This window comes from Pseudomonas sp. NFACC04-2 (assembly GCF_900119265.1).
Taxonomy (GTDB): Bacteria; Pseudomonadota; Gammaproteobacteria; order Pseudomonadales; family Pseudomonadaceae; genus Aquipseudomonas; species Aquipseudomonas fluorescens_AA.
Genome location: NZ_FPJC01000013.1, coordinates 115343 through 165008, shown reverse-complemented (window position 1 = coordinate 165008; position 49666 = coordinate 115343). Strand labels below are relative to the sequence as shown.

At 60.9% G+C, this 49666-nt stretch carries 41 protein-coding genes (1 of these 41 only partly in view); 19 read left to right on the top strand and 22 right to left on the bottom strand.

Translation table 11 applies throughout. The features are described 5' to 3' along the window. Window positions 1–276: 276 nt before the first annotated feature. Entirely contained in the window at window positions 277–897 is a 621-nt protein-coding gene (locus BT125_RS18465) for a flavin reductase family protein (RefSeq protein ID WP_072409068.1), read from the top strand. Window positions 898–1071: 174 nt separating this feature from the next. Here the strand turns inward: BT125_RS18465 and BT125_RS18460 are convergent, their stop codons facing one another. Together BT125_RS18460 and BT125_RS18455 are read right to left on the bottom strand one after the other, a co-directional pair. After that, window positions 1072–1305 carry a hypothetical protein gene (locus BT125_RS18460; protein ID WP_072409084.1) on the bottom strand — a complete coding sequence of 78 codons (234 nt, stop codon included), beginning with the start codon at window positions 1303–1305 and terminating at the stop codon, window positions 1072–1074. A gap of 43 nt (window positions 1306–1348) precedes the next feature. Then, the gene (locus BT125_RS18455; RefSeq protein WP_072409066.1) at window positions 1349–1702 is read right to left on the bottom strand and encodes a putative quinol monooxygenase; all 354 of its coding nucleotides are present in this window, start codon (window positions 1700–1702) and stop codon (window positions 1349–1351) included. A 326-nt stretch (window positions 1703–2028) separates the two neighbouring features. Between BT125_RS18455 and BT125_RS18450 the strand changes: the two genes are divergently transcribed. Further along, window positions 2029–2958 (top strand): AraC family transcriptional regulator, encoded by a 930-nt coding sequence (locus BT125_RS18450; protein WP_072409064.1) that lies wholly within the window; start codon window positions 2029–2031, stop codon window positions 2956–2958. Window positions 2959–3097: 139 nt separating this feature from the next. Here the strand turns inward: BT125_RS18450 and BT125_RS18445 are convergent, their stop codons facing one another. Next, the gene (locus tag BT125_RS18445) at window positions 3098–4729 is read right to left on the bottom strand and encodes a 5-guanidino-2-oxopentanoate decarboxylase (RefSeq protein WP_072409082.1); all 1632 of its coding nucleotides are present in this window, start codon (window positions 4727–4729) and stop codon (window positions 3098–3100) included. Window positions 4730–4892: 163 nt separating this feature from the next. On the opposite strand from BT125_RS18445, the gene BT125_RS18440 reads away from it, so the two are divergent. After that, window positions 4893–5774: a LysR substrate-binding domain-containing protein gene (locus BT125_RS18440; protein WP_072409080.1), complete on the top strand. Its 882-nt coding sequence runs from the start codon at window positions 4893–4895 to the stop codon at window positions 5772–5774. Between the two features lie 177 nt (window positions 5775–5951). Here the strand turns inward: BT125_RS18440 and BT125_RS18435 are convergent, their stop codons facing one another. Both BT125_RS18435 and metE read right to left on the bottom strand, forming a co-directional pair. Then, window positions 5952–6971, bottom strand: a complete 1020-nt coding sequence (locus BT125_RS18435; protein ID WP_072409062.1) for an alpha/beta fold hydrolase — start codon at window positions 6969–6971, stop codon at window positions 5952–5954. 220 nt (window positions 6972–7191) lie between these two features. Continuing rightward, on the bottom strand, window positions 7192–9504 hold the full coding sequence (gene metE / locus BT125_RS18430) for a 5-methyltetrahydropteroyltriglutamate--homocysteine S-methyltransferase (RefSeq protein WP_072409060.1): 2313 nt from the start codon (window positions 9502–9504) through the stop codon (window positions 7192–7194). A gap of 109 nt (window positions 9505–9613) precedes the next feature. On the opposite strand from metE, the gene metR reads away from it, so the two are divergent. Continuing rightward, the gene (metR, locus tag BT125_RS18425) at window positions 9614–10531 is read left to right on the top strand and encodes a transcriptional regulator MetR (protein WP_060740854.1); all 918 of its coding nucleotides are present in this window, start codon (window positions 9614–9616) and stop codon (window positions 10529–10531) included. A 150-nt stretch (window positions 10532–10681) separates the two neighbouring features. After that, window positions 10682–11929, top strand: coding sequence for a hypothetical protein (locus tag BT125_RS18420; protein WP_072409058.1), 1248 nt, complete (start codon window positions 10682–10684; stop codon window positions 11927–11929). 3 nt (window positions 11930–11932) lie between these two features. Here the strand turns inward: BT125_RS18420 and BT125_RS18415 are convergent, their stop codons facing one another. The 4 genes from BT125_RS18415 to BT125_RS18400 all read right to left on the bottom strand — a co-directional run bounded on the left by BT125_RS18415 (window position 11933) and on the right by BT125_RS18400 (window position 15147). Next, on the bottom strand, window positions 11933–12478 hold the full coding sequence (locus BT125_RS18415; RefSeq protein WP_072409078.1) for a GNAT family N-acetyltransferase: 546 nt from the start codon (window positions 12476–12478) through the stop codon (window positions 11933–11935). A 2-nt stretch (window positions 12479–12480) separates the two neighbouring features. After that, on the bottom strand, window positions 12481–13119 hold the full coding sequence (locus BT125_RS18410) for a LysE family translocator (protein ID WP_072409056.1): 639 nt from the start codon (window positions 13117–13119) through the stop codon (window positions 12481–12483). Between the two features lie 24 nt (window positions 13120–13143). Further along, window positions 13144–13560, bottom strand: a complete 417-nt coding sequence (locus tag BT125_RS18405) for an NUDIX hydrolase (protein WP_072409054.1) — start codon at window positions 13558–13560, stop codon at window positions 13144–13146. A 219-nt stretch (window positions 13561–13779) separates the two neighbouring features. Then, window positions 13780–15147: a response regulator c-di-GMP phosphodiesterase, NosR family gene (locus BT125_RS18400; protein WP_072409052.1), complete on the bottom strand. Its 1368-nt coding sequence runs from the start codon at window positions 15145–15147 to the stop codon at window positions 13780–13782. Between the two features lie 227 nt (window positions 15148–15374). Between BT125_RS18400 and BT125_RS18395 the strand changes: the two genes are divergently transcribed. From BT125_RS18395 to BT125_RS18370, 6 genes are all read left to right on the top strand, one after another. Then, window positions 15375–17666 carry a GGDEF/EAL domain-containing response regulator gene (locus BT125_RS18395; protein ID WP_072409050.1) on the top strand — a complete coding sequence of 764 codons (2292 nt, stop codon included), beginning with the start codon at window positions 15375–15377 and terminating at the stop codon, window positions 17664–17666. Continuing rightward, on the top strand, window positions 17663–19537 hold the full coding sequence (locus tag BT125_RS18390) for an EAL domain-containing protein (protein ID WP_072409048.1): 1875 nt from the start codon (window positions 17663–17665) through the stop codon (window positions 19535–19537). Before BT125_RS18395 ends, BT125_RS18390 begins: the two co-directional genes overlap by 4 nt. A 40-nt stretch (window positions 19538–19577) precedes the next feature. Next, window positions 19578–20537: a cytochrome-c peroxidase gene (locus BT125_RS18385; protein WP_072409046.1), complete on the top strand. Its 960-nt coding sequence runs from the start codon at window positions 19578–19580 to the stop codon at window positions 20535–20537. Continuing rightward, window positions 20534–22336 carry a DAHL domain-containing protein gene (locus BT125_RS18380; protein ID WP_072409044.1) on the top strand — a complete coding sequence of 601 codons (1803 nt, stop codon included), beginning with the start codon at window positions 20534–20536 and terminating at the stop codon, window positions 22334–22336. Before BT125_RS18385 ends, BT125_RS18380 begins: the two co-directional genes overlap by 4 nt. Beyond that, window positions 22333–23739, top strand: a complete 1407-nt coding sequence (locus BT125_RS18375) for an ATP-binding protein (RefSeq protein ID WP_072409042.1) — start codon at window positions 22333–22335, stop codon at window positions 23737–23739. Before BT125_RS18380 ends, BT125_RS18375 begins: the two co-directional genes overlap by 4 nt. Window positions 23740–24004: 265 nt before the next feature. Beyond that, a complete protein-coding gene (locus tag BT125_RS18370; RefSeq protein WP_072409040.1) occupies window positions 24005–25624 on the top strand; it encodes an FMN-binding glutamate synthase family protein in 1620 nt (539 codons plus the stop codon). On the opposite strand, the gene BT125_RS18365 is transcribed toward BT125_RS18370, so the two are convergent. The 3 genes from BT125_RS18365 to BT125_RS18355 form a co-directional block, all read right to left on the bottom strand. After that, complete coding sequence (locus BT125_RS18365) at window positions 25625–27142, bottom strand: glucosyltransferase domain-containing protein (protein ID WP_072409038.1); 1518 nt, start codon at window positions 27140–27142, stop codon at window positions 25625–25627. 213 nt (window positions 27143–27355) lie between these two features. Next, a complete protein-coding gene (locus BT125_RS18360) occupies window positions 27356–28777 on the bottom strand; it encodes an amino acid permease (protein WP_072409036.1) in 1422 nt (473 codons plus the stop codon). Between the two features lie 332 nt (window positions 28778–29109). Then, a complete protein-coding gene (locus BT125_RS18355; RefSeq protein ID WP_072409034.1) occupies window positions 29110–29589 on the bottom strand; it encodes an REP-associated tyrosine transposase in 480 nt (159 codons plus the stop codon). 357 nt (window positions 29590–29946) lie between these two features. Here BT125_RS18355 and BT125_RS18350 point away from each other — a divergent pair, with 357 nt between their 5' ends. Then, a complete protein-coding gene (locus BT125_RS18350; RefSeq protein ID WP_072409032.1) occupies window positions 29947–33054 on the top strand; it encodes a transglycosylase domain-containing protein in 3108 nt (1035 codons plus the stop codon). Window positions 33055–33129: 75 nt separating this feature from the next. Here the strand turns inward: BT125_RS18350 and BT125_RS18345 are convergent, their stop codons facing one another. The 5 genes from BT125_RS18345 to BT125_RS18325 all read right to left on the bottom strand — a co-directional run bounded on the left by BT125_RS18345 (window position 33130) and on the right by BT125_RS18325 (window position 37695). Next, window positions 33130–33639, bottom strand: coding sequence for a CS1 type fimbrial major subunit (locus tag BT125_RS18345; protein WP_072409030.1), 510 nt, complete (start codon window positions 33637–33639; stop codon window positions 33130–33132). A 241-nt stretch (window positions 33640–33880) separates the two neighbouring features. Further along, window positions 33881–34363 (bottom strand): CS1 type fimbrial major subunit, encoded by a 483-nt coding sequence (locus BT125_RS18340; RefSeq protein ID WP_072409028.1) that lies wholly within the window; start codon window positions 34361–34363, stop codon window positions 33881–33883. Window positions 34364–34408: 45 nt separating this feature from the next. Further along, window positions 34409–35152: a pilus assembly protein gene (locus BT125_RS18335; protein WP_072409026.1), complete on the bottom strand. Its 744-nt coding sequence runs from the start codon at window positions 35150–35152 to the stop codon at window positions 34409–34411. A gap of 59 nt (window positions 35153–35211) precedes the next feature. Next, complete coding sequence (locus tag BT125_RS30055; protein WP_072409024.1) at window positions 35212–36444, bottom strand: hypothetical protein; 1233 nt, start codon at window positions 36442–36444, stop codon at window positions 35212–35214. 60 nt (window positions 36445–36504) lie between these two features. After that, on the bottom strand, window positions 36505–37695 hold the full coding sequence (locus BT125_RS18325) for a hypothetical protein (protein WP_256573792.1): 1191 nt from the start codon (window positions 37693–37695) through the stop codon (window positions 36505–36507). On the opposite strand from BT125_RS18325, the gene BT125_RS29700 reads away from it, so the two are divergent. Next, a complete protein-coding gene (locus BT125_RS29700) occupies window positions 37610–37855 on the top strand; it encodes a hypothetical protein (protein WP_256573794.1) in 246 nt (81 codons plus the stop codon). The two genes, BT125_RS18325 and BT125_RS29700, sit on opposite strands and share 86 nt — an antisense overlap. 43 nt (window positions 37856–37898) lie before the next feature. On the opposite strand, the gene BT125_RS18320 is transcribed toward BT125_RS29700, so the two are convergent. Further along, window positions 37899–40433 (bottom strand): CS1-pili formation C-terminal domain-containing protein, encoded by a 2535-nt coding sequence (locus tag BT125_RS18320; protein ID WP_072409020.1) that lies wholly within the window; start codon window positions 40431–40433, stop codon window positions 37899–37901. A gap of 125 nt (window positions 40434–40558) precedes the next feature. Next, window positions 40559–41044, bottom strand: coding sequence for a CS1 type fimbrial major subunit (locus tag BT125_RS18315; RefSeq protein WP_072409019.1), 486 nt, complete (start codon window positions 41042–41044; stop codon window positions 40559–40561). A 421-nt stretch (window positions 41045–41465) separates the two neighbouring features. On the opposite strand from BT125_RS18315, the gene BT125_RS18310 reads away from it, so the two are divergent. From BT125_RS18310 to purT, 4 genes are all read left to right on the top strand, one after another. Beyond that, a complete protein-coding gene (locus tag BT125_RS18310; RefSeq protein ID WP_072409017.1) occupies window positions 41466–42047 on the top strand; it encodes a PadR family transcriptional regulator in 582 nt (193 codons plus the stop codon). Further along, complete coding sequence (locus BT125_RS18305) at window positions 42040–42825, top strand: siderophore-interacting protein (RefSeq protein WP_072409016.1); 786 nt, start codon at window positions 42040–42042, stop codon at window positions 42823–42825. The genes BT125_RS18310 and BT125_RS18305 overlap by 8 nt, the downstream gene beginning before the upstream one ends. A 170-nt stretch (window positions 42826–42995) precedes the next feature. Continuing rightward, window positions 42996–43463: a preQ0 transporter gene (locus BT125_RS18300; RefSeq protein ID WP_072409014.1), complete on the top strand. Its 468-nt coding sequence runs from the start codon at window positions 42996–42998 to the stop codon at window positions 43461–43463. 100 nt (window positions 43464–43563) lie between these two features. After that, complete coding sequence (gene purT / locus BT125_RS18295) at window positions 43564–44745, top strand: formate-dependent phosphoribosylglycinamide formyltransferase (RefSeq protein ID WP_072409012.1); 1182 nt, start codon at window positions 43564–43566, stop codon at window positions 44743–44745. 266 nt (window positions 44746–45011) lie between these two features. Here purT and BT125_RS18290 read toward each other — a convergent pair whose 3' ends face one another. Continuing rightward, window positions 45012–47426: a glucose/quinate/shikimate family membrane-bound PQQ-dependent dehydrogenase gene (locus tag BT125_RS18290; RefSeq protein ID WP_072409010.1), complete on the bottom strand. Its 2415-nt coding sequence runs from the start codon at window positions 47424–47426 to the stop codon at window positions 45012–45014. 496 nt (window positions 47427–47922) lie between these two features. Between BT125_RS18290 and BT125_RS18280 the strand changes: the two genes are divergently transcribed. Beyond that, on the top strand, window positions 47923–48153 hold the full coding sequence (locus tag BT125_RS18280; RefSeq protein ID WP_003205228.1) for a VF530 family protein: 231 nt from the start codon (window positions 47923–47925) through the stop codon (window positions 48151–48153). A 6-nt stretch (window positions 48154–48159) separates the two neighbouring features. Continuing rightward, window positions 48160–48822: a Pr6Pr family membrane protein gene (locus tag BT125_RS18275; RefSeq protein ID WP_072409006.1), complete on the top strand. Its 663-nt coding sequence runs from the start codon at window positions 48160–48162 to the stop codon at window positions 48820–48822. A 118-nt stretch (window positions 48823–48940) separates the two neighbouring features. Here the strand turns inward: BT125_RS18275 and BT125_RS18270 are convergent, their stop codons facing one another. Next, the gene (locus BT125_RS18270) at window positions 48941–49150 is read right to left on the bottom strand and encodes a DUF1289 domain-containing protein (RefSeq protein ID WP_024619283.1); all 210 of its coding nucleotides are present in this window, start codon (window positions 49148–49150) and stop codon (window positions 48941–48943) included. After that, window positions 49147–49666 carry the 3' portion of a gamma carbonic anhydrase family protein gene (locus BT125_RS18265; RefSeq protein WP_072409004.1) on the bottom strand. The gene runs 5 nt beyond the window's last position, so 520 of the gene's 525 nt are visible here — the last part of the coding sequence; the start codon falls outside the window, past its right edge — the gene reads right to left on this strand; its stop codon occupies window positions 49147–49149. Before BT125_RS18265 ends, BT125_RS18270 begins: the two co-directional genes overlap by 4 nt.

The following is a 49666-nucleotide window of genomic DNA, read 5'->3' as shown; positions in this document are numbered from 1 at the left end:
GAAGATGGTTTCGACCGCACTGGCGCTGCCGCCATCAGCTAATTGCCACGGAGCCCCTCTCACAGCCCGGCTTCGGCCGGGCTTAGTTGTTTTTGGGATTTGCAGAAGAACAGCGGACGCAGGTTTTGCGGAAGCGGTGGCCCAACTTGCAGCAATATTGAATGTTCCGGCGCCTTCGCGAGCGAGCCCATTCCCACAAGGTTCTCGGTGCTGACAAACAGCTGCCCCCTGCACTATCGTCGAACTCTTCAAAATCCATCCCAGGATCTGTACCCAATGCCCGATGACATCCACTTCTACGAACCCGCCAACGGCCACGGCCTGCCCCACGATCCGTTCAACGCCATCGTCGGCCCACGGCCCATCGGCTGGATTTCGTCCCAGGATGGCGAAGGCCGCCTGAACCTGGCGCCCTACAGTTTCTTCAACGCCTTCAATTACACTCCACCGATCATTGGGTTCTCCAGCGTCGGGCGCAAAGACAGCCTGAACAACATCGAACAGACCGGTGAGTTCGCCTGGAACCTGGCCACCCGCCCACTCGCCGAGCAGATGAACCAGAGCTGCGCGATGGTCGGCCCAGAGGTCAATGAGTTCGAACTGGCGGGCCTGACGGCCGCCCCATCACGGGTGATCCAGGTGCCACGCGTCGCCGAAAGCCCGGTGTCCTTCGAATGCAAGGTCACACAGATCATTCAATTGCAGCGGGCGGACAAAGGGCTGGTGCCGAGCTGGCTGATCCTCGGCGAAGTGGTCGCCGTGCATATCGCCCAGTGGCTGCTGAAGGATGGGGTGTACGACACCGCCGCCGCCGAGCCAATTTTGCGCGGGGGTGGGCCGGCGGATTATTTCCAGCTGGGGCCTGAGGCGTTGTTCAAGATGCATCGTCCCAAATAGAGGCTTGCCCACCACACTCTGTGGCGAGGGGATTTATCCCCGCTGGGCTGCGGAGCAGCCCCCAATACCTTCCTGACACTGAGTTGCCTGGACTGGTTTTAGAGCCGCTTCGCGCCCCAGCGGGGATAAATCCCCTCGCCACAGGTGTAGGTCATCCCAACAGGTGACGCGGGTTTACCAGACCAACCCACCCTCGTCGTCGACACCCTGAAGATGGGTGAGCTGCACGGCAGCGGCATCATCGGCTTCGGTCGCGGTCTTGAAGGACTGGTCTTCAAGCACCTTGTTGAAACGCGGCGCACCTGAGCCGCCGATGGCCTTGGTGGCAATGGCGGCGTGGTAACCGCCGCCCTCCTTGGGAACAACGGCGGAAACAGCTTCAAAGGTTTCAAAGGCTTTACGTGCCATCTCTTGTGCATCCTGGCGGTGGAAAATGACGGTCATTAAACCTTCAACCGGCCAGTTTGTGTACCTGGGCCCGGCACCCTTCGGTCGCCTGGGTGGCGGAGACTTCCCTGAAGGTGTGGAAATCCAGGCTGCTCACCACCAGGTCTTGCACCAGCTCGGCGAAAATCGCCATGGCCGGTGAGTTGAAGTAGGCGTCCATCGACGGCTGATTGACCCAGAGCCCGGACACCAGCCACAAATCAGCGTCGCATTGCGATTGCTGCAAGGCAAAGTGCAGGCAGCCGGGCGCCTGGCGCGAAGGCGCGATCAGCGTGCTCAGGCGTGCACCCAGTTGCTTGGAGCAACCACTGCGGGCCCGGACAAAAGCCATGTGGCTGACGGGGATCTGTGTAGTCATGTTCAACCCTCCCAGGTAATCCGTTGTGCAGCCGGGGACAGGCTGCGACAGGATCAAAGGTTAAGCGTCACGACGCCAGCTTCGTTAGTCGATTCCTGCCGACCCGTTGCACAATCCTGCGCAGCGGTCGCACAAAATCCACCGTCGAACCGGTTGCCAGGCGTGAACTTGAAACAAAAGGTTTCAAGCAAGTTTCGCACGCCTTGCCCCGTCATGGCCCATTGCGCCGTGCAGGATCAGGCAAGCTTTTAACAGGATGTTGCTACCGCTGCGCCTTGCACAAACATAAGCTTTGTTCATCGCTCCTATCGCCTGAGGAACCCGGCATGTCGCCACTCGATCACGCCCACGTCCCGCTGGACACGTACCTGGAACAACAGCGCGCCGAACTGGCATCGATCATCGACCGCAACACCAGCGAAGATGGCAGCTACGCCACAGCCATCGGCTCGCTGAACCTGTCGCGGCACAGCCAGCCGCACAAGTTCGCACCGGTGCTGGCGCAACCGGCGCTGTGCATCATGGCCCAGGGCAGCAAACAGGTGCGCCTGGCGGATGAGCTCTTCAACTACGATCCGCTCCATTACCTGGTGGTCTCGGTCTCGATGCCGCTCAGCGGTTGCATCGCCGACGTTTCGCCCGAGCAGCCGATCCTGGCCCTGCGCCTGGACATCGACCCGGCGGAAATCACTGCGTTGATCGCCGATGCCGGCCCCTTGGGGGTGCCGACCCGCCCCGCCGGACGTGGACTGTATGTCGAACGCCTGGACACGCCGATGCTAGACGCTGTGCTGCGTCTGGCACGGCTGCTGGACACGCCGAAGGACATCGCCATGCTTGCGCCCCTGGTGCGCCGGGAAATCCTCTATCGCCTGCTGCGCAGTCCACAAGGCTATCGGCTGTATGAAATCGCCATTGCCAACAGTCAGAGCCATCGCATCAGCCAGGCGATCAAATGGCTCAACGGCCATTTCGAACAGCCGCTGCGCATCGATCACCTGGCCCGGGAAGTGAACCTCAGCGTCTCGACCCTGCATCACCGCTTCAAGGCCATGACGGCCATGAGCCCACTGCAATACCAGAAGCAACTGCGCTTGCAGGAAGCTCGTCGACTGATGCTGGCCGAAGGGCTGGAAGCTTCGGCGGCGGGGTATCGGGTGGGTTATGAAAGCCCTTCGCAGTTCAGCCGCGAGTACAGCCGGTTGTTCGGCGCGCCGCCATTGCGAGATCTGGCGCGGTTGCGGATGACCGTTTGACCTGGGTTTGCGTTGACTGGGCGGGCCTCATCGCGAGCAAGCTCGCTCCCACACTGAGTCTGTAGTGAACAGAGAACCTGTGTTCAATGAAGATCCCTGTGGGAGCGAGCTTGCTCGCGATGAGGCCAGTAAAAACACCTCAACACTTCGATGTCCAAACACCCTGGTCAATCTCAATCAATGTCGGCCCCTGCCGCTCGCGGGCCGCCAGCAACGCGGCACGCAGCGACGGCACATCCTCGATAGCTTGGGCAAAGCAGCCCAAGGCCTTGGCGACGCCGATGAAATCCGGGGTGTAGATGTCCACCCCCACCGGTTCGATGGCGCGGTTGAGCATGTATTTCTTGATCTCTTCGTAGCCTTGGTTATTCCACAGCAGCACGATCACCGGTGTGCGCGCTTCCACGGCGCTGGCCAGTTCCGGCAGGGTGAACTGCAACCCGCCGTCACCGATCAAGCACACCACCGCGGGGCGGCCGTTGCCCAGGTCCTTGCCGCCGAGCCAGGCGCCGATGGCCGCCGGCAACGCGTAGCCAAGGGTGCCGTAGCCGGTGGAGGAATTGAACCAGCGGCGCGGCTGCTCCGGGTTGAACGTCAGGTTGCCGGTGTACACCGGTTGCGTGGAATCGCCGACGAACACCGCCTCCGGTAGCGTCTGCAAGACCGTCTCGAGAAACACGGTCTGGGCGCGGGTCGCGGCGTCCCAACTGCCTTGAAGCTCCGCGCGCAATCGGGCGGCACGCGCCGGCCCCCAATCGGCATCGCGTTCGGCCAAGGGGCGCCGGCCCAATTCGTCGAGCAAGGCCCGGGCGGCGACACCGGCGTCGGCCACCAGCGCCAGGTGCGGCGGGAAGTTGCGCACGGTCTGGTCCGGGTCGATGTCGATGCGCAGCAGCGCACCGGGAATCTCGAAGCCACCGGCAAAGGTAATGTCGTAATCGGTTTCGGCCAGTTCGGTGCCGATGGCCAGCACCACGTCCGCCTCGGCCACCAACGCACGGGTGGCCGCCAGGCTCTGGGTGGAGCCGATCAGCAACGGATGACGCGCAGGCAGCAGGCCTTTGGCATTGATGGTCAACGCCACTGGCGCGCCGAGACGTTCGGCCAGTTCGGTCAATTCGGTCCTCGCGTCAATGGCCCCGCCACCGACCAGGATCAGAGGCCGCCGAGCCGTCGCCAGCAGATCGGCCATTTGTTTTACCGCAGCGGGTGCGGCACCGGCGCGGCTGATGTTCACCGGCACGCTGGCGAGCAAGGCATCGGCGTCTTCGACCAAAACGTCCAGCGGGATTTCAATGTGCACTGGTCGCGGGCGCCCGGCCTGGAACACCGCAAACGCCCGGGCCAGCACGCCGGGCAATTCGGCGGCGGACATCAGCGTGTGGGAAAACGCCGCGACACCGCCTACCAACGCAGACTGGTTCGGCAGTTCATGCAGCTTGCCACGACCGCCGCCCAACTGGCTGCGCGACTGCACGCTGGAGATCACCAGCATCGGGATCGAATCGGCGTAGGCCTGGCCCATGGCGGTGGTGATGTTGGTCATGCCCGGACCGGTGATGATGAAACACACGCCGGGCTTACCGCTGACCCGGGCGTAACCGTCGGCCATGAAACCTGCGCCCTGTTCATGACGCGGCGTCACATGGCGGATACTGGAACGGGCCAGCCCGCGGTACAACTCGACGGTGTGCACACCGGGAATGCCGAACACCTGCTCCACGCCATACGCTTGGAGTAACTTGACCAATACTTCGCCGCACGTCGCCATTGCCATTGCCATTGCCTTTTTCTGGTCGGGTAAAGGGCCGCGCAACCCATGGAGCGGGCCCCTTTTGTCTTGGAGATGGCGTTATTGGAACGGGCGGGGCATGGCGACAACAATGGATAAAAAGTCATACTAGCCATGTCCTCACGTCATGGCTTGGATCGAAATGAAACGACTCCCCCCGTTGCCGGCGCTGCACACATTTCTGATCACGGCCCAATGCTGCAACTTCACCCGGGCCGCCGAACAACTGCACATCACCCAGGGCGCGGTGAGCCGGCAGATCGCCGGGCTGGAAGATCATTTGGGTTATGCGTTGTTCCAGCGCCAGGCACGCGGCCTGAGCCTGACCGCCGAGGGCCAGGCGTGGCTGCCACGGGTGCAGCAGGTGTTCAGCCTGATCGGCGATGCGGTCCAGCAGATCGGCGAAAAACGCCAGACCCTACAGCTCAAGGCCCCGACCTGTGTGATGCGCTGGTTGCTGCCGCGCCTGTTGCAATGGCAAAAGGAACGACCGGACGTGCCGGTGGAATTGACCACCACGGTCAGGCACGGCGTGGATTTCCAGCGTGAAACCTTCGACGCCGCGGTGGTCTATGGCCCACCACCGGATGCCTCGCTGGCGTGCCTGCACCTGTTCGATGAACAGCTGACGCCTGTCTGCTCCCGATCGACCCTGCAAGGACCGGTGCCGCTGCATGAACCCGCCGACCTGCAGCACCACTTGCTGTTGCACCCGGCCCTTGACGAGCGCGACTGGAACGCCTGGCTGGCGGCGGCCGATGTGCACTTGAACCACGTCAGCAAGGGCCAGCATTTCGAAACCTTGGACCTGGCGATGTCCATGGCCTCCCAGGGCACGGGCGTGGCGATTGGCGACTGGTCGCTGATCGGCGACGACCTGAGTGCCGGCCGGCTGGTGATGCCGTTCGAGCTGAAGGTCAAGACCGGGCTGGGTTATCACCTGGTGCACCCGCGCAAGTCCCAGGCCTCGGCACCGTTGCTGGAGTTGATGGACTGGTTGGTGGCGCAGGCGCAGGTGCGGTAGCGACTGCCCCTTCGAGGGTGAATGAAACTGTGGCGAGGGAGCTTGCTCCCGCTGGGTTGCGAAGCAACCCCATAATCTATCCAGCCACCTTGATGCCTCGAGCTGAACCCTAGGGGGGCTGCTGCGCAGCCCAGCGGGAGCAAGCTCCCTCGCCACAAAAGCCAGCCATCAGGGTTATCAGAGCAGATTCGGCGCCTGCACCGGTTCGATCTGCGCCCAATGGGACGTGTCTTCGCGGTGCTGCTGCAGGTACGGCAACACCGCCCCCAGCAACGGCGCCTTGAACGCGTCCTGGAAGCGATGAGCCAGGCCCGGGATCAGCTTCAGTTGGCTGCCTTGGATGTGCGCCGCCAAGTGCACGCCGTGCATCACCGGCAGCAACGGATCCGCGGTGCCGTGGACGACCAGGGTCGGCACCCGCAGTTGATTGAGCAGTGCTACCCGGCTCGGCTCGGCCATGATCGCCATGATCTGGCGCTTCACGCCTTCGGGGTTGAAGGCCCGGTCATAGGCCAGTGCAGCCTGATGCAGCAAGGCCTGGCGATCATCCACCACCATCGGGCTGCCCAACGCGGCCAGCAGATCGGCCTGCTGTTCAAGGGCCATTTCGCGATTCGGAGCACCGCGCCGGGACAACAGTTGCACCAGTCTTTCGCTGGGCGCGGGCAAGCCGGCGGCACTGGAACTGGTCATGATCAGGGTCAGGCTTTCAACCCGCTCAGGCGCCATGGCCGCCATGTGCTGGGCGATCATCCCGCCCATGCTCGCGCCCAGTACATGGAAGCTTTGCACATGCAACGCGTCCATCAGCCCGAGCCCATCGTCGGCCATGTCGGTGAGGGTATAGGGCGCGGCCACGGGCAAGCCCAGTTTGTAGCGCAGGGCTTCAAAGGTCAGGTTGGCGCTGCCGGGCGCCTGGCGCCAGGTGCTCAGGCCGACATCGCGGTTATCGTAGCGGATCACCCGGAAACCCTGCTCGCACAGGGCGACCACCACTTCGTCCGGCCAATGGATCAACTGCCCACCCAGGCCCATCACCAACAGCAATGCGGGATCCGAGGCACGGCCAATGCTCTGGTAGACCAGGCTGACCTGATCCAGATCGACCCGTTGGGTCGCAACATTGACATCGCAACGAGACGCCGCCATCGACGGCAGGCCGAAACACAACGCGGCCAGGAAAATAAGTACACGCATGAAGAAACACCGAAACGCAGAACCCCAGTAGAGCGCGAGTCTGATGAAGTTTGTTCAAGCGCGCTGCCACAGTTGCGTGACAGTTTGATGAAGATTGCCGAGTGGGGATGGTTGCCCGGTCAAGTGGAGCAATAAAACCGAATGCTGTCCCCTGTGGCGAGGGGATTTATCCCCTCGCCACAGGGTGCAAGGTCACAGGGAGGGCAAACCTCGTGGGGCCTCAGGCCAACTGGCTCCGCAACTGCCGCGCCGCCGCCACCATGTTCACCAGTGCCGCTTCCGTTTCTGGCCAGCCCCGGGTCTTCAGCCCGCAGTCGGGGTTGATCCACAGCCGCTCGGCGGCGATGCGTTTCACCGCCTTGCTCATCAGCGCAACCATCTCGGCCGTGTCCGGCACCCTTGGCGAGTGGATGTCGTAGACGCCCGGGCCGATGTCGTTCGGGTAGTCGAATGCCTCGAATGCTTCCAGCAACTCCATGTCCGAACGGGAGGTCTCGATGGTGATGACATCGGCGTCCAGGTCGGCGATGGCCTTGATCACGTCATTGAACTCGCTGTAGCACATGTGGGTATGGATCTGGGTGTCATCACCCACGCCCGATGCGCACAAGCGGAAAGCCTCCACGGCCCAGTCCAGGTAGTGCTGCCATTGCCCGCGACGCAGTGGCAGCCCTTCGCGGAACGCCGCCTCGTCGATCTGCACGATTTTGATCCCGGCCTTTTCCAGGTCCAGCACCTCGTCGCGCAGGGCCAGGGCCAGTTGTCGGGCCTGGACCTGGCGCGACACGTCTTCGCGGGGGAACGACCACATCAGCATGGTCACGGGACCGGTGAGCATGCCTTTCATGACCTTGTCGGTCAGGCTTTGCGCGTAACGGATCCAGTCGACGGTCATGGCTTTCGGACGGCTGATGTCGCCGTAGATGATCGCCGGTTTCACGCAACGTGAGCCGTAACTCTGTACCCAGCCGAAACGGGTGAAGGCGTAGCCGTCCAGTTGCTCGGCAAAGTATTCCACCATGTCGTTGCGTTCGGCTTCACCGTGCACCAGCACGTCCAGGCCCAGGCGTTCCTGGATCTGCACGGCGTGGCGGATCTCGGTGTGCATGGCGTCCTGATAATCGTTGGCCGACAACTTGCCCTGCTTGTAGGCCTGACGGGCCAGGCGAATGGCCGGAGTCTGTGGGAAGGAACCGATGGTGGTGGTAGGAAAGACCGGCAGCGCCAGGCGTGCGCGCTGGCGTTCGATGCGCTGGGCAAACGGCAAATGCCGCTGGCTGTCCTGTGGCCCGATCGCCGACAGACGCGCCTGGACCTCGGCTTTGTGAATGCGCGCCGAGCCGGCGCGACGGGCCTGCACCTCGCGGCTGTCGCTCAACGCCTGTTGCACGGCGGGTGCCTGTGGATCGTTCAGTGCATCACGCAGCACCGCGACTTCACCGCACTTCTGCACGGCAAAGGCAAGCCAGCTCTTGAGTTCGGGGTCGAGCCGGTCCTCACGCTCCAGGTCCACCGGGCTGTGCAACAGCGAGCACGAGGTGCTGACCCAAAGGTTGTCGCCAAAGCGCTCCTGGGCCGGTTGCAATTGCGCCAGCGCCTGTTCCAGTTCGCAGCGCCAGACGTTGCGACCGTTGACCAGGCCCACCGAGAGAATCTTGTAGGTCGGCAGGCGGTCCAGCACCTGGCCCAGTTGTTCCGGGTCACGTACCGCGTCGATGTGCAAGCCGTCCACCGGCAGGCTCACCGCCAGCCCGAGGTTGTCTTGCAGGCCGCTGAAGTAGGTGGCCACGAGCTTTTTCAACGGCGAGTACTGGAGGATGTGGTAAGCCCGCTCGAAGGCGCTCCTCCAGGCCAGGGGCAGGTCGAGGGTGAGGATCGGCTCGTCGATCTGCACCCATTCCACGCCCTGGGCCTTGAGGCGGTTGAGGATTTCACCGTAGACCGGCAGCAGGCGCTCCAGCAGGCCGAGCTTGTCGAACGCCTCGCCCTTGGCCTTGCCCAGCCACAAGTAGGTCAACGGGCCGATGATCACCGGTTTGACCTGATGGCCCAAGGCATGGGCCTCGTCCACTTCGTCGAACAACTGTTCCCAGCTCAGGGCAAAGGTCTGGTCGGCGGAAAACTCCGGGACCAGATAGTGGTAGTTGGTGTCGAACCACTTGGTCAGCTCCTGGGCGTATTGCGCCTGGCCGTGCTCGGCACCGCAGCAACTGGCCGTGGCACCACGGGCCATGGCGAACAGGGTGTCGAGGGTCGGCCGACCCTGGGCATTCAAGGTGCCGTGGAAACGTTGCGGGACGACGCCCAAGGTCAAGGTGTGGCTGAGCACCTGGTCGTACCAGGCAAAGTCGCCGACCGGCAGCAGGTCGATGCCGGCGTCTTTCTGCAGTTGCCAGTGCCGGGCCCGCAGTTCACGACCCACGGTTTGCAAGGCAGCCGGGGCCAGGTCGCCCTTCCAGTAGGCTTCGAGGGCTTTTTTCAGTTCGCGGTCGGCGCCGATGCGGGGAAAACCGAGGGTGTGGGCCAGGGCCATGGTATGCGTCCTCCTGTAAAAGATGGCGCCATTGTCGACAGCTCGACCCACATGAGACAAACTCAACCTTTTCGTGTTGATCACAAGTTTTACTCATGGAGCAACTCTGGTGCTTGAACTCCGTCACCTCAAGACCCTGCACGCCCTGCGCGAAGCCGATAGCCTGGTCGAAGCCGCCGAACGCCTGCACTTGACCCAGTCCGCCCTCTCCCACCAGTTCAAAGAACTGGAAGAGCGCCTGGGCATGCAGTTGTTCGTACGCAAGACCAAGCCCGTACGTTTCACTAGCGCCGGCCTGCGCCTGTTGCAACTGGCCGATGCCGCCCTGCCGTTACTGCGCAGTGCTGAACGGGACATCGCCCGCTTGGCGGGCGGCACCGCCGGACGCCTGCACATGGCCATCGAGTGCCACAGCTGCTTCCAATGGTTGATGCCAACCATCGACCAGTTCCGCGATGCCTGGCCGGAAGTCGAGCTGGACCTGGCCTCGGGTTTCGCCTTCGCCCCCTTGCCGGCCCTGGCCCGGGGCGATCTCGATTTGGTGGTGACCTCCGACCCGCTGGAATTGGCCGGCATCACGTACGTGCCGCTGTTCACCTACGAAGCGATGCTCGCCGTCGCCAACCAACATCGGTTGGCGGGTAAACCCTACATCGTGCCCGAGGACCTGATCAGCGAAACCCTGATCACCTACCCGGTGGAGCGAGACCGGCTAGACATCTTCACTCGTTTCCTGGAACCGGCCGACATCGAACCGGCCCAGGTGCGCACGTCCGAGCTGACGGTGATGATGATGCAACTGGTGGCCAGCGGTCGTGGCGTCTGCGGCATGCCGCACTGGGCGCTGCATGAATACAGCTCGCGGGGCTACGTGAAGGCCAAGCGGCTGGGGGAGAAAGGTTTGTTCGCCACGTTGTACGCGGCGGTGCGCACCGACATGCTCGACGCGCCGTACATGCGCGATTTTTTGCTGACGGCCAAGGACACTTCGTTTTCCACATTGGATGGGGTTAGTGCCGTGCGCTGAAGCGCAGCGTGTTTTTCACTCGGCCTGCAAGATGACCAGTCATCTTAATGTCACACTCACCTGTCAGGTCTGACAGGTGACACTCCTCTTCTTTCGCGCTCTGATGGTGTCTGTCCCGAGTCAGTTCAGGCACCGTAGCCGAGGAGAAAAATGGACAGCGTCCACAACTCATCCCAGGCCGACGCAGCTCTTGCGCTGTGGCCCATGTATATTCCAGGGTGGAAGACCCCCGTGCTGCCGACAGGGGCCTACCACGGCGGCATTCCCCTGAGCATTCACTCGCCGTCCATCCGCCTGTACATGGTGATTGATCCGTTCAAGACGCTCTCTAAACCACTGGCCGTCAACGATTCCGTACAGCTATGGGTCAATGACCAACCGACATCCGTGATCAAGATCATCAAGGCGGGCGAGGATAACGACCGCATAGACATGGAATTGCCATGGGGATGGCTGGTGAACGGAGACAATACAATGTTTTACCGAGTGACCCGGCCCAGCGGGAATTTCGATGACTCGACCCCGGTCCTGGACCTGTTGTTCCATTACCCGCCATCCGGGATCACTGTCAGCCATCCGGCCAACGTCAACCCGGCACAGCCAGGCACGTTTACGTTAAACCGCAGCTACCCGCGCGAATATGATGTGGTGACACTGACCGTAGGGACCTGGAGTAAAAACATTCCCTATGTCCATCCTGCTAATCCGATCACCTACACCTTGACTGCGGCCGAACTTCAGCAAATCGGCGACGGCACCCATACGGTGAGTGCCCGGATAGTCGATCAGTTGGACAACAGCGATGTATCCCCTACGAGTTCGATCGTCATCAACACGGCACCGGTGGAATGGGAGGATCACTACACTTCACTGGCGGACTCCTATAACGGCTGGATTCCCTATCTGGCGGCCCGTTCCGGATCTATCCGCCCGCACGTCATGAACCATCAATTAGTCAACGCGTTTTTCAACTTCACCGACCAAGGCGCCCCATACGGCTTCGCCGGGGTCATCCTCTATCAAGACTTCCTTTTCATTCCCGGGCAGTACCAGTTCACGTTCGAAGCAACCCATGTTGCCGACGGCAGCCACATTCCAGGGCTGGTCAACCCGATCCTTTACCCCGATACCGGCATGCCGCAATGGCGTGGCGTTCCCCGTCATGTCCCCAAGGACGGAGTTTGGTACGTGTTTTCAATCGTATTCACCATCATCGAACGAGGGATGGTACGGATGTATATAAACAACGACCAGGATGGCAGTAACGGCAACGATTTCGGCATACGGGACATAAGAATCGTGCGATTGAACAGTGGAGCAGGAAGTATGAGCACGCCTGCGGAGGAATCCGATCTGCCCGTTTATACCGGGCCACGGCCAGAGATCAAATACCCTTGACGACTATCGGGACAGGGGCGAATCGACCTCTTCGCCCTTGATCCCAAGCATCGATATCTGGCGCCACATGTGGATTTTGTCGAAGTAATCCTCGCCCACCCGCACCGCCAAAGGTTCAAGCCCGAACTGGATGAAGCCGCAGCGCTGGTACAACTTGAAGGCAGCCTCATTGCCAGCGGTAACGGTGAGCTGGATGAGTTGTACCGCAGGGTGGTTTTGCGCTTCGGCCAGTGCCGCTTGCACCAGTTCATGAGCTAAACCGCGCTGACGAAATTCGGCCGACACATACATGCCAAACAGTGTTGCCTTGTGGCGGACCTTTTCCCGCGGCTCGAACGCAAGACCAACGATGCCGGCCAACGTTCCTGCTTCGAACGCACCCAGCACCACATCGAGCTTGCTGCTCAACCGCCCTTCCCACCAATTCAACGGCATCAGCGCCCGCTCCCGCACACTGGAAGTGAACGCCTGCGGATGGCGATCGTAGGCTTCAAGCATCAGCTCGCGGTAGGCCAGGGCGTGATTGGCATCCAATCGTTCGATCCACACGCTCACGCCGCCCTGCGTTGCTCAAGCACCAGACGCAGCGCCAATGCACCCAGCACAAACCCCATGAAATAGCGCTGGGCCGCCAGCCAGGTGGGGTTGTGGACAAACCACGAGGCAATGCCGGCCGCGAACAGGGCAATCAGCAGGTTGACGCTGAAGCTGACGCTGATCTGGGTCAGCCCGAGGATGATGCTCTGGGTGAACAGCGAACCGTGTTCCGGGCTGATGAACTGCGGGAACACCGACAGATAGAACACCGCGATCTTGGGGTTCAGCGCACTGGTGAGAAAACCCATGGTGATCAACTTGCGTGCCGGGTCCGCCGGCAACCGCTGGGCCTCGAAGGGCGAACGCGCGCCCGGCCTCACCGCCTGCCAGGCCAGCCACAACAGGTACAGCGCGCCGGCCCATTTCAATACTTCATAGGCCATGGGCACCGCCAGGAATACCGCCGTCAGCCCCGCGGCGGCGGCGAACATGTGCACGAAGAACCCCGCCACCACGCCCAACAGCGACGTGACGCCGGCCTTGCGGCCCTGGCAGATCGAACGGGAAATCAGGTAGATCATGTTCGGGCCGGGCGTCAGCACCATCAGTAACGCGGCGGCGGCGAAAATCAACAGGTCCGGCAATGGAATCATGGGCGTCAGTCCTTGAGGCATGAATCAGCAAGTGGCGAGGTGTGTCGCTCGATAAAACGGCAGGATCACCTCGCCTGTCAACGGTGCGAGTACAAGATCGCCGTCGCCGGCCGGGTCGATCCAGCACACCTCTTCGATCTCGGCCGCCGGCGAAACCGGGGCGTCGATGTTCAGCAAAAACACCTCGGCCTGTACGATAAACCCCGGTTCGTTGGCCGCCGGCGCGCTGAATACGCCCAAATGGCGGGCCTGGGCCGGATCGATCCGCAACCCAAGCTCTTCCTCCAGCTCCCGAGCCAGCGCCTGCACCGGTTGTTCATGGGCCTCGATCTTGCCCCCCGGCTGCATGAAGGCCCGGGTGCCGCGCTTGCGCACCAGCAGGGTTCGCCCGTCCGGCCCGAGCAACAGGGCGGCGGCGATGCGGATGAGGGAAGTGGTCATGATGAGTCAAAGCCTTGGGCAGAAAAATGCCAGGGAGATTACAGACCAAAGCCCCAGGGAGCAAAGCCTGGCGCTGGTTTCAGAATCCAGACATACCCATGTGGGAGCGGGCTTGCTCGCGAAGGCGATGTATCAGGCGACATTGGCTGCGATTGATACGCCGCCTTCGCGAGCAAGCCCGCTCCCACAGGTTGAACTGCGTCGTCTGTCCGATGCGTATCACCCCAAAATCGGCTTCGGCGCCGAAGGGTCGGCCTGTTCTTCGGGGATCTTCACGAACACGCTGTACCGGGCCCCTTCCATCGACTCGAAGGCGATGAGCTTTTCCACCAGCGGACCGCTCAGGACCTTGCCGGCGTTGAGCAGCAGCATGCCGTTGTCGGCGTTGAGGTTGCGCGCCAGGATCATGCCAGCCGCCAGCTCCCGGGTGGACATGACCTTCACCGTAGGGTCCGACAAGGTCACGTCTTCCAGGTACTCGCCGCAGGCCTTGATGAAGTCCTCGACCATGTCCGGGTCGTACAGCTTGCCGGCGTATTTGCGGATGTAGACCAGCGCTTCATCGCTGTTCATCTGTCGTTCGAGGATCAACCCGCGCTGCAGCTCGATGAAATCCACCGCCAGTTTCAAGAGTCGCGAGCCGAAAGGAATGGCCTCGCCCTTGAGGTGCTCGGGGAAACCGCTGCCGTCCCAGCGCTCCTGGTGATGGCGGATGATCCGGGCCGCGTCCTTCATCGGGTCCAGGGTCATCAGCAGCGATTCGCTCTGCTTCGGATAGGCCCGATAGAGATCGAGTTCATTGTGGTGCAGCAAGTCGGCGGGCGTGACCATCATATTGTCGGTCCAGCTCAGCTTGCCGATGTTGTAGAGCGCCGCGGCCATGGTCAGGTCGCGGTCGGTGGACTCATCGAGAAAATGCAGTCGGCTGTAGACCCTGATCAACTCGATGATCTGCCGGTTGGTCTGCTTGGCCTTGGGCAGGCGCAGGTTGGCGATCAGCGAAAACACCTCGGTGCTGGTCACATAACTGCGCTTGAGCTCGTCGTAGGCCAAGTCGAGCATGTCGGCGGTCTGCTGCAGCTCGGAGGTGCGCGACGCCACGCGTTTTTCCAGGGTGGCGTTCAGGGTCTTGAGTTGCTGGTTCTGCTCGCGGTTGAGCGCTTCGAGGCGCTGGCGCTCGCTTTCGGAATGCTGGTGGGCCAGGGCCTGGCGCAAGGCCTGCACCAGCTCCTCATCGTTCCAGGGCTTGCTGAGGTAGCGATAGAGCTGCCCCTCGTTGATGGCCTTGGTCATCATGTCCACATCGGCATAACCGGTGAGCAGGATACGCAACGTCGATGGATACAACTTGCGGATCTCGGCCAGCAACGTAGCACCGTCCATGTTCGGCATGCGCGCGTCGGTCATCACCAGGTCGACCGGCCGTTCCTTGAGAATCTCCAGGGCCTTGGCGCCACTGTCGGCCAGCAGGATCTCGTACGGCTGGCTGCGCAATAGCCGACGCAGGCTATTGAGAATCGACTCTTCGTCATCGACCAGCAGCACCGTCGGCTTCTTTACCGGAACGTCCGGTGATTGATCTTCCATTTGAAACCCCCTCCTGTTCACAGCAACCGTTCTACCTTAGCCCCAAAATACAGGCTAGTAGATTGCGAAAATTTCGACACATTTGCCATCAGTGGCCGAGCGCATCGCGATGAGGCGACTATGCTCTACCCCATGAAGGGCCATGTACAGGCCGAATACTCATGCCAGCGAAAGGGATATCAGATGTTCCCAGGGTTCTATAGTCAGCATCAAAGTGGTGCACGGACATGAGCCTGCCTTTGGATAAAACCAATCGGCGGATCCTCATCGTCGACGACACCCCGACCATCCATGAGGATTTTCGCAAGATCCTCAGCCCCCAGATGAACGCCGAAGACAACCTGAGCAGCGCCGAAGAGGCTTTGTTCGGCGCGCCGGTGGCCGTTGCCGCCATGAGTTTCGTCCTCGATTCGGCGTTCCAGGGCATGGAAGCGTTGAACAAGGTCGAGACGGCGCTGGCCCAAGGGCAGCCCTTCGCCATGGCGTTCATCGACATGCGCATGCCGCCGGGCTGGGACGGCCTGGAAACCATCGAACGGCTGTGGCGCGCCGATCCCAAGCTGCAAGTGGCCCTGTGCACCGCCTACTCGGATTATTCCTGGGAAGACATTTCCGAGCGCCTCGAACTGGGCGACCGTCTGCTCATCCTGAAAAAACCCTTCGACGCCATCGAGATCCGCCAGATGGCCAGCGCCTTGACCGTCAAATGGCAGATGACCGAGGACGCGGCGCTGAAAATGGACATGCTCGAACGGGCGGTCGAGGAACGCACCCGCGAGTTGGCCGACGCCAACATCATCGTGCAGAACAGCCCGACCATTCTCTATCGCCTGCGGGGCGAGCCGCCGTTCGCGTTGATGTACATCTCCCATAACATCACCAAGTTCGGTCATTCCGCGGCGCAACTGATCAACGCGCCGGATTGGGCGCAAACCCTGATCCACCCCGACGACCAGGACAAAGTCCAGGAGGCCATGGTCCGCGTCCTCGACCGTGATACTGTCGGGGCTTCCATCGAGTTTCGCATGCGCACGGGCGACGACACGTTCCGCTGGGTGGAGAACCGCTACATTCCGGTGCGCAACGACCAGGGCCTGTTGCTGGAAGTGGAAGGCATCATCCTCGACATCACCGAGCGCAAGCTGGCCGAAGAGAAGATCGCCCTGCTCGCCCGCACCGACGGCCTGACCGGGCTGGCCAACCGCGCCACCATGATCGAGCGCCTGCACCAGGCCTTCGCCGCCGCTCGTCGGGGCGCGGCGCCGTTTGCCATGTTCTATCTGGACCTGGACCACTTCAAACGCATCAACGACACCTTGGGCCACCCCATCGGCGACCTGCTGCTGCAGGAAGTCGCCACTCGCATCAAGTCCTGTACCCGGGAAAACGATGTGGTGGCGCGCCTGGGCGGCGACGAATTCGCTCTGCTGCAACTGGACGTCCATGAAGCGACCCACTGCGCCGCGCTGGCGGGCAAGATCCGCGATGCCCTCGTGGCGCCGTACTCCCTGGACGGCAACGACGTGCGAATCTCGGTGAGCATCGGCATCGCCCTGTACACCCCGCAGAGCCTGAGCGCCGACAGCCTGATGGCACAATCCGACATGGCCCTGTACCGCTCCAAGGAAAAGGGTCGCAACCAGTATCACTTTCACAATGAGGAAATTAACCAGGAAGTCACCGACCGGGTCGCCCTGGCCAACGATCTGCGCCAAGCCATCGAAAACCAGGAACTGCACCTGCACTACCTGCCCGAAGTCGACCTCGGCTCCGGCAAGATCCTCGGCATGGGCGTGCAGGTGCGCTGGAACCACCCCCAACGGGGCTGGCTGGAACCGGAGGCCTTCATGCCAGCAGCCGAGAAGACCGGGATCATCATTGGCCTGGGGCATTGGGTGCTGGACCAGGCCTGCCAACAGATGCGCCAATGGCGCGACCAGGGCATGGCGCCGCCGGTGATCGCCATCGACCTGTCCCTGACCCAGCTCAAGACCGGCCCGGAACTGATCTACGACGTGCTGCGCACCACCGCCCGCTGGGAGCTGGCACCCTGGGACCTGCGTTTCGACGTCACCGAAGCCACCCTGGCCCAGACCAAGTGGACCCACAACGACGTGCTGCCGCGCCTCTGCGAATTGGGTGTGCAGATCGCCATCGATGACTTCGGCACCGAATATTCCTCGTTCGATTACCTCAAGACCTACCGGGTCAATCACCTCAAGCTCGCCCAGCGCTTTCTTGACAGCGCCAACGCCGACCCCGAGAACGCCACGACGTTGCGGGCGATTATCAACTTCGCCCGGGACGTGGGCATCGGGATCATTGCCGAGGGCGTCGAGACCCAGGAGCAACGTACCACGCTGATGTCCAGCGGCGGCGCGATGCAGGCCCAGGGGCATTACTTCAGCACCGTGGTCGACAGCGGCCAGGCCGCCGAACTGCTCAAGGCCGGCACGATCATTCCCGCGACAGACCACTGGACCCGACCAGCGAGCCAGCTATCGGAGAGCAATCCATGAACCCCATGTCGGTGCCTGCCAACCGGCGGATCCTGGTGGTGGACGACACGCCGGCGATCCACCAGGACTTTCGCAAGATCCTCAGCCCCAGCGCCGGCAGCGATGACTCGCTGGACGACACCGAAAGCCTGCTGTTCGGCACCCCACAGGTCAGCCGGCTGCAATTTCAGATCGACTCGGCCTACCAGGGCGAGGAGGCACTGGAACTGGTCAAGCGCGCCCAGGCCGAAGGCCAGCCCTATGCGCTGGTGTTCGCCGACATGCGCATGCCACCGGGCTGGGATGGCCTGCAAACCATCGAAGAATTGTGGAAAGCCGACCCGCGCCTGCAAATCGCCCTGTGCACGGCCTTCTCGGATTACTCCTGGGAAACCATGTCCGAACGGATCGAGTTCGATGATCAATTGCTGATTCTCAAGAAACCGTTCGACACCTTGGAAATCCGCCAGATGGCCAGCGCCATGACCTGGAAATGGCAACTGGCCCAGGACGCGGCGCGGAAAATGCGTAGCCTGGAACGCACGATCGAAGAGCGCGTCCAGGAATTGCTCAAGGTGTCCCACCTGCTGCAATACGACGTGCTCACCGAGTTGCCCAACAGCATGTTGCTCGGCGATCGCCTGACCCAGGCCATGGCCCAGTGCCGTCGGCACGACCGTCAACTGGCGGTGATGTTCATCGGCCTGGACCGTTTCAAGCGCATCAACAACGCGCTGGGCCATCCGGTGGGCGACGAAATGCTCAAGCGCGTGGCCCGGGCGCTGGCGAGCGTGGTGCGTGAATCCGATTCGGTGTTCCGCTACGGTTCCGATGAATTCGTGGTGATCGTGGGGGACATCGCCGAGGCGCAGCAAACCAAAGGCGTGGCCGAAAAACTGCTGGCGGCCATCAGCACCCCCCAGCCTATCGACGGCCATGACCTGAGCGTCACCGCGAGCCTGGGCATCAGCGTGTACCCGAGCGACGGTTTCGACGCCGTGGCGCTGATCAAGAAAGCCGAGACAGCGATGCGCAACGTCAAGGAAACCGGCCCCAACGACTACCGTTTCTTCACCGAGGACATGAACCGCCGGGCACGGCAGCAACAGACCATCGAATCGGGCCTGCGCCTGGCCCTGCAGCGCAAGGAATTCGTACTGCATTACCAACCCAAGCTCGATCTCAAGAGCGGCAAGGTGGTCGGGGTCGAGGCGTTGGTGCGCTGGAACAGGCCAGAACATGGCCTGGTCTACCCGGCGGATTTCATTCCGGTGGCCGAGGACAGCGGCTTGATCGTGCCGCTGAGCCAATGGGTACTCCAGGAAGCCTGCCAGCAGGCCTGCCGTTGGCAAGCCCAGGGCATGCGGCCGCTGTGCCTGTCGGTGAACATCTCGGCCATCGATTTTCGCCAGCGCGGCTTCGTCGAAGGCATCGCCCGCACCCTCAAGGAAACCGGCCTGGATCCGACACAGTTAGAACTGGAGATCACCGAAAGCGTACTGATGCAGAACATCGATACCACGGTCGCCATCCTCAAGGCCATCAAGCAACAGGGGATACGCCTGGCCATCGACGATTTCGGCACCGGCTATTCGAGCCTGAGCTACTTGCAGAAATTTCCGGTGGATGTGCTGAAGATCGACCAGTCGTTCGTCGGTGACCTGAGCATCGATAGCAATGACGCCAAGCTGGTGAGCACCATCATCAGCCTGGGCAAGAGCCTGAACCTGCACATCATCGCCGAAGGGGTGGAAACCCTTGAGCAGCTTGAATTTCTCAAGAAGCACCAATGCGAGGAAGCCCAGGGTTACTACTTCAGCAAAGCCGTCGAACCGCAGGCCTTTGCCGATTGGATGACCGAGTGGGAAAAACGCCAGAACCCGTTTTCGTGAACAACTGAGTCCTCAACCAAAGTTTCAAGGAAAACATCCCATGGCGTTACATGGACTGATTCTGGCGCTCGGCCTGCTCGTGGGAGCAAGCGTAACCGCTCACGCCGCCCCCCTGGATGAACCTCTCAAGCCTCTGCCCCCGGTGCCGGCCCTGGACCCCAAGCGCGTCCAGTTGGGGCTGCGGCTGTTCAATGACCCACGGCTGTCCGTCAACAACACCCTGTCCTGTGCCAGTTGCCATCGCCTGGACAAGGGCGGCGCCGACGACAAGCCGCTTTCCCTGGGCTTCGACGGCAAGCCGGTGGAGGTCAATACACCTACCGTGTTCAACGCCGGCCTGAACTTCCATCAGTTCTGGGATGGCCGCGTCGATACCTTGGAAGAACAGGTCCACGAGGTCGTGACCAGTCCGGTGGAAATGGGCAGCACCTGGGAGTCGGTGCTCAAGCGTATCGCCGATGACCCCGGCTACGCCAAGGACTTCAAGGACGCCTATCCCGATGGCGTGACCAAGCCTAATATCCAGGGCGCCCTGGCCGACTACGAACGCACCTTGCAAACACCCAATTCGCGTTTTGACCAGTACCTGCTGGGCAATACCGACGCCCTCACGCCCCGGGAAAAATTCGGTTATCAGCGTTTCAAGGAGTACGGCTGCATCGCTTGCCACCAGGGCGTGAACATCGGCGGCAACATGTTCCAGAAATTCGGCGTCATGGGTGACTACATCGGCGACCGGGGCACCCCCACCCGGGCCGACGAAGGACGCTTCAACATCACCGGTGATGAAGCGGACCGCCAGGTCTTCAAGGTGCCCAGCCTGCGCAACGTGGCCGTCACTGCGCCGTATTTCCATGACGGGTCGGCGACGACTCTGGAACACGCGGTGGAGGTGATGTTCAAGTACCAACTGGGTCGTGAGCCTCTCAAGAACGATACGACACTGATCGTCGAGTTCCTCAAGACCCTGACGGGTGAATCGGAGGGCAAGCCCCTATGACCACTCTGCGCCGCCTCGGTCTTGCCTTCATCGGCCTGTTACTGGCTTCGGTCCTGCTGTTCATGTACATCAATTCGGGGGCCCAGCAGGCCGCCTCGTACATTGAATCCCGTGACCTGATCCGCCTGCTCAAGCAACAGGACGCCATCTGGGACAACGAAGTCCTCAAGTCGCGAATCGCCCTGACCCACAACTACGACCCGTTGGTCTCCCCCCTGCACGAAATGGCACGCCTGTGGCAGCGTCTGGACGCCATCGAATCGGAACCGGGACGCCACGGACCGTCACTCTGGGAGGCCCAGCGCGACGAATACCTCAAGCTGGTCAAGGAAAAAACCCGCTTGATAGAACAGTTCAAATCCCATAACGCGGTGTTGCGTAACTCCCTGGCCTTTCTGCCCACCGGTGAGGACGACATCCAGGGCCAGTTCGCCCGGCTGCCCGACACGTACAAACTGGAGTTGCAGAACGTTGCCATCGACACTTACGACTTGTTGCTCAGCAGTATGGAGTTCGCCCAGGTCAGCTCCCCGGAGATCGCAGCCGAGGTGCTGTTGGGCTTGAACCAGTTGGATGTCAACAAGGAGCGCCTGCCTGAGGGGTTGCTCAACTCCATCGAAGTCCTGCGCAGGCACATCGGGGTGATCCTGCGCGAACAGCCAAAGGTCAACGAATTATTGTTGGGCATCGAAGCGATCCCCTTGGCCGATCGCCTGGACACCATCACCAACCTGCTCGAGAAAGACCAGGAAAAAGCCGCAGCCAAGTACGAGCGCAACCACATTTACTTGCTGGTGTTCGCCACGTTCCTGGTGCTGATTCTGATCTGGCTGGCGATTCGCCTGATACGCAGCTTCGCCGAAATCAATCGGGTCAACAGCGCCCTGCAGAGCGCCAACGATGAACTGGAACAACGGGTCGAGGAGCGTACCCGCCAGCTCAAGGACACCCAGAGCGAATTGATGGACACCGCCCGCCAGGCCGGCATGGCGGAAATCGCCACCAACGTGTTGCACAACGTCGGCAACGTCCTCAACAGCGTGAACATCTCCGCCGACCTGGTCAGCCGCAAACTGCGCAGCAGCAAGGCCCTGGGGCTGGGCAAGGCGATGCAACTGATCAACGAGCACGCCGATGACCTCGGGCACTTCCTCACCGAGGACGCCAAGGGCAAGCTGCTGCCCGGCTACCTCAACCAACTGGTCGAGGCCATCGCATCGGAGCAGCAGAGCCTGACCGAAGAACTGGCCCAGTTGAGCAAGAGCGTGGACCACATCAAGGACATCGTCTCCACCCAGCAATCCTATGCTGGCGCCAGCAGCCTGCTCGAGCCCCTGGTGGTCAGCGAACTGCTCGAAGACGCTTTGCGCATGAACTCCGGCGCCCTGACCCGCCATCATGTTACGGTGATCAAGGAATACGGCGACGTGCCGCGGATCATGGGCGACAAGCACCGCTTGCTGCTGATCCTGATCAACCTGATCAGCAATGCCAAGTACGCCATGGCCGGGGTGTCCAACGATGCGCGGAACATGACCCTCAAGGCCGCTGTCGTCGATGGCGAGACTCTGCAAATCAGCGTAAAGGACGAAGGCGAAGGCATCCCGGAGGAAAACATGACGCGCATCTTCGCCCATGGTTTTACCACGCGTAAGGAAGGCCACGGCTTTGGCCTGCACAGCTGCGCATTGGCGGCCATCGAAATGAACGGCCACCTCACCGCCCACAGTGAGGGGCCAGGCAAAGGGGCGACATTCCAATTGCAAGTGCCCCTGAAACTTGCAGAAGGTGAACCATGAACAGCATGAGTAACCGCCGCATCCTGTTGATCGACGATACACCCGCCATTCATGAAGATTTCCGCAAGATCCTCACCCCGGAAGATGAAAGCAACACGGATTTGCAGGACATGGAAAGCGCGCTGTTTGGCGAAGCGCCGAAACCTGCCGCCACCGTGTTCGAACTCGACTCGGCCTACGGTGGGCAGGAAGGCCTGAACAAATTGCTGGAAGCCATGGCCAAGGAGCGCCCCTATGCCCTGGCCTTCGTCGACATGCGCATGCCCGAAGGCTGGGATGGCGCCAAGACCATCGAAGAACTCTGGAAGCGCGACCCGCAGTTGCAAGTGGTGGTTTGCACCGCCTATTCGGATTATTCCTGGGATGAATTGCTCGACCGCCTGAACGGCCACGACCGCTTGCTGATCCTGAAGAAGCCATTCGACAACATCGAAGTCCAGCAGATGGCCAACACCCTGACCACCAAATGGGAAATGACCTCTCGGGCGCAATTGAAGATGAACAAGCTCGAAGACCTGGTAGAACAACGCACCCAGGCCTTCCGACAGGCCAGCGAACTGCTGCAGATGGAGATCGACGAACGCAAGATGCTGGAAACCCAGTTGGTGCAATCGGAAAAGCTCGCCTCGCTGGGCCAGTTGGCGGCCGGGGTGGCCCACGAGATCAACAACCCGATCGGCTTCATTTCTTCCAACCTGGGGGCGCTGGACGGCTACTTCGGCAAACTCCAGGAAATGCTCACCGCCTACGGCAGCGCCGAGGAGGCCATCGCCTCGCCGGAGCTGGTGGTGAACTTGAGAAAGCTGCGCGAACAGGTGGAATTGGACTTCCTGGTCGAAGACATCCCCCTGCTGATCAAGGAATCCAAGGATGGCATTGGCCGGGTCGGGCAGATCGTCAAGGACCTGAAGGACTTCTCCCGCGTTGATTCCAGCCAGGAATGGCAGATGGCCAATTTGCAGCAGGGCATGGATTCAACGTTGAACATCGTCGCCAATGAAATCAAGTACAAGGCCGACGTGGTCAAGGAATACACACCCTTGCCGGAGGTGGAATGCCTGCCGTCGCAGATCAACCAGGTGATCATGAACCTGATCGTCAACGCCGCCCAGGCCATCGGTCCCGAACGCGGCACCATCACCCTGCGCAACGGGGTCGGTGAAGAAACCGTCTGGATCGAAGTGGCGGACAACGGCTCGGGCATTCCCCCCGAGACCCTGCAGAAAATCTTCGACCCATTCTTCACCACCAAGCCCATCGGCCAAGGCACGGGGCTCGGGCTGTCGTTGTCCTACGGTATCGTGAAAAAACACAACGGCGAGATCACCGTACGCAGCGAAGTCGGCGTCGGCACCACCTTCCGCGTGGAGTTACCGTTGCGGCAGATGAAGCAGGCGAGCTGAGCCACCCCGGCGGTTCAAACGGTGGGAGCGAGCTCCCTCACCACAACTGCCGAGCATCGCCGCCAATCCAATTGTGGGAGCGAGCTTGCTCGCGATAGCGGTGGGTCAGTCAATGTGGGGGGCGAGTGGGGACCGCCATCGCGAGCAAGCTCGCTCCCACAGGTTTTTCCGGCGCTCGTTTTTCCAGCCAACATACAGCCCCTGTGGCAAGGGAGCTGCATTCCAAGCTAATGTCTCGCCAATCGCTCCCCCCCAAGGAAACCGTATGAGCCTGTCTCTGCTGAGTCGTTACGCCTTCTTTGCTGGCTGTGTCATCTTCACCCTCGCCAGCCTGCCATTCCTGCAACACGATTGGCTCTGGCCCATTGCGCTGGTGACCGGGCTGTTGAGCCTGTTGGGGGTGTTCGACCTGCTGCAAAGCCGCCATGCCGTAAGGCGCAACTACCCGATCCTGGGCAATATCCGCTACCTGGTCGAAGGCATCCGCCCGGAGATCCGCCAGTACCTGCTCGAATCCGACAGCGATGCCCTGCCCTTCTCCCGGGCCCAACGCTCGCTGGTGTACTCCCGGGCCAAGAACGAAAGCGCCGACAAACCGTTCGGCACCTTGATCGACGTGTACCAGACCGGCTTCGAATTCATCGGCCACTCCATGCGCCCGGCCCCGCTGAGCGACCCCAGCGGTTTTCGCGTGACCGTCGGTGGCCCGCAGTGTACGCAGCCGTACTCGGCATCGGTGTTCAACATCTCGGCCATGAGCTTCGGCTCCCTGAGCGCCAATGCCATCCGGGCATTGAACCAGGGCGCGAAGCTGGGCAACTTCGCCCACGACACCGGTGAAGGCAGCATCAGCCCTTACCACCGTGAACACGGTGGCGACCTGACCTGGGAACTGGGCAGCGGCTATTTTGGCTGTCGCACCAGCGACGGGCGCTTCGACCCCGAGCGTTTCGCCGTCCAGGCACAGAACCCGCAGGTGCGGATGCTCGAAATCAAGATGAGCCAGGGCGCCAAGCCCGGCCACGGCGGGATCCTGCCCAAGCACAAGGTCACCCGGGAAATCGCCGAGACCCGTGGCATCCTCATGGGTGAGGACTGTATTTCGCCGTCATGCCACAGCACGTTTTCCACGCCGATCGAACTGATGCAGTTCGTTCAGCAACTGCGTGAGCTGTCCGGGGGCAAACCGGTGGGCTTCAAATTCTGCCTGGGCCATCCCTGGGAATTCATGGGCATCGCCAAGGCGATGCTGGAAACCGGGATCTTGCCCGACTTCATCGTGGTGGACGGCAAGGAAGGCGGCACGGGCGCGGCGCCAGTGGAGTTCACCGATCACATCGGCGTGCCGCTGCGCGAGGGCCTGTTGTTCGTGCACAACACCCTGGTGGGCCTGAACCTGCGGGACAAGATCAAGCTCGGCGCCAGTGGCAAGATCGTCAGTGCCTTCGACATCGCCAGCGTCCTGGCCATCGGCGCCGACTGGGCCAACGCTGCGCGCGGCTTCATGTTCGCCATCGGTTGCATCCAGTCCCAGAGCTGCCACACCAACAAATGCCCCACCGGCGTCGCCACCCAGGACACCCTGCGCCAGCGCGCCCTGGTCGTCCCGGACAAGGCCCAGCGGGTCTACAACTTCCACCGCAACACCCTCAAGGCCCTGGCCGAAATGCTCGCCGCCGCCGGCCTCGAGCACCCGTCGCAATTGCAGCCCAAGCATTTGGTGCGGCGGATGTCGGCTACCGAGGTCAAGTTGTTCTCTGAGTTGCACGTGTTTCTGAAACCGGGGGAATTGCTCACGGGTGAGGTCGATGGGGCGTTTTATTCGCGGATGTGGCAGATGGCGCGGGCGGATAGTTTTGAGCCGGAGAAAATAGTGGCGGCGTAACTATCGCCACCATCCCCTAATGTACCCTTCGGAACCTGTTAAATCTTTCATGACAATAAAATCACCTGACTCAGTGACATAAAATGAATAGAACTTCCTGTCTACCACCCGCCTATAAGTCTTGCCCTCAGCCGTCGCCGCATCAAAAGCGGCGCGCCCCTCTGAAACTACATTATTAATACCGTACTGAGGTAAAGTATTTGGGCGGAGCACCATACTGGAGCTGCTCAAAAGGTAGCGCAACGCCGGCATATAATTTATGGCACCCTGCGCTTTGGGCAACCACTTCCCATTAATAGGGGGCTCAATATAATAAAGCACAGGGGAATTGAGAAATTCTTTTGTTGCAATAATGTCATAAGCTATAAACATTGCCACGGCCGTCTCAAGCTCTTTTTTTGCGATAAGAACTTGCCCATAGCCGTAACTAAACGAATACATCGCCAAAACTGGTATCACCAAAAGCATTCGCAACCTATACCCAGCACGCCCCAAAACTTCACGACTCATCAGCAGCAAAAAAAACAATACTACAGAAAACCCCAGATAGTTCCGCGCTTCCAAATTAGGATCCAGCACGAATAACATCGGACCGGGGACACAAACTATCAGCACAGGCGGTACGCATAGACAGGCCCCTAAAACTAAAATTTTTTCGCCCCTACCACCGGCCAGTGCTAAAACATTCTTAATGACTAGGACATATCCCACGCCGGCTACGATCACCATTAAAATAGAAAAAAATCCATTTCCGGCGTTGATCAACTCGAACACTTTTTCCATAGAAAACTTAAACTTCCTAACGACCTCCCCAAGCCAGTGCGAATCGAACTCTGCCAGCGAACCGCGCCTATCGCTCGTCAGTTTGAAAGCGGTAAAATAATAAACCCCTCCCCCCAAAAAAAGCTGTAAACCACGCAACCCAATTTCTCTCAACACTTCCTGCGCCGGCTTTCCATTTCTAACATTCCACAAACACTCCATACAGCACAACCCAATAAAAACTGTAATCACCAATTGATAAATACTTAGCAGCACCGCTATTAAAATAGCCGACACGCACCCTCGCAGGTAACTATTGCGAACATGACAGATTATAGAAAAAACAGCAGCCACAACTGCTAACATCATACCCGGCCCATCATATTGAAAACTAATGTTACCTAAAAAAAAAGGATTACAGAGCAGTGGGAGCACCACGAGACACGCTGTCCACTCGGGGCGAGGAAAATACCATAACGTCAGCCTAGTCATCGCACATGCAAATGCAAAAGTAGCAATTAACAATGGAAGCGGGAAAATATTAATGGTTGCATTGTTAAACGCCATAAGCTTCGTAACCACTTCAGCCAGCACTCTGCCGTGAATTCTCCACCAGTCATCGATCGCCAATATTTCCCGCCAACTATCGTCTACATAGGCGTAATCGGCATGAACAATAGGGTATACGTACACAAAAGACGCTACCGTAAAAAACAATAGCACCTCTTTTTTGCTAAGTACCTTCGTTATTCGCATAGGTTACTCGTGCAATCGCCAACAGTGCAGATAGATCTTTCATCTTGGTGCCTTGCCATTCCCCTGTTGGCAAGCTTCCAAGCTAGACTGCGGTCCGATGCGGGTCTACTGTCAGAACTTACAGGTCAGCTACAGTCTCGACGGACGGTCAATCACAGCTCAATGAAAAAGCCCCAGTCACTGACCGGGGCTTTCTTTTATATCGCGGTTAATTTACGACACTGACCGCACCGAGCCGTGGATTTCGCCCGTCGGCTGCAACTTGAATACATAAAACAACACCGTCAACAACACCAGGAACGCCGGACCGACATACAACGCCACCCGTGTATCAGGGAAGTACGCCATCAGCCCCACCACCAGCACCAAAAATGCCAACGCCAGGTACGAGCTGACCGGGTACAGCCACATCCGGTACTTCAAGGCCGCACGCTCCGAAGCACTCAAGCTTTTGCGGAATTTGAGCTGGGCCAGCAGGATCATTGCCCAGGTCCAGATCGCGCCGAAGGTGGCGATGGAGGTCACCCAGACGAAGACCTTTTCCGGTACCAGGTAATTGAGCAGCACGCCCAGCAGCAGCGCGGCGATGGACAGCAGCAATGCGCGACGCGGCACGCCGTTGGTCGAGGTCTTGGCGAAACCAGCCGGGGCCTGGCCGTTCTGCGCCAGGCTGTAGAGCATCCGCCCGGTGCTGAAGATGCCGCCGTTGCAGGACGACAGTGCGGCGGTGATCACCACGAAGTTGATGATGCCAGCGGCGGTCTTGATGCCCAGGCGCTCGAAGGTCATCACGAACGGGCTGCCCTGGGTGCCGATCTCGTTCCACGGGTAGATCGACAGGATCACGAACAGCGCGCCGACGTAAAAAAGCAGGATCCGCCAGAACACCGAACCGATGGCGTTGGGGATGGTTTTCTGGGGGTTCTTCGCTTCACCGGCGGTCAGGCCGATCATCTCCACGCCCAGGTAGGCGAACATGACCATTTGCAGAGACATCAACACGCCGGACACGCCGTTGGGCATGAAGCCGCCGTGGGCCCAGAGGTTGGAAATGCCCAGGGCCACGCCGTCGTTGCCGAAGCCAAAGGCGATGATGCCGACGCCGCCGATGACCATGGCGATGATGGTGACGATCTTGATCAGGGCGAACCAGAATTCGAACTCACCGAACGCCTTGACCGCGATCAGGTTGATCGAGCCCATGCTGACCAGTGCCGCCAAGGCCCAGATCCAGCGGGGGACGTCGGGGAACCAGATGCCCATGTACACCGCCACAGCGGTGATCTCCGCCACACAGGTCACCAGCCACAGGAACCAGTAGTTCCAACCGGTCAGGAAACCTGCCAGTGGGCCGAGGTAATCCTGGGCATAGCGGCTGAACGAACCGGCCACCGGGTTGTGCACGGCCATTTCACCGAGGGCGCGCATGATCACCAGGATCGCCAGGCCGCCAATGATGTAGGACAGCATGATCGCCGGGCCGGCCATTTCGATGGCCTTGGCCGAACCAAGGAACAGCCCGACACCGATGCAGGCGCCAAGCGCCATCAGGCGGATATGCCGCTCGCCGAGCTCACGTTTGAGCGGACCGCCCTGGGCGGTCTCGCCATGGGGCAGATGATTGCCGACAGGCATAGGGATAACCTCGTCTTGTTATTGGATTAGCCACCGAGTGTCCAAAGCCACAGGCCGGTAAGCCTGCCGCCTTGCCGAAACCGGGTCTGTCTTGTGGGCAGACCGTCCTGTGGAACGACAACCTCAGGATCAGCGGGTCGTGCAGTATAAAAAGCCAGGGATAGAGAGATTCACTGTAAAACCAGGGAAATTCAGGGATAAGCCTCCGCCAGAATCGGCTTTTGGAGAGGTGTTGTCTTGGATTCGGGTCACTCGGAAACGCCGCCGAGTATTGCACAGAGATGGTGCAGCGTCATGTTTTGGTATGGGGCGATGGCTCTAGCGCAAGGCTTTCAGACATCACGTCCCTCGCCGAGCCACACTGTGTCCCACAGTGGATAATTGCCAATGCGATCCACCAAACCTGCACGAAGCGGATTGGCAATGATGTAGCGTGCACAAGGCTGTAGGTCCTCGTTGTCCCGGATCGCGCGATCAGGGAAGCCGCTTTGCCAGAACGCGCCCTTTCTGTTCATTGCTCGGTTGATTGTGAGCGTGCTGCGGGATTTGACCATCTGCATCACATGGGTGAGCTGAGCCTGCTCTAGCTGCACCAGCCAATGCAGGTGATCCGGCATCACAACCCAGGCCAGCGAATTGACCTGACCTCGCTCATGAGCCAGGCGCATTTCTGCCACCAATAAGCGGCCCAACTGCCAGTTCTTGAAGATAGGTATGCGTCGGTGAACGACCGTAGTGACGAGGTAACCTCGCCCCGGTTCCGAAGAGCGTCCGCGACGCAAGCGATGGGAGTTTGGGCGTGGAGGATGCATTCCTTGGCTTCCTGTGGTTGGGAGACCTACTTACGGTAGCTTCTCCCACGATGATCCGACGCGGTGATGGTTGAGCGACTTTTCCGAAAACGACGTAGTACCGTGGCGAGGGAGCTTGCTCCCGCTGGGGGGCGAAGCCGCCCTCGCTTTTCAACCGCTGAAAATTCTTCAGCCATGCCACCGTTGCGTCTGCTGCGCAGCCGAGCGGGAGCAAGCTCCCTCGCCACAAAAGCTCCTCAGCCATGATCTCTCACAAGTGCTCGTGTATGGGCTTGCCCACAATTTCCCCTCCCCCACGCCAACCACCGTCTAAGCTTCAAGCAAGTCCGATCAATCTGCTTAATGGATCAGTCGACTATGGGCGCTTTGTGGCAAACCGATTCAAATGAACCTGTGGTCCCGACTGAACGTATGGAAGAAGCGCCTTTACCTCAAAAAAAACGCCGCGCACGGCATGGCTGGCGGGCATTCTGGTTGTTGTTGCTGATTATCGTGGTGGTGGTCGGCCTCGCAGTGGCCAAGGAAATGCGCACGTCGCGGTTTCAGGCCCGGGAGCTCAGCAAGTATGCCGAGTCCCTGAGCTACTCGGTGCAGCCGGGGCCCAGCGATGCCATCGTCTACCCTGGCGCAGGCCCGTTCGACCGCCGCTTGGGCTACAGCGCGCTGGGGGAGTTCCTGCCGCGCCTGCTCAAGCGTGACTACGTTATCCAGGCCCAGGCACGATTTTCGCCGGCGTTGATGGGCTACGTCGAAAAAGGCCTGTTCGTGCCCTACGCGGAAAAGATCCAGGCCGGATTGACCATCACCGACTGCCGCGCCGCGCCGGTCTATCAGTTCAAGTACCCGCAGCAGCTGTATGCGAACTTCGAAGCGATCCCGCCCGTGGTGGTGCAGAGCCTGTTGTTCATCGAGAACCGTTTTCTGCTCGACCCCAAGCAACCCTTGGCCAACCCGGCCGTGGACTGGCCGCGCTTCGGCATGGCGGCCTGGTCGCAGGTCGCCAAGCTGTTGAGCCTGCCGGGGCAATCCGCCGGGGGCAGCACCTTGGCCACACAACTGGAGAAGTACCGTCACTCGCCTGAGGGCCTGACCGTGTCCGGCGCGGAGAAAATCCGCCAGATGATTTCCGCCAGCGTGCGCGCTTACCAGGGCGGCCCGCAAACCCTCGAGGCGCGGCAGCGGATCATCCGCGACTACCTCAACAGCGTGCCGCTTTCCGCCGTGCCGGGGCATGGTGAAGTCCACGGCATGGCCGAAGGCTTGCGGGTCTGGTATGGCGCCGACTTCAATCGGGCCAATGAACGCTTGGCCAGCACCGCGACCGATCCCCAGAGCCTGGCGGAAAAAGGCCTGGCCCTGCGCGAGATGCTGTCGTTGATGATCGCCCAGCGCCGGCCGTCCCATTACCTGTCCAAGGGTCACGATGAACTGGCGCGCCTGACCGACAGCCACATCCGCCTTTTGGCACAGAACGGCGTGATCGACGCGGCGCTGGCCGACGCGGCCCTGGCGAGCAAGGTCAGCTATCGCGACTGGGTCCAGGACCCGACCGTGCAGCCCAACGAAACCAACAAAGGCATCAGCGCCGCCCGCAGTCGCCTCGCCGCCCTGCTCAACCGCCCGCTGTACGACCTCGATCGCCTCGACCTGTCCGCCACCAGCACCTTGCAAAGCGATTTGCAGGCCCAGGCCACCGACTACCTCAAGCGCTTGGCCGACCCGGCCTTCGCGACCGAGATCGGCCTGATGGGAGAACGGCTGCTGACCCCCACCAGCACCACCCAGGTGCGCTACAGCTTCACCCTGCTGGAACTGACCCCGGATGGCTCGCGCGTGCGGGTGCAGACCGACAGCACCGACCAGCCTTTCGACATCAACGAAGGCAGCAAGCTGGAACTGGGCTCCACCGCCAAGTTGCGGGTACTCACCACTTACCTGCAGATCATCGCCGAACTGCACGAGCGTTATGCCCAGCAGACCCCGGCGGCGTTGAAGAAAACCGAAGTCGCCGAGCAGGACCGCCTCTCCCGCTGGGCCGTCGACTACCTGATCCAGAACACCGACCGCAGCCTGCCGACGATGCTCGAGGCCGCGCTGGACCGGACCTATTCAGCCAGCCCCGGCGAGGCGTTCTTTACCGGCGGCGGGCTGCACACCTTCCACAACTTCCGCAGGGAAGATGACGGTCGCTTGCCCACGCTGCGCGACGCCTTGCGAGAATCCATCAACCTGCCGTTCATCCGCCTGATGCGCGACCTGGTGCGCTACGCCACCTATGCCGGGCCCAACAACAGCTCCGAACTGCTCAAGGACGACAAGGACCCGCGCCGCCAGGAATACCTGGCCCAGTTCGCCGACCGCGAAGGCACTTCGTTCCTGCTCAGGTTCTGGAAGAAATACCAGAAGAAGGACACCGGCCAGCGCCTGGAAACGTTCCTCGACGGCATGCGCCCTACCGCTATCCGTTTGGCCGCCGTGCACCGCTATTTCTTTCCCAACGACAGCCAGGAGAGTTTCAACCGCTTCGTGCGCGCCCACTTGAAGTCGGCCAAGAGCGCCGAAAAACTCACCGACGAACGCCTCGAACGGCTCTACCAAAGCTATGGTCCCGGGGCTTATGACCTGCCGGACCAAGGCTTCATCGCCAAGGTCCACCCATTGGACCTGTGGTTGATGGGTTACCTGCTGAACAATCCCGACGCCAAGTTCAGCCAGATCGTCAAGGCCAGCCAATTCGAGCGCCAGGAAGTCTACAGCTGGCTGTTCAAGAGCCGACACAAGAGCGCCCGCGACAGCCGTATCCGCACCATGCTGGAGATCGAAGCCTTTCTGGATATCCATCAGCGCTGGCAGAAAGTCGGCTACCCGTTCGATCACCTGGTGCCGTCGCTGGCCACCGCCATCGGCAGCTCCGGTGACCGCCCGGCTGCGCTTGCAGAACTGGTGGGCACCATCCTCAACGATGGCATCCGCCAACCGGCGCTGCGGGTGGACAGCCTCGACTTCGCCGTCGGCACGCCTTACGAGACACGGCTGGTGAACAATCCGGACAACGGCAAGCGCGTGATGCCAGTGGAAGTAGCCCGGGCCTTGCGCGGGGCGCTGTCCCAGGTGGTGGATGCCGGCACCGCGAAACGCGTGGCCGGCAGTTTCAAGCTGGCCGACGGCACGCCGCTGGCCATGGGCGGCAAGACCGGCACCGGCGACAACCGCATCGAAGCGGTCGGCTCCGGTGGACGAGTGATCAGTTCCAAATCGATCAACCGCACCGCCACCTTCGTGTTCTACATCGGCGACAGCCATTTCGGCACCCTCACCGCCTATGTACCAGGCGCGTCGGCGCAGAACTTCAAGTTCACCTCAGCCTTGCCAGTGCAGGTGCTCAAGGGTATGGCGCCGTTTCTCTCGCCCTACCTGCAACCGGGAAGCCATACCCAGTGCAAGCCGTTGGTGGCGGGGCAGTGAAGCACGGCAATGCAGGCAGATTAACTGTGGCGAGGGGATTCATCCCCTCGCCACAAAATCAGGGTTGACCCAAGATCAGAGATTGATCCGAGGCACCGCGTCGAAGATCACCGTGAAGTCGGCGTTATACATGCCAGGAGAGAGAGGGCGAGTCGGTGAGTTCGCAACCACGATATACATGTCCGCCTGGGTACCGGGTGTGGACGTGGCATCGTCGACGACTTCCTGAGGTCGGTCGTCCAGAGGTACACCATTGAATACGGCCCTCAGGGAGACCACATCGACGCCGTTAGTCAAGTGGATGGACCCTGTACTCGCCCCGTTCTCGATGTAGGCGTGGACCGAACCATCGGTGTTCTTTACGTCAAAGGTGTGGCGTATAGAGGTGAATTTGTAGGTAAGGGGGTTGTAGTACATATATTCGTCCTTACCAAAATCCGGATTCCGGGGCTGCACGTGGAACTGCTGGGTCGGAATGTTCGCCTCGATATGGATGGATGAACGCGCATCATCAGCCCCGAACACCAGTGAAGAGTTCAGAGCTGCCGCCCCTAGAGCAATAACGGATACAACTTTCTTGAACATGCTTGATACCTTTTTTGTAGTAATAAAAGCGCAGGAGCAAACTTGCCCCCGCCGTCACTGACTCAGCACTACCCCGTGGCGAGGGAGCTTGCTCCCGCTGGGTGGCGCAGCCGCCCCCGCTCTTCGCTGAAACCCTGTCGGCCTCTGGACTGGTTGCGTCTGCTGCGCAGCCGAGCGGGAGCAAGCTCCCTCGCCACAGGAGTGCTGGTTCAAATGATCTTTGCCGCAGGGTTCGCGGTTGCTACGGTGCCGTGGCGTCGAACACCATGTGCACCGTGCCGTAGTAGTCCCCCGGCTTGTAATCGTCATCGGGTCTGATGGCGGCAATTTCCAGCGGCACCTGGCGTCCGGGCCGGGCTTCGGTGGCCGTGACCACCTGGGCCGAATCCAGGGTGAGTGCGACGCCATTGAAGGTCACCCGCAGATCGATACGCTCACGTCCGTTGGACAGATACGCCTCTTCCCCGAGGCGAGCACCGATGGCGCCGTTGCTGTTCTTCACCTCGTAGGTGGCCCGCAACGGACTGAGCTCGCCGGTGACGGTGCTGAAGGGCAAGCGCTGTTCGCGCTGGACCAGTTGCGGGTCGAGGGGCACCACATGAAAGTCGACGGTCGGGATGGTCACGTAGACCTCGAAGGTTTCCCGTTCGACCGCGCCCCAGGCCTGGACCCAGGGCAACATAAGGGCGCTCAGTGCGAGGGGGCGTACCAGTGTCTTGAACATATTTGATTACCTGTGGCGTCAACGACGGTTCGGCGACGGCGACCGTCAACCTTTGATCTCGACGTTTTTCTGCTCGCTGCCTTCGATCAGCGTGAAGCGATATTCGCGCCCCGCCTCCTTGTCGAACGAGAACGTCCGGCCGGCCATGATGTGGTGCTTGGTGGTCGGCCGGCACTCGTTCTCTTTCTTCGCTTCGCAGTCCTTGAACTCATCGATCACCAGTACGCTGTTGCCGTTATTGCGTATCTGGTAGCGATTGGCGCTGTCATCGATCACGGTCTCGAAGCGAGTGTCCTTGGGCCGTACGAAGAACACCGTGCCGTAGCCCGCCAGTACCTTGACCCCCGCCCCGATGCGCTCCTTCTTGTATTCCTCGCGCTCCTCCTTGCTGATGGCGAACTCGTCTTCGGCCTCCGGCACCACCGGCACGAAGCGCACGCGGAAGTACCGTTCCTTGTCGCGGTTGCCCATGAACAGCAAGCGCGTGCCCTGCACCCCGTTGGCCGGCACGATCAGCCGCGCCGGGCTGGCCATCAACCCGTCCTTGGCCTGGGCACTGGCCTGGTTCTGCAGCGGCACTTCCTGGTAGCTGCCGTCCTCGTTATAGATAATCTCCAGAATGTTGACCTTGACGAACGCCGTGGACGTGCCGCCGTTGAAGATCCGCTTCATGTAGGTGGTCTTGTTGCCGTCCAGGTAGTCGTAGACCACCCCGACGCCGATTTGCGGACCGGCCTGGGCCACGCCGCAAAACAGATAGAGTCCAACCCATGCCAATAGATGTTTCATCGCTTTTCCAACCTCATGCATTTAACGCAACTCACTAAAAATCCTGGCCGACCGGCCGTTCAAACTTCCGAATCCCAGACCACGGTGACGTTGCCGCTGTAGGCCTTGGCGCCACTGTCGAGCATCTCTTCGACGCTGCCTTGGGCCACTTCGAAGTGCAGCATCCCGGGCCGGCGGTCGACGTAGAAATTGGGCTGGAACAATTCGGTGCCAGTGCCGTCACGCAACAACGGGCGACGGGCGACCGGTTGCCCTGCGGCATCCGTCAAACCCTCGGGCAGGGTCACGCTGACGTTCACCGGCACGGCATGACCGGTGGCAGTCTCGGAAATCGCGCAGGTATTGGCGCTGATGGTTTGGCATTCGATTGCCATCTTGAAACGCGAGGACGCGGAGATATGGAAGCGCTGGTCGCGAAACAGCCGTGTCGGCTTGCTACCGTTGCTCAACCAGGCTTGCCAGCCCTCCTGGGGTACCAGTTCGACGCGGTTGCCACCGGGGGGCACGTCCACCTTGAGGGCATGCTCCACATCCAGTTTGAAATTGAGTGTGAGCACCGAGTCATCGGGGATCATGACGTCGCCCATGTCCAGGTCCTGTCCCGGGCCAACGCCATAGGACACAGAACCGATGTATTGACCGGTCGACATTCTCAATGGATTGGGTGTGCGCAGCTCATAGGCAAAGTTCAAGCCGTGATAAGTCATGCTGGGAATCAGGTAACTGGCCCTTTTGGCACACACCCCTTCGACCGGAGTCTTCCAGAAGAATATGTAGACGAGGGTATTGAGACCCGAGTGACCCGAGGATTGACAGGGCGAAGGGGCATACCTCCAGGAAGAGCCGCCCCAAAGCTTCGAATGGGCGGTTGACATATCCACGCCGCCACCGACCAGGTCGATTACGCTGACAGGGAGCTGGTAGTACGTGCCTATGCCGGCTATGCGTACTTGGACGATTTCCGTTTCACCGGTCCCCGTATGAGTCACCAGCGCAGGACGCCAAGTGGCAGGCATATGGAACATCGCCCCCTGTCGCGAGTCGCTGTGTCCCGGCTGGATAGGTGCGTTCGAGTGGGCCTTGAGCAGGAATTGCACACTGTAGATTTTCTCCCTTTCACAGAGCGCTGCATAAAGCTGGCAATACCCCGAGGGTGGCGTAGTGTTGAGGAAGGTGTTGTCATTGGGCTTCGAAGGATCCGGCCTGTAGACTGCGGTGATATCCTTGTTGGCGGCACTGGCCGTCGAGGCGCACGCCAACAACGCCACTGAAACCACCCTACGCACTGCCATCGGTAAATGTTTCATCGATACCTCACCGTCCTTTCGCCTCAGGCTGGACAATCCATGCCCTTAAACTTCCGAATCCCAGATCACCGTGACATCGCCGCTATAGCGCGTGGCGCCGCCGTCCAGCATCTCTTCGACGCTGCTACGGCCGACCTCGAAGTGCAGCATTCCCGGCCTGCGGTCGACATATAAGCCCGGCTGGAACAACTCGGTGCCACTGCCATCGCGCAACAGCCGGCGACGGTTGACCGGTTGTCCACTGGCGTCCGTCAAGCCATCCGGCAGGGTCACGCTGACGTCCACCGGCACGGCGTGGCCGCTGCCGGTCTCGGTGATCGCGCAGGTATTGCCGCTGATGTGCTGGCATTCGAGCCCCATCTTGAAACGGGAAGAGGCGGAGATATGGAAGCGCTGGTCGCGGAACAACCGCACCGGTTTACGACCGCTGTTGAGCCAGGCTTGCCAGCCGTCCTGGGGCACCAGTTCCACGCGGTTGCCGCCGGGGGGGACTTCGACCTTGAGGGTGTGTTCGACGTCGAGTTTGAAGTTGAGGGTGAGCACCGAATCATTAGGGATCATGACGTCGCCCAGATCGACGTCCTGGCCCGGCCCAACGGTGTAGGTCAACGTGCCCGTGTATTGGCCGGATGACATCTTCAAAGGGTTAGGCGTGCGCAGTTCGTAGGCAAAGTCCACATGGGTGTAGCTCATGGCAGGGATCGAATAAAGAGCCGTCTTGGCACACACCTCTTCTACCGGAGCCTTCCAGAAAAACTCGTAATCAATAGCGGTGTAGGCCCCAACGCCGCTGTATTGACAAGGCGCGGGGACATTTACCCAGGAAGAACCTCTCCATAAGCGTTTATGGGCATCAAGGATACTTACACCGCCACCTACCACGTTCACGACGCCCGCAGGAATTCGATATCTGGAGCCGATACCGGAAAAGCGCACTTCAACGAGTTCCGTTTCGCCCGTTGCGGTGTGAGTGATCTGCGCTGGACGCCAGTTTGCGGGGACTTTGAACATCGCCCCCTGGCGAGCGCTTCCATGATCGGCCTGAATAGGACCGATCGAATTAGAGGTTAGGGGTAACCGAATGCTGAACATCTTGGCCAGCTCGCACTGATGCGGATAAGTCGCGCAATAACCACTGACCGGAGTGGTATTGCGAAAAGTATTTTCTTGGGGTTTCGAAGCATCAGGCCTGAACACCGCACTGATGTCCCGGCTCACAGCATTGGCCACCGGCACGCAAGCAAACAACAACACCGAAACCACGCTGCGCACGGCTACCGAAAAAGGTTTCATCTATACAACCTCATACATCAATGCGAATCCCTGCAAGTTGGAGAAAAACCTCACCGTGGGAGCAAGGCTTGCCCGCGATGCAGGCGCCCCGGTCTCCTGGTGAGTTGGTGTTATCGTTCATCGCGGGCAAGCCTTGCTCCCACAGCTCATGAACGCTGCTTCGCCGGGTCAGCCGCAGCCAGCGAGCTGTCAGCCAAACTGTCCGGGGTGCAGCGCAGGTCGCCGATCATCAACACGTCGCCTTCCTCGGTGGCGGTTTCCGGGTCGAGGCGGAAGCGGCAGAACAACTCGTTGCCGTAGCGCACTTCCAGGGTCGGGGACGCGGCATTCATCTCCATGGAGAAGAACCCGTCCGCCTCGCTGACGCCGCGGCTGGCGTGGTTGATCACGTGATGGCCCTTGAGCGGCTGGCCCTGTTCGTCCAGCAGGCGGCCGAGCACGGTCACGGTTTTCATCACGCTGACCTTGCGGTAGTCCACGCCGCCCTTGTTCAGGTGATAGCGAGTGCGTGCCGGCTCGATGCTCGCCGCCGGCGGATGGACGCCCTCGAAGTCGAAGGTGACCATGCTGTTTTTGTAGGCGGTGATCGGCACGAAGTTACGACCCGGGTGCAACGTGGTGCTGCCGCCAGTCAGGTCGTCGGCGCGCAGGACGATGTTGTCCAGGTCGGTCTCCACGTCGACGATCATCCCGGCGCCGCGACCTTGCGGCACGCCGGTGAAGGCGGCTTTGCGGCCGCCCACGGCCACCGTGCTGCTGAGGTTCAGGCCGCCGGTAAGGTTGTCGTTGTAGGACGAGCGCTGGATGAAGCCATCGCCGTAGAGCGAGTCGGTACTGAAGCTGGCAAGGCCGGACAGGCCCACGCCATAGGTATCGGCCAGTGCCGTGGCGGAGACGCTTTGCAACACGTGGTCCTGGAGGTCGCGGCGATAGGTCAGCGAGGCATTGTTGTCCCGGTCGCCCTCGCGGGAGGTGCGGGTGCCGATGCTGCCCGACCAGTATTCGCCCGGGCCGCCCAAGGCCACGCTGAGGCTCAGGTCCACGCCGCGATTACGCCGGTCGTTGGTACTCGAAGAGCCAGGGCGGTCGAACACCGACAACCGCCAGTTGGCATCGCTGCCACGCAGCTTGGCGCGCTGGGTCCAGCCCAGGTCCAGGCCCGTGCCCTGGACATTGCCTTCGCTGTAGGCCAGCCGCCCGTTGATGGACGTCTTGTTGCTCAAGCGATGATTGACCGACAGCGACGAGTTGCTGGTGTGGCCGACGTACACGTTGCGCTGGCGGATACGGGTGCCGTCCGGCAGGGTCTCGTAGGTGTTGCGGGTGTCCAGCCAACTGCGGTTGTGGCTGGCCACGACGCTGCCATTGCCGTAGCTGTACATGCCCTGCAAGTCCATGCCATTGCCGTACTGTTCGGTCTGGTAGACATTGGCGTACAGGCTGGTACTGCTGGCCAGCGTCCAGTCCACCGAAGTGCCCACTTGCAGTTTGTCCTGCACCTGGCGCATGGAGCCCCCCAGGATCACCCGCGGGTGCAGCAGGTAATTGACGCCGAGGCCCGCCGTGGTGAAGCCCGAGGGCTGATCGTCCCAGTTGCTCCACAACCGGGTTTCCCGGCCGGCGAACAGGTTGTAGCGCCAGCGATCTTCGGTGCTGCTCCAATTGCTGGGTTTGTAGACCAGTTCCTGACTGGTGGCGGTGGTTTGCCCGTCCTCGATCAGCCGGACTTCCACTTCGTAGATGCCACCGGGCAATGGTCGGGTGTCCAGGCTCTGCAAGCCAGCGCTGACGGCCTGGGTGTTGATCAGCAGGCCACTGCGATAAATCTCCACCGACGCCTGGCGGCTGGCGGTGACATAAATGGGGTAGACGCTGGGCTTGGGATTATCGACGACCAGGCTGTCGGAACTGCCGAACATCACCCCCAGCGCGGTGTCCGGGTTGGCGCCGAACGAACGGATCTGACGGTTCAGGCCATCGGAGCTGGGCGTGAAATAACCCAGGCGGAAAAATTGTTCTTCCAACTCCCGTTGGGTATAGAGCTCGTGGACGGCGTGGTAAATCTTGTCGTCCGGCCCGCCAAGGCGCGAGAGCTGAAGGTCCAGGGACTGGCTCCAGTTGCCCACGCTGGAACTGGCGTTGAGGCCGTAGCGTCCCCCCGTGTCCTGTTCCTGGCCACCATTGAGATTGAGTTGGTTACTGAAGATAAGACCGAGGCTGCCCTCTTTGGGCTGGTCGTAAAAACGCCGGGGCTCGGTCGAGCGCTCGACGTCCTGGGTCAGGATCGACACCAAGGAATTCTCGAGACTGTAATGCACGGCCAGCAACCCCGCCGAGCAATTGGTCTCACAGGCGCCGAGTGCGATGCCCTGCTTCAGGCGTTGTTCCCATTGCTCGCGTTCGACAGCCTTGATCGAACTTTCCTGGGTGTCGGTGAATTCGAGCAAAGTAATACGATCATCTCGCGTCAAGACCACCATGGCCTCGCCGAGATACTGTTGATTGAGTTCAATACGAACCGCGAGCGGCACATCGAAGAAGTGGGCTTCAAACTCCGCCGGCAACCCCTTGGCCTGGGACAACAGGCTCGTGGGTGTGGTACCGGGTGCAGTTGGCGCGGCCAATGCATTGGCGCACAACAATAGCGCGAGCGCACCTGCGATGGGTGTCATCGAAAACATCAACGGGACTCTCATTATCAGCGAGCTATCAAGGCATTCCAGGTACAGGCCGGCCGGCTGGGGAGCGCCGGCAGGCCTGTCGCGCTGCCCGGGACGAGGTGGAACTCACCGGGCGGCAGAGGGCATTACGGGCGCGGCACGGCGTCGAAGATGACGGTCATGTCAGCGGTGTACAGGCCGTTCTGGGTAGCCAGAGGCTTGGCCGGGCTGATGGTCATGTCAGCCTGGGTGCCTGGCGTGGAGGTGGCGTCGTCCACCACTTCCTGGGGGATGGCGGTCAGGGTGACACCGTTGAAAGCGGTGGTCAGGGCGATGGCATCGCTGCCGTTGTACAGCGCGGCCGGGCCGCCTTCGATGTAGGCGTTAACCGAACCCTCGGTGTTCTTCACGTCGTAGGTTTGGCGCAGCGACGTCAAGGTCCCGCTGACGGTGTTGTAGGTCATGGTTTCATCCTTACCCCAGTTCGCGTCACGTGGCTGCACGTGGAACTGCTGGGTCGGAATATTCGCCGTGATGTGGATGGAGGAACGCGCATCATCGAGAGCGAACGCCAGCGAAGAACTCAGGGCCGCGGCGGTCAGGGAAGCTGCGGTTACGATTTTCATGAGCATTGTTAACACCTGTTCATAGCAATAAAGAGGGAAGGGCTGAAGTTGCAGGCCAAATACAGCTTGGCGTACCCCTTCAACGCCGGTGCATGATCGTCGCTCTTTAATTAAAAATAAGCAGGAAAGTTCGCATAGACTTGTAGTAAAGCGAACATGCAACACAAGGAAAAATACGCAATTTTCGATAAAACGTAACTTTTAATGTAAGAGCATTCCCACACTCCTACTAGTTACAGTTAATACTTCCTGACATCCACCCGGTTTCGCCCCGCAAACTTAAGGGATTGAGGTAAGGTCATACTTCACTTCTTGTAGGACCCAACGAAGATATATCTTCATCTCAAGATATATCTATATAAGCGAAGATATATCTGAAGTCAAAGATATATCTCGGTTCTATTTATGCGGAACAGAGAGCAAATACATGACAGTCCTTTATTCCCCTTCCACTCATGAGCAGGGTCGTCAGGATGGCTTCGAACGACGTCCGCCCGGTCGCGAGCGCGGCAGTCGCGGCCCAAGGGTTTTCGCCGCCGGCGACTTGAAATTGCTGTTGCTGGCCCTGATTGCCGAGAAACCTTGTCACGGCTACGAGCTGATTCGGCAGATCGAGTCCATGTTCGACGGGGCCTACAGCCCCAGCCCCGGCGTGATCTACCCGACCCTGACCCACCTTGAAATGGGTAAGATGATCAGCGGCGACGCCAAGGCTGGAAAAAAGTGTTACAGCGCGACCGATGTCGGACGTCTATTCCTTCGAGACCAGGCTGAAGCGCTGGACGGCGTGCGGATGCGCATCGAAACCGGCAAGCGCACCCTGCGTGACCAGGATCGGCCTGCCGAGATCCACGAGGCGGTGGGTCACCTGCGTGATGCGCTACAGATGCATCAAGGCCGCTGGAGCCCGGAAGAAATCCTGCGGGTGAGCGGCCTGCTCAACGACACCGTCAAAGCCATCGTCGACGGCCCTGCCCGTCCCTCTGTTTCGGAGTCAAGCAATGACTGAACACGATCCAAGCACCATTCACCGCGTCAGCCACGAGATCAAGCGTCGCCGCCTGCAAGTGTTGCGGGTGGTGGACCTGACCCCACGCATGCGCCGCATCACCGTCGGCGGGCCGGAACTGGCCGGGTTCGTCAGCCTGGGCACCGACGACCATGTGAAATTGCTGTTCCCGCAGAACGCCGAGGAACAGGCCGCCCTGGATAACTTCAACCCCAGCGCGGGCAAGGCCCAGGGCCCGATGCCCGAGATGCGCGACTACACGCCACGCCGCTATGACCTGGACACCCTGGAGCTGGACATCGATTTCGTGCTCCACGGCGACGGCCCGGCCTCGACCTGGGCGGCCCAGGCCGCACCCGGGCAATACCTCAATATCGCCGGCCCCCGGGGCTCGATGATCGTGCCGGACATCTTCGACAGCTACCTGCTGGTCGGCGACGAAACCGCCCTGCCCGCCATCGCCCGCCGCCTCGAAGGCCTGGCGCCGAACCGACGGGCCCTGGTGGTGGTGGAAGTGGAAAACGGCGCCGAACAGCAGATCCTCCAGAGCCCGGCGCAGGTCCATGTGATCTGGGTGCTGCGCGAAGGCCGCCAGGACAACCTGCTGCGAACCGTGCAACAGCTGGAAATGCCTGGCGGCAAGCTGTACGCCTGGGTCGCGACCGAGAGCAAGGTGTCGCGGCAGATTCGCAAGGTGTTGCTGGAAGAGAAAGGGTTGGACCAGGATTTTGTGAAGGCGGTGGGGTATTGGAAGGCGGAGGGTAGTGAGGAGGATTGAGAGACTGGCGGCTGGACTACCCTGTCCCTCTAAACAACACAGCCCCCTGTGGCGAGGGGATAAATCCCCTCGCCACAGATAAGTACCTCTCCACAGATAAATGGCCCTTACCATAAGGGCTATCGTTTTCCTTGAGCGCTTTACCAACATCCCACCAGAGACTCCGCCCCATGCTCTTTCTCCTCGCCTACATCGCCAGCGTCGTGCTGATCAACTTCGCGTTTTCCGCCGCGCCGCACCTGGACATCATCTGGTCGGCCTGGGGCGGGCTGGTGTTTATCCTGCGGGACATGGTGCAGACCCGTTTCGGCCATGGCGCCATCGTGGCAATGCTGGCGGCGCTGGTGTTGTCCTACGTCACTTCGGACCCGACCATCGCCCTGGCCAGCGCCACGGCATTCGCCGTATCCGAGTGCATCGACTGGCTGGTGTTCACCATCACCAAACGCCCGCTCCATGATCGGCTGTGGATCAGTTCGGCACTGAGCATTCCCCTCGACACCTTCATTTTCTTCGGCCTGATCGATGCCCTGACGCCGGGCGTGGTGATCACCGCCCTGGCCTCGAAATTCGCCGGTGTCACGGCTGTCTGGCTGATCATGGCCTGGCGTTTGCGCAAGCAAACCGTCGCCACCTGAAGCCAAACCCTGCGGTTCATGTAAAATGCCGCGCTTTCTCCCCATGGGAAGCTCGCCCGGCGCGCGCCCCGATGATCCGCTCCTGTTTGAGGACCTTCAGATGACCCGTATCGGAACCCCATTGTCGCCCACCGCGACCCGCGTTTTGTTGTGTGGCAGCGGTGAGCTGGGCAAGGAAGTGGTAATCGAGCTGCAGCGCCTGGGCGTCGAGGTGATTGCCGTGGATCGCTATGCCAACGCGCCGGCCATGCAAGTGGCCCACCGCAGTCATGTGATCAACATGCTCGACGGCGCCGCCCTGCGTGCGGTGATCGAAGCCGAGAAGCCGCACTTCATCGTGCCGGAAATCGAAGCCATCGCCACTGCGACCCTAGTGGAACTGGAAGCCGAAGGCTTCACCGTGATCCCCACCGCTCGCGCCGCGCAACTGACCATGAACCGTGAAGGCATCCGTCGCCTGGCCGCCGAAGAGTTGGGCCTGCCGACTTCGCCGTACTTCTTCGCCGACACTGTCGAAGACTACCGCAAGGCCGTGGAAACCCTGGGCTTCCCCTGCGTGGTCAAGCCGGTGATGAGTTCCTCGGGCAAGGGCCAGAGCCTGCTGCGCGGCAGCGATGACGTGCAGAAAGCCTGGGACTACGCCCAGGAAGGTGGCCGCGCCGGCAAGGGCCGGGTGATCATCGAAGGCTTTATCGATTTCGACTATGAAATCACCCTGCTCACTGTGCGTCACGTGGGCGGCACCACCTTCTGCGCACCGGTCGGTCACCGTCAGGAAAAAGGCGACTACCAGGAGTCCTGGCAGCCCCAAGCCATGAGCCCGGCGGCCCTGACTGAATCCGAGCGCGTGGCCAAGGCCGTGACCGAGGCCCTGGGTGGTCGTGGCCTGTTTGGCGTCGAGCTGTTCATCAAGGGTGACCAGGTGTGGTTCAGCGAAGTCTCGCCACGCCCCCACGACACCGGCCTGGTGACGCTGATTTCCCAGGACCTGTCGCAATTCGCCCTGCACGCCCGCGCCATCCTTGGCCTGCCGATCCCGCTGATCCGCCAGTTCGGCCCGTCGGCGTCGTCGGTGATCCTGGTGGAAGGCCACTCGACCCAGACCGCATTCACCAACCTGGGCGCCGCCCTGAGCGAACCGGATACCGCGCTGCGCCTGTTCGGCAAACCGGAAGTCAACGGCCAACGCCGCCTGGGCGTGGCCCTGGCGCGCGACGAGTCCATCGAAGCGGCCCGTGCCAAGGCTACCCGGGCTTCCCAGGCGGTGAAGATCGAGTTGTAAAACTGGGCGGGATACAGTCCCCCTGTGTTGAGGGGATTTATCTGTGGCGGGGGATTTATCCCCGCTGGGCTGCGAAGCAGCCCCCCAAAGCAGTCACCTCAATCTTTCTGATCCACCGAGTTGTCAGGTTTTAGGGCTGCTGCGCAGCCCAGCGGGGATAAATCCCCTCGCCACAAAAGCCGGGTGCAGCCTAACCTGACTGACATCGGCACAAAAAAAGGCGACACCCGCCAAGGTGTCGCCTTTTTCATGAGCGTCGGTTGGACTTAATCCGGCAGCTTGTAGGCAATCACATAATCACCCTGCTTGGTCCCCAGGGAGCCATGGCCGCCGGCGACAACCAGCACGTATTGCTTGCCGTCCTTGCCGGTGTAGGTCATCGGCGTGGTCTGGGCACCGGCGGGCAGCCGGCCTTCCCACAGCTGCTTGCCGTTTTTCACGTCATACGCGCGCAGGTACTGGTCCAGCGTACCGCTGAGGAATGCCAGGCCGCTGCCAGTAGTGAACGTACCACCCAGGCTCGGAACACCCATGCTCAGCGGGATCGGTACTGGCGAGCTGTCGCGCACGGTACCGTTCTTGTGTTTCCACAGGGTCTTGTTGTTGGTCAGGTCCACCGCCGCGACATAACCCCATGCAGGCGCTTGGCAAGGCAGGCCCATCGGCGAGAGCAGCGCTTCGAGGATCACGCCATACGGCGCGCCCTTGTTCGGCTGCACGCCTTCGGTTTCGCTCTTGCGACCCGGACCACCGGCCACTTCAGCCGCTGGCACCAGCTTCGACTTGAATGCCATGTAGCTCGGGTTGACGAAAGCGATCTGGCGCACCGGGTCCACCGAAATGCCGCCCCAGTCGAATACACCGAAGTTGCCCGGGTAGACGATCGAGCCTTGCAGCGACGGTGGGGTGAACATGCCGTCATAGCGCAGCGACTTGAAGTCGATCCGGCACAACATCTGGTCAAACGGGGTCACGCCCCACATGTCGCGTTCCTTGAGGACCGGCGGCACGAAGTTCAGGTCGGACATCGGTTGGGTCGGCGAAGTGTGGTCGCCCTCCACCGCGCCTTGCGGCACTGGGATTTCCTTGATCGGCACGATCGGCTGACCGTTGCTGCGGTCCAGCACGTAGATGCTGCCCTGCTTGGTCGACGCCAGGACGGCGGGTTTCACGCCATCGGCGGTCTTCATGTCCATCAGCGTCGGTTGACCGCCGACGTCCATGTCCCACAGGTCGTGGTGGGTGAACTGAAAGTACCAGCGCACCTTGCCGGTGGCGATGTCCAGGGCGGTCAGGCCGGCGGCGTATTTTTCCGACTCCGGGGTACGCATGCCACCGAACTGGTCGGGGGTCTGGTTGCCCATCGGCAGGTAAAGCATGCCGAGTTTTTCATCGACGCTGAACATGGACCACATGTTCGGCGAGTTGCGGGTGTAGGTCTGGCCTTCGGCAATCGGCGTGGTGTCGTCCGGGTTGCCGCTGTCCCAGTTCCATACCAGCTTGCCGGTGTGCACGTCGTAGGCACGGATCACACCGCTTGGTTCGTCGGTGGAGACGTTGTCGGTGACGTGGCCGCCGATCACCACCAAGTTCTGGGTGACCGCCGGTGGCGAGGTGGAGTAGTAACCGCCGGCCGTGAAGCCGCCGATGTTGGCGGACAGGTCGACCTGGCCCTTGTCGCCGAAGTCTTCGCACATCTTGCCGGTGTCGGCGTTGAGGGCGATCAGGCGGGTGTCGGCGGTGGGCAGGAAGATCCGCCGCGGGCAGACGGTGCTGGGCGGTGTGGTGCTGGCGGTGCCGGTGGGGCTCTGTTCGGCGGAGGCGTACACCGCGTCATCGTGGTAGGTCACGCCACGGCAGGTCATGTGGGCCCAACCCTTGAAGTTTTCCGCTTTTTGCGTGGAAAGCTTCGGATCGAAACGCCAGATTTCCTTGCCAGTTTCAGGCTCCAGGGCAATCACCTGGCTGTGAGGCGTGCACACGTAAAGCATGCCGTTGACCTTCAGCGGGGTGTTTTCGGCGGTGGTTTCCCCCGGGTCGTTCGGCCCTGGCAGGTCGCCGGTGCGGTAGGTCCAGGCTTCTTTCAGCTTGCTGACGTTCTCGGGGGTGATCTGCGCCAGCGGCGAATAGCGGTCGCCGTGGGCGCTGCGCCCGTAGGAGTTCCAGTCGCCGTCCGGCATGGCCGGTGCGGTGTTGGTCATGCCTGGCACGCTGTCGCGGTCCAGTTGGCCCTTGATCTCACCCGGGTTGGTGAACTGGCTGGCGAGCGCGGCGATACCGGCGATGACCACGGCGGCGCCCAATGCACGGGTGCCCATGGCCGAGGCATCGGCGGTCAACAGCGGGCGACGGAACCACGGCAGCAACATGACGATGCCCAGGGCAAACAGCATCGCCAGGCGCGGCACCAGTTGCCACCAGTCCAGGCCGACTTCCCACAGCGCCCACACGGTGCTGGCGAACAGCACCAGTGCGTACAAGCCCAGGGCCGCGCGGCGGGCCATGATCAGCAGCACGCCGGTCAGCGCCAGGCCGATACCGGCCAGCAGGTAATACCACGAGCCGCCCAGCGTGCTCAGCTTGACTCCCCCGGCCAGCAGGGCCAGGCCCATCAATAGAAGCAGAATGCCGAGCAGGCTCGGAAGCAGACGGCTTCGACTCAAAGCACCCTCAGTGCTCATAGTGTGATTCTCCGTGATGTTTTAAGGAGGCCCGCGCAAGTAGTCACTGTAGATGACGATCTTGAAGGGGCATGGTTCAGTTGAAAAAGCAAATTGGCTGCCCCACCCCCTGTGGGAGCGAGCTTGCTCGCGATAGCGGCGTGTCAGTCGGCTTCAAGGTTGAATGTGCAATCGTTATCGCGAGCAAGCTCGCTCCCACAGGCGTTCGCCGAGACAGCGCTGTCTTTCAGGGTCATGACATTGAGCATTCATCAGATCTTTCAGCGGGAATGAGCTGGACGCAGAGGCTTGGGCATAACAAAAGAAACGTTTCAGCAAGCGGCGCAAGGATAATGTTCTGTTACGGATTGAGAAAGGGCTTTTGTTGACATGGATCATCTCGGATTTGGTAACAGTACGCCTGGCCCTGGAGCCTCACGACGAACGCTATGCTTCCACCACAAGGGCACCTCGGCTAAGGTGCGCGGCTTTACCCTTTTTTGCGCGAAGACCTCCCATGACCGAACCCAACAACAACCCGCTGCACGGCGTGACGCTGGAGCAGATCCTCAACGCCCTGGTGCAGCACTACGAATGGTCGGGGCTGGCCGAGCGCATCGATATCCGTTGCTTCAAGAGCGACCCGAGCATCAAGTCGAGCCTGACCTTCTTGCGCAAGACGCCATGGGCGCGGGAGAAAGTCGAGCGCCTGTACATCAAGTTGATGCGCACCAAACGGCCGGTCTGAGCCGTCGTGGGGATTGATAGAGGTACGGGCCTCACCCTGCGCCAGCGCTTCGTGTCGGTAACGGCGCTGCTGGCCTGGGCGGGGTTGGGCATCCAGCTGTATCTGATCCTGCTGGGTCGCTGGGAACTGGGGGCGAGCCTGCTGGGCGGGTTGGTGAGTTTCTTCAGTTTCTTCACGGTGCTGACCAACCTGTGGGTGGCGGTGGTCCTGACCTGGGAGCTGACCCCTCGCCCAGCCCCGGCCCGCCGCTGGTTCCTGCAGCCCAGCGTACGCAGCGGCGTCGCCGTGAGCATCGCCCTGGTCAGCCTGGCCTACAACCTGCTGCTGCGCCACCTCTGGCAACCCGAAGGCTGGCAGTTCGTGGCCGACGAATTACTGCATGACGTGGTGCCCTTGCTCTACATCGCCTATTGGTGGCGCTGGGTGCCCAAAGGCCGCTTGCGCCTGGGCCACATCGGGCTGTGGATGATTTACCCCTTGGTCTATTTCGCCTATCTCCTGCTGCGGGGGGATTTACTGGCGGCCTACCCCTACCCTTTCATCGACGTGGCGAGCCTGGGTTATCCACAGGTGTTCATCAATGCCGGAGGGATACTGGCGGGATTTGTCGGGATTGCGTTGGGGGTGGTGGGGTTGGATCGGTGGGTGGGACTCAAGGAAACACCATGATCCCCTGTGGGAGCGAGCTTGCTCGCGATGGCGCAGGCACATTCAACAGTGCCTGGCGCTGACCACCGCTGTCGCGAGCAAGCTCGCTCCCACAAGGGGTTGTGTTCCATCTCCGACATCACCGCCTGGCCGGCAACATCCACACCAACCCACTGGCCTTGGCCCGTTCATGACACAACGCCAAGACCCCGCGCCGTTCGTCGTTGTCCATCCGGCTCCACCGAGTGATTTCCGCCACAGTGCGCTGGCAGCCGGTGCAGATATCGTCATCGTCCAGCGCGCAGATGTTCACGCAGGGCGACGGCACCGGGCGTTCAGGGGCGCTCATGGTTCCTGCTCGGCCAGGTCGCGGGCATAGCGCTGGGAATTGTGCACATAGTGCGCCGCGCTGGCCACGAGCATATTCTTCTGGGCTTCGGTCAATTCACGCACCACCTTGCCGGGCGAGCCCATCACCAGCGAGCCGTCGGGAATCTCTTTGTTTTCGCCGATCAGCGAATTCGCGCCGATGATGCAGTGCTTGCCGATCTTCGCGCCGTTGAGGATCACTGCGTTGATGCCGATGAGGCTGTAGTCGCCCACCGTACAGCCATGGAGCATCGCATTGTGGCCGATGGTCACGCCAGTGCCGATGGTCAGTGGATAACCCATGTCGGTGTGCATCACCGTGCCGTCCTGCACATTGCTGTCCTTGCCGATCAGGATCAGCTCGTTATCGCCGCGCAGCACCGCGTTGAACCAGACATTGGCGCCCTCTTCGAGGCGGACCTTGCCCACCAGCGTGGCGTTGGGCGCGACCCAGCTTTGTGGGTGGGTGTCGACACGGGCATCGCCCAGGCGGTAT

Bases quoted from the DNA above. Each gene is read 5' to 3' on its own strand.
- BT125_RS18395 (WP_072409050.1), top strand. From the start codon at position 15,375: ATGAGCCTGCCTTTGGATAAAACCAATCGGCGGATCCTCATCGTCGAC.
- BT125_RS18335 (WP_072409026.1), bottom strand. From the start codon at position 35,152: ATGAAACATCTATTGGCATGGGTTGGACTCTATCTGTTTTGCGGCGTG.
- BT125_RS18455 (WP_072409066.1), bottom strand. From the start codon at position 1,702: ATGACTACACAGATCCCCGTCAGCCACATGGCTTTTGTCCGGGCCCGC.
- BT125_RS18310 (WP_072409017.1), top strand. From the start codon at position 41,466: ATGACAGTCCTTTATTCCCCTTCCACTCATGAGCAGGGTCGTCAGGAT.
- BT125_RS18385 (WP_072409046.1), top strand. From the start codon at position 19,578: ATGGCGTTACATGGACTGATTCTGGCGCTCGGCCTGCTCGTGGGAGCA.
- BT125_RS18445 (WP_072409082.1), bottom strand. From the start codon at position 4,729: ATGGCGACGTGCGGCGAAGTATTGGTCAAGTTACTCCAAGCGTATGGC.
- BT125_RS18380 (WP_072409044.1), top strand. From the start codon at position 20,534: ATGACCACTCTGCGCCGCCTCGGTCTTGCCTTCATCGGCCTGTTACTG.
- BT125_RS18390 (WP_072409048.1), top strand. From the start codon at position 17,663: ATGAACCCCATGTCGGTGCCTGCCAACCGGCGGATCCTGGTGGTGGAC.
- metE (WP_072409060.1), bottom strand. From the start codon at position 9,504: ATGGCCCTGGCCCACACCCTCGGTTTTCCCCGCATCGGCGCCGACCGC.
- BT125_RS18410 (WP_072409056.1), bottom strand. From the start codon at position 13,119: ATGATTCCATTGCCGGACCTGTTGATTTTCGCCGCCGCCGCGTTACTG.
- BT125_RS18300 (WP_072409014.1), top strand. From the start codon at position 42,996: ATGCTCTTTCTCCTCGCCTACATCGCCAGCGTCGTGCTGATCAACTTC.
- BT125_RS18350 (WP_072409032.1), top strand. From the start codon at position 29,947: ATGGGCGCTTTGTGGCAAACCGATTCAAATGAACCTGTGGTCCCGACT.
- BT125_RS18400 (WP_072409052.1), bottom strand. From the start codon at position 15,147: ATGGAAGATCAATCACCGGACGTTCCGGTAAAGAAGCCGACGGTGCTG.
- BT125_RS18440 (WP_072409080.1), top strand. From the start codon at position 4,893: ATGAAACGACTCCCCCCGTTGCCGGCGCTGCACACATTTCTGATCACG.
- BT125_RS18315 (WP_072409019.1), bottom strand. From the start codon at position 41,044: ATGCTCATGAAAATCGTAACCGCAGCTTCCCTGACCGCCGCGGCCCTG.
- BT125_RS18460 (WP_072409084.1), bottom strand. From the start codon at position 1,305: ATGGCACGTAAAGCCTTTGAAACCTTTGAAGCTGTTTCCGCCGTTGTT.
- BT125_RS18405 (WP_072409054.1), bottom strand. From the start codon at position 13,560: ATGACCACTTCCCTCATCCGCATCGCCGCCGCCCTGTTGCTCGGGCCG.
- BT125_RS18365 (WP_072409038.1), bottom strand. From the start codon at position 27,142: ATGCGAATAACGAAGGTACTTAGCAAAAAAGAGGTGCTATTGTTTTTT.
- BT125_RS18270 (WP_024619283.1), bottom strand. From the start codon at position 49,150: ATGAGCGCCCCTGAACGCCCGGTGCCGTCGCCCTGCGTGAACATCTGC.
- BT125_RS18450 (WP_072409064.1), top strand. From the start codon at position 2,029: ATGTCGCCACTCGATCACGCCCACGTCCCGCTGGACACGTACCTGGAA.
- BT125_RS18465 (WP_072409068.1), top strand. From the start codon at position 277: ATGCCCGATGACATCCACTTCTACGAACCCGCCAACGGCCACGGCCTG.
- BT125_RS18290 (WP_072409010.1), bottom strand. From the start codon at position 47,426: ATGAGCACTGAGGGTGCTTTGAGTCGAAGCCGTCTGCTTCCGAGCCTG.
- BT125_RS30055 (WP_072409024.1), bottom strand. From the start codon at position 36,444: ATGGCAGTGCGTAGGGTGGTTTCAGTGGCGTTGTTGGCGTGCGCCTCG.
- BT125_RS18320 (WP_072409020.1), bottom strand. From the start codon at position 40,433: ATGTTTTCGATGACACCCATCGCAGGTGCGCTCGCGCTATTGTTGTGC.
- BT125_RS18435 (WP_072409062.1), bottom strand. From the start codon at position 6,971: ATGCGTGTACTTATTTTCCTGGCCGCGTTGTGTTTCGGCCTGCCGTCG.
- purT (WP_072409012.1), top strand. From the start codon at position 43,564: ATGACCCGTATCGGAACCCCATTGTCGCCCACCGCGACCCGCGTTTTG.
- BT125_RS18340 (WP_072409028.1), bottom strand. From the start codon at position 34,363: ATGTTCAAGACACTGGTACGCCCCCTCGCACTGAGCGCCCTTATGTTG.
- BT125_RS18345 (WP_072409030.1), bottom strand. From the start codon at position 33,639: ATGTTCAAGAAAGTTGTATCCGTTATTGCTCTAGGGGCGGCAGCTCTG.
- BT125_RS18280 (WP_003205228.1), top strand. From the start codon at position 47,923: ATGACCGAACCCAACAACAACCCGCTGCACGGCGTGACGCTGGAGCAG.
- BT125_RS18375 (WP_072409042.1), top strand. From the start codon at position 22,333: ATGAACAGCATGAGTAACCGCCGCATCCTGTTGATCGACGATACACCC.
- BT125_RS18370 (WP_072409040.1), top strand. From the start codon at position 24,005: ATGAGCCTGTCTCTGCTGAGTCGTTACGCCTTCTTTGCTGGCTGTGTC.
- BT125_RS18360 (WP_072409036.1), bottom strand. From the start codon at position 28,777: ATGCCTGTCGGCAATCATCTGCCCCATGGCGAGACCGCCCAGGGCGGT.
- BT125_RS18355 (WP_072409034.1), bottom strand. From the start codon at position 29,589: ATGCATCCTCCACGCCCAAACTCCCATCGCTTGCGTCGCGGACGCTCT.
- BT125_RS18420 (WP_072409058.1), top strand. From the start codon at position 10,682: ATGGACAGCGTCCACAACTCATCCCAGGCCGACGCAGCTCTTGCGCTG.
- BT125_RS18305 (WP_072409016.1), top strand. From the start codon at position 42,040: ATGACTGAACACGATCCAAGCACCATTCACCGCGTCAGCCACGAGATC.